At 67.0% G+C, this 54420-nt stretch carries 54 protein-coding genes and 1 pseudogene; 30 read left to right on the top strand and 25 right to left on the bottom strand.

Going from position 1 to position 54420, the window contains the following annotated elements:
• Positions 1 to 1198, top strand: a 1198-nt coding sequence (locus A5704_RS05470; protein WP_067887764.1) for an ABC transporter ATP-binding protein, incomplete at its 5' end; no start/stop codon positions are given.
• A gap of 87 nt (positions 1199 to 1285) precedes the next feature.
• Complete coding sequence (locus A5704_RS05475; RefSeq protein WP_067757821.1) at positions 1286 to 2362, top strand: phosphotransferase family protein; 1077 nt, start codon at positions 1286 to 1288, stop codon at positions 2360 to 2362.
• 5 nt (positions 2363 to 2367) lie between these two features.
• On the opposite strand, the gene A5704_RS05480 is transcribed toward A5704_RS05475, so the two are convergent.
• From A5704_RS05480 to A5704_RS05490, 3 genes are read right to left on the bottom strand one after another with little or no spacing between them, the layout of a single operon-like run.
• The gene (locus A5704_RS05480) at positions 2368 to 2796 is read right to left on the bottom strand and encodes a pyridoxamine 5'-phosphate oxidase family protein (RefSeq protein ID WP_067887767.1); all 429 of its coding nucleotides are present in this window, start codon (positions 2794 to 2796) and stop codon (positions 2368 to 2370) included.
• 48 nt (positions 2797 to 2844) lie between these two features.
• On the bottom strand, positions 2845 to 3666 hold the full coding sequence (locus A5704_RS05485; protein WP_067757815.1) for a mycofactocin-coupled SDR family oxidoreductase: 822 nt from the start codon (positions 3664 to 3666) through the stop codon (positions 2845 to 2847).
• On the bottom strand, positions 3666 to 4859 hold the full coding sequence (locus A5704_RS05490) for an acyl-CoA dehydrogenase family protein (RefSeq protein ID WP_067757812.1): 1194 nt from the start codon (positions 4857 to 4859) through the stop codon (positions 3666 to 3668). The genes A5704_RS05485 and A5704_RS05490 overlap by 1 nt, the downstream gene beginning before the upstream one ends.
• A 116-nt stretch (positions 4860 to 4975) precedes the next feature.
• Between A5704_RS05490 and fabG the strand changes: the two genes are divergently transcribed.
• From fabG to A5704_RS05520, 6 genes are all read left to right on the top strand, one after another.
• On the top strand, positions 4976 to 5773 hold the full coding sequence (fabG, locus tag A5704_RS05495) for a 3-oxoacyl-ACP reductase FabG (RefSeq protein ID WP_082950238.1): 798 nt from the start codon (positions 4976 to 4978) through the stop codon (positions 5771 to 5773).
• Positions 5770 to 6996 (top strand): acetyl-CoA C-acetyltransferase, encoded by a 1227-nt coding sequence (locus tag A5704_RS05500; protein WP_067757809.1) that lies wholly within the window; start codon positions 5770 to 5772, stop codon positions 6994 to 6996. Before fabG ends, A5704_RS05500 begins: the two co-directional genes overlap by 4 nt.
• 65 nt (positions 6997 to 7061) lie before the next feature.
• A complete protein-coding gene (locus A5704_RS05505) occupies positions 7062 to 8216 on the top strand; it encodes a CoA transferase (RefSeq protein ID WP_231968826.1) in 1155 nt (384 codons plus the stop codon).
• The gene (locus tag A5704_RS05510; protein WP_067757804.1) at positions 8213 to 9406 is read left to right on the top strand and encodes an acyl-CoA dehydrogenase family protein; all 1194 of its coding nucleotides are present in this window, start codon (positions 8213 to 8215) and stop codon (positions 9404 to 9406) included. The genes A5704_RS05505 and A5704_RS05510 overlap by 4 nt, the downstream gene beginning before the upstream one ends.
• A gap of 2 nt (positions 9407 to 9408) precedes the next feature.
• Positions 9409 to 10101, top strand: coding sequence for a GntR family transcriptional regulator (locus A5704_RS05515; RefSeq protein WP_067757802.1), 693 nt, complete (start codon positions 9409 to 9411; stop codon positions 10099 to 10101).
• 68 nt (positions 10102 to 10169) lie between these two features.
• Positions 10170 to 10532 (top strand): hypothetical protein, encoded by a 363-nt coding sequence (locus A5704_RS05520; RefSeq protein WP_067757799.1) that lies wholly within the window; start codon positions 10170 to 10172, stop codon positions 10530 to 10532.
• Here A5704_RS05520 and A5704_RS05525 read toward each other — a convergent pair.
• Complete coding sequence (locus tag A5704_RS05525) at positions 10529 to 11503, bottom strand: GlxA family transcriptional regulator (protein WP_067757796.1); 975 nt, start codon at positions 11501 to 11503, stop codon at positions 10529 to 10531. The genes A5704_RS05520 and A5704_RS05525 overlap by 4 nt on opposite strands.
• A gap of 75 nt (positions 11504 to 11578) precedes the next feature.
• Between A5704_RS05525 and A5704_RS05530 the strand changes: the two genes are divergently transcribed.
• Together A5704_RS05530 and A5704_RS05535 are read left to right on the top strand one after the other, a co-directional pair.
• Positions 11579 to 12235 (top strand): DJ-1/PfpI family protein, encoded by a 657-nt coding sequence (locus A5704_RS05530; RefSeq protein ID WP_067757879.1) that lies wholly within the window; start codon positions 11579 to 11581, stop codon positions 12233 to 12235.
• Positions 12236 to 12544 (top strand): hypothetical protein, encoded by a 309-nt coding sequence (locus tag A5704_RS05535; RefSeq protein ID WP_067757792.1) that lies wholly within the window; start codon positions 12236 to 12238, stop codon positions 12542 to 12544.
• Here A5704_RS05535 and A5704_RS05540 read toward each other — a convergent pair.
• The 6 genes from A5704_RS05540 to A5704_RS05565 are packed head-to-tail and all read right to left on the bottom strand — an operon-like array spanning position 12509 to position 19567.
• Positions 12509 to 14068, bottom strand: coding sequence for a class I adenylate-forming enzyme family protein (locus tag A5704_RS05540; protein ID WP_067887771.1), 1560 nt, complete (start codon positions 14066 to 14068; stop codon positions 12509 to 12511). The two genes, A5704_RS05535 and A5704_RS05540, sit on opposite strands and share 36 nt — an antisense overlap.
• A complete protein-coding gene (locus tag A5704_RS05545; RefSeq protein WP_067757875.1) occupies positions 14061 to 15665 on the bottom strand; it encodes a class I adenylate-forming enzyme family protein in 1605 nt (534 codons plus the stop codon). The genes A5704_RS05540 and A5704_RS05545 overlap by 8 nt, the downstream gene beginning before the upstream one ends.
• On the bottom strand, positions 15655 to 17145 hold the full coding sequence (locus A5704_RS05550) for a class I adenylate-forming enzyme family protein (protein WP_067757787.1): 1491 nt from the start codon (positions 17143 to 17145) through the stop codon (positions 15655 to 15657). Before A5704_RS05550 ends, A5704_RS05545 begins: the two co-directional genes overlap by 11 nt.
• The gene (locus A5704_RS05555) at positions 17145 to 17936 is read right to left on the bottom strand and encodes an enoyl-CoA hydratase/isomerase family protein (RefSeq protein WP_067757872.1); all 792 of its coding nucleotides are present in this window, start codon (positions 17934 to 17936) and stop codon (positions 17145 to 17147) included. The genes A5704_RS05550 and A5704_RS05555 overlap by 1 nt, the downstream gene beginning before the upstream one ends.
• A complete protein-coding gene (locus A5704_RS05560; protein WP_067757784.1) occupies positions 17933 to 18745 on the bottom strand; it encodes an enoyl-CoA hydratase/isomerase family protein in 813 nt (270 codons plus the stop codon). The genes A5704_RS05555 and A5704_RS05560 overlap by 4 nt, the downstream gene beginning before the upstream one ends.
• Before the next feature lie 9 nt (positions 18746 to 18754).
• Positions 18755 to 19567, bottom strand: a complete 813-nt coding sequence (locus A5704_RS05565) for an enoyl-CoA hydratase/isomerase family protein (RefSeq protein ID WP_067757781.1) — start codon at positions 19565 to 19567, stop codon at positions 18755 to 18757.
• A 133-nt stretch (positions 19568 to 19700) separates the two neighbouring features.
• On the opposite strand from A5704_RS05565, the gene A5704_RS05570 reads away from it, so the two are divergent.
• Positions 19701 to 20408, top strand: coding sequence for a hypothetical protein (locus tag A5704_RS05570; RefSeq protein WP_067757778.1), 708 nt, complete (start codon positions 19701 to 19703; stop codon positions 20406 to 20408).
• Positions 20405 to 21304, top strand: coding sequence for an enoyl-CoA hydratase/isomerase family protein (locus A5704_RS05575; RefSeq protein WP_067757775.1), 900 nt, complete (start codon positions 20405 to 20407; stop codon positions 21302 to 21304). The genes A5704_RS05570 and A5704_RS05575 overlap by 4 nt, the downstream gene beginning before the upstream one ends.
• Positions 21305 to 21324: 20 nt before the next feature.
• Here the strand turns inward: A5704_RS05575 and A5704_RS05580 are convergent, their stop codons facing one another.
• The gene (locus tag A5704_RS05580) at positions 21325 to 22134 is read right to left on the bottom strand and encodes a TetR/AcrR family transcriptional regulator (RefSeq protein WP_067757772.1); all 810 of its coding nucleotides are present in this window, start codon (positions 22132 to 22134) and stop codon (positions 21325 to 21327) included.
• Between the two features lie 254 nt (positions 22135 to 22388).
• Here A5704_RS05580 and A5704_RS27430 point away from each other — a divergent pair.
• Positions 22389 to 22532: pseudogene (locus A5704_RS27430) on the top strand (short-chain dehydrogenase); the annotation flags it as partial.
• A 29-nt stretch (positions 22533 to 22561) separates the two neighbouring features.
• The gene (locus A5704_RS05585; RefSeq protein ID WP_067757769.1) at positions 22562 to 23569 is read left to right on the top strand and encodes a dihydrodipicolinate synthase family protein; all 1008 of its coding nucleotides are present in this window, start codon (positions 22562 to 22564) and stop codon (positions 23567 to 23569) included.
• A gap of 89 nt (positions 23570 to 23658) precedes the next feature.
• Here the strand turns inward: A5704_RS05585 and A5704_RS05590 are convergent, their stop codons facing one another.
• Positions 23659 to 23898, bottom strand: coding sequence for a CsbD family protein (locus A5704_RS05590; RefSeq protein WP_067281020.1), 240 nt, complete (start codon positions 23896 to 23898; stop codon positions 23659 to 23661).
• A gap of 284 nt (positions 23899 to 24182) precedes the next feature.
• Between A5704_RS05590 and A5704_RS05595 the strand changes: the two genes are divergently transcribed.
• Genes A5704_RS05595 through A5704_RS05620 form a run of 6 tightly spaced genes read left to right on the top strand, consistent with a single transcriptional unit; the run spans position 24183 to position 31018 of the window.
• Positions 24183 to 25025: an enoyl-CoA hydratase gene (locus A5704_RS05595; RefSeq protein WP_067757760.1), complete on the top strand. Its 843-nt coding sequence runs from the start codon at positions 24183 to 24185 to the stop codon at positions 25023 to 25025.
• A gap of 30 nt (positions 25026 to 25055) precedes the next feature.
• Positions 25056 to 26258 carry an amidohydrolase family protein gene (locus A5704_RS05600; protein WP_067757869.1) on the top strand — a complete coding sequence of 401 codons (1203 nt, stop codon included), beginning with the start codon at positions 25056 to 25058 and terminating at the stop codon, positions 26256 to 26258.
• Positions 26259 to 26270: 12 nt separating this feature from the next.
• The gene (locus A5704_RS05605; RefSeq protein ID WP_067757757.1) at positions 26271 to 27938 is read left to right on the top strand and encodes an acyl-CoA synthetase; all 1668 of its coding nucleotides are present in this window, start codon (positions 26271 to 26273) and stop codon (positions 27936 to 27938) included.
• Complete coding sequence (locus A5704_RS05610; RefSeq protein ID WP_067757754.1) at positions 27919 to 28749, top strand: amidohydrolase family protein; 831 nt, start codon at positions 27919 to 27921, stop codon at positions 28747 to 28749. The genes A5704_RS05605 and A5704_RS05610 overlap by 20 nt, the downstream gene beginning before the upstream one ends.
• Before the next feature lie 2 nt (positions 28750 to 28751).
• Positions 28752 to 29810, top strand: coding sequence for an acyl-CoA dehydrogenase family protein (locus A5704_RS05615; protein WP_067757751.1), 1059 nt, complete (start codon positions 28752 to 28754; stop codon positions 29808 to 29810).
• Positions 29811 to 29824: 14 nt separating this feature from the next.
• Positions 29825 to 31018: an acyl-CoA dehydrogenase family protein gene (locus tag A5704_RS05620; RefSeq protein ID WP_067779851.1), complete on the top strand. Its 1194-nt coding sequence runs from the start codon at positions 29825 to 29827 to the stop codon at positions 31016 to 31018.
• Positions 31019 to 31123: 105 nt separating this feature from the next.
• Here A5704_RS05620 and A5704_RS05625 read toward each other — a convergent pair whose 3' ends face one another.
• From A5704_RS05625 to A5704_RS05655, 7 genes are all read right to left on the bottom strand, one after another.
• Positions 31124 to 32341, bottom strand: coding sequence for a CaiB/BaiF CoA-transferase family protein (locus A5704_RS05625; protein ID WP_067887774.1), 1218 nt, complete (start codon positions 32339 to 32341; stop codon positions 31124 to 31126).
• A 23-nt stretch (positions 32342 to 32364) separates the two neighbouring features.
• Entirely contained in the window at positions 32365 to 33561 is a 1197-nt protein-coding gene (locus A5704_RS05630) for a cytochrome P450 (protein ID WP_231968815.1), read from the bottom strand.
• Between the two features lie 141 nt (positions 33562 to 33702).
• A complete protein-coding gene (locus A5704_RS05635; protein ID WP_067779857.1) occupies positions 33703 to 34596 on the bottom strand; it encodes a 2-hydroxy-3-oxopropionate reductase in 894 nt (297 codons plus the stop codon).
• Between the two features lie 51 nt (positions 34597 to 34647).
• Entirely contained in the window at positions 34648 to 35607 is a 960-nt protein-coding gene (locus tag A5704_RS05640) for an alpha/beta fold hydrolase (protein ID WP_082950240.1), read from the bottom strand.
• A 2-nt stretch (positions 35608 to 35609) separates the two neighbouring features.
• Complete coding sequence (locus tag A5704_RS05645) at positions 35610 to 36569, bottom strand: alpha/beta hydrolase (RefSeq protein WP_197508452.1); 960 nt, start codon at positions 36567 to 36569, stop codon at positions 35610 to 35612.
• Between the two features lie 242 nt (positions 36570 to 36811).
• Complete coding sequence (locus tag A5704_RS05650; protein WP_197498942.1) at positions 36812 to 37780, bottom strand: GlxA family transcriptional regulator; 969 nt, start codon at positions 37778 to 37780, stop codon at positions 36812 to 36814.
• 709 nt (positions 37781 to 38489) lie between these two features.
• Positions 38490 to 39482, bottom strand: coding sequence for a helix-turn-helix domain-containing protein (locus tag A5704_RS05655; protein ID WP_082954784.1), 993 nt, complete (start codon positions 39480 to 39482; stop codon positions 38490 to 38492).
• Positions 39483 to 39826: 344 nt separating this feature from the next.
• Between A5704_RS05655 and A5704_RS05660 the strand changes: the two genes are divergently transcribed.
• A complete protein-coding gene (locus A5704_RS05660) occupies positions 39827 to 40723 on the top strand; it encodes an alpha/beta fold hydrolase (protein ID WP_197508453.1) in 897 nt (298 codons plus the stop codon).
• Positions 40720 to 41010 (top strand): putative quinol monooxygenase, encoded by a 291-nt coding sequence (locus tag A5704_RS05665; RefSeq protein WP_067760444.1) that lies wholly within the window; start codon positions 40720 to 40722, stop codon positions 41008 to 41010. Before A5704_RS05660 ends, A5704_RS05665 begins: the two co-directional genes overlap by 4 nt.
• A 30-nt stretch (positions 41011 to 41040) precedes the next feature.
• Here A5704_RS05665 and A5704_RS05670 read toward each other — a convergent pair whose 3' ends face one another.
• The 5 genes from A5704_RS05670 to A5704_RS05690 all read right to left on the bottom strand — a co-directional run bounded on the left by A5704_RS05670 (position 41041) and on the right by A5704_RS05690 (position 45534).
• Complete coding sequence (locus tag A5704_RS05670; protein ID WP_067760446.1) at positions 41041 to 41499, bottom strand: cupin domain-containing protein; 459 nt, start codon at positions 41497 to 41499, stop codon at positions 41041 to 41043.
• Positions 41500 to 41646: 147 nt separating this feature from the next.
• Complete coding sequence (locus tag A5704_RS05675; RefSeq protein WP_067760448.1) at positions 41647 to 43299, bottom strand: acyl-CoA synthetase; 1653 nt, start codon at positions 43297 to 43299, stop codon at positions 41647 to 41649.
• Positions 43300 to 43307: 8 nt separating this feature from the next.
• Positions 43308 to 43928 carry a PaaI family thioesterase gene (locus A5704_RS05680; RefSeq protein WP_067760586.1) on the bottom strand — a complete coding sequence of 207 codons (621 nt, stop codon included), beginning with the start codon at positions 43926 to 43928 and terminating at the stop codon, positions 43308 to 43310.
• Positions 43925 to 44545 (bottom strand): cysteine hydrolase, encoded by a 621-nt coding sequence (locus A5704_RS05685; protein ID WP_067760450.1) that lies wholly within the window; start codon positions 44543 to 44545, stop codon positions 43925 to 43927. The genes A5704_RS05680 and A5704_RS05685 overlap by 4 nt, the downstream gene beginning before the upstream one ends.
• Positions 44542 to 45534 (bottom strand): Rieske 2Fe-2S domain-containing protein, encoded by a 993-nt coding sequence (locus tag A5704_RS05690; RefSeq protein ID WP_067760452.1) that lies wholly within the window; start codon positions 45532 to 45534, stop codon positions 44542 to 44544. Before A5704_RS05690 ends, A5704_RS05685 begins: the two co-directional genes overlap by 4 nt.
• A gap of 149 nt (positions 45535 to 45683) precedes the next feature.
• Here A5704_RS05690 and A5704_RS05695 point away from each other — a divergent pair, with 149 nt between their 5' ends.
• The 3 genes from A5704_RS05695 to A5704_RS05705 are packed head-to-tail and all read left to right on the top strand — an operon-like array spanning position 45684 to position 48222.
• On the top strand, positions 45684 to 46802 hold the full coding sequence (locus tag A5704_RS05695; RefSeq protein ID WP_067760454.1) for a PHB depolymerase family esterase: 1119 nt from the start codon (positions 45684 to 45686) through the stop codon (positions 46800 to 46802).
• Positions 46802 to 47182 carry a nuclear transport factor 2 family protein gene (locus A5704_RS05700; RefSeq protein ID WP_067760456.1) on the top strand — a complete coding sequence of 127 codons (381 nt, stop codon included), beginning with the start codon at positions 46802 to 46804 and terminating at the stop codon, positions 47180 to 47182. The genes A5704_RS05695 and A5704_RS05700 overlap by 1 nt, the downstream gene beginning before the upstream one ends.
• Positions 47179 to 48222, top strand: a complete 1044-nt coding sequence (locus tag A5704_RS05705) for a TIGR03857 family LLM class F420-dependent oxidoreductase (protein ID WP_067760458.1) — start codon at positions 47179 to 47181, stop codon at positions 48220 to 48222. The genes A5704_RS05700 and A5704_RS05705 overlap by 4 nt, the downstream gene beginning before the upstream one ends.
• Positions 48223 to 48295: 73 nt before the next feature.
• Here the strand turns inward: A5704_RS05705 and A5704_RS05710 are convergent, their stop codons facing one another.
• On the bottom strand, positions 48296 to 49792 hold the full coding sequence (locus A5704_RS05710) for an acyl-CoA carboxylase subunit beta (protein WP_067760459.1): 1497 nt from the start codon (positions 49790 to 49792) through the stop codon (positions 48296 to 48298).
• Positions 49793 to 49877: 85 nt separating this feature from the next.
• Here A5704_RS05710 and A5704_RS05715 point away from each other — a divergent pair, with 85 nt between their 5' ends.
• From A5704_RS05715 to A5704_RS05735, 5 genes are all read left to right on the top strand, one after another.
• The gene (locus A5704_RS05715) at positions 49878 to 50900 is read left to right on the top strand and encodes an LLM class F420-dependent oxidoreductase (RefSeq protein WP_067887775.1); all 1023 of its coding nucleotides are present in this window, start codon (positions 49878 to 49880) and stop codon (positions 50898 to 50900) included.
• An 11-nt stretch (positions 50901 to 50911) separates the two neighbouring features.
• Entirely contained in the window at positions 50912 to 52132 is a 1221-nt protein-coding gene (locus A5704_RS05720; RefSeq protein WP_067887783.1) for a cytochrome P450, read from the top strand.
• A 109-nt stretch (positions 52133 to 52241) separates the two neighbouring features.
• Positions 52242 to 53066 (top strand): SDR family NAD(P)-dependent oxidoreductase, encoded by an 825-nt coding sequence (locus A5704_RS05725; protein WP_067887777.1) that lies wholly within the window; start codon positions 52242 to 52244, stop codon positions 53064 to 53066.
• Positions 53067 to 53124: 58 nt separating this feature from the next.
• Complete coding sequence (locus A5704_RS05730) at positions 53125 to 53742, top strand: TetR/AcrR family transcriptional regulator (RefSeq protein ID WP_067760466.1); 618 nt, start codon at positions 53125 to 53127, stop codon at positions 53740 to 53742.
• 23 nt (positions 53743 to 53765) lie between these two features.
• Positions 53766 to 54420, top strand: a 655-nt coding sequence (locus tag A5704_RS05735) for a hypothetical protein (RefSeq protein ID WP_067783808.1), incomplete at its 3' end; no start/stop codon positions are given.

Here is a 54420-nt window from a genome sequence, read left to right on the forward strand (position 1 = left end):
CGACGCCGCAGCCGACGAAGCCAACGGCGGGCTCACCGAGCGGATCATCGAATTCGCCCGCACCCAGCAGGCGCTGCGGGCCGCACGGCGGGTCGAACCGGCGCGCAGCCTGGTCGGCGACGCGCTCGCCGCGCAACACGGGGCGACCATGCGCTTGCTGTCCATGCAGGTCCCGGGTCAGCTGCTGTTCAGCCTGGCCAGCCAGCTGTCGCTCATCCTGCTGGCGGGGGCGACCGCGGCGCTGACGGTCGACAGGGCCCTCTCAGTGCCCGAGGCCATCGCCTTGATCGTCGTCATCGTGCGCTACCTCGAACCGTTCACCACGATCAGCGAATTGGCCCCGGCCCTGGAGAGCACCCGCGCGACGCTCGACCGCATCCGTTCGGTGCTCACGGCGCCACTGATGAGCTCCGGGCCCGCCACGCTGCCCGTCACCGCGGCGGCGCCCCGCATCGAGTTCGACGACGTCGAGTTCCGGTATGGCGATGCGACCGCGCCGGTGCTCGACGGGGTGAGCTTCACCCTGGCGCCGGGCAGCACGACGGCGATCGTCGGCCCGTCCGGATCGGGGAAGAGCACCATCCTGGCGCTGATCGCCGGACTGCACGAACCGACCCGCGGCCGGGTCCTGATCGACGGCGTCGACGCGGCGACGCTGGACGCCGAGACCCGCCGGGCGGCGAGCAGCGTCGTGTTCCAGCATCCCTACCTGTTCCACGGGTCGATCCGGGACAACGTGTCCGCCGGCGACCCCGGCGCCGGCGATGACCGCTTCAAGCGGGCCGTGACCCTCGCCCGCGTCGACGAACTCATCGGCCGGTTGCCCGAGGGCGCCGACACGATCGTCGGCGAAGCCGGCTCGGCGCTGTCCGGGGGCGAACGCCAGCGGGTCAGCATCGCGCGGGCGCTGCTCAAGCCGGCCCCGATATTGCTGGTCGACGAGGCGACCAGCGCTTTGGACACCGAGAACGAGGCCGCGGTGGTCGACGCACTGACACTCGATCCGCGGGCGCGCACCCAGGTGATCGTCGCGCACCGGCTGGCCAGCATCAGTCACGCCGACCGCGTCCTGTTCCTGGACGACGGTCGAGTGGTCGAGGACGGAACTGTCGGCGAATTGCTCGCGGCGGGTGGACGTTTCGACGAGTTCTGGCGCCAGCAGCACGAGGCCGCCGAATGGCGCATTCTCGCCGACTAATGTGAAGCAGTTGACCGCAACTCTTGCGGTATGCCTTACAGTTTGTCAGTCGGACGGGGCCGTCCGGGTACAGGAGGCGCGCTGTTCATGAGTGCTGTGGTGTCGATTCCGCGGTATCCCGCCGACGTAACCCCGCAATGGTTATCGGCCGCGCTGAGCGGACGCGGCACCCCCGTCGAGGTCACCGACGTGGACGTGACCCCGATCGGCACGGGGCAGACCGGCGCGACCTATCGGGTGACCGCCCGCTACGCGACCGAGGCTGTCGACCTTCCGCAAACGTTCGTGATCAAGCTGCCGTCGCAGGACGACACCGTGCGTGACCGGGTCGTCCTCGGATATCGCAGCGAGTGCGCGTTCTATTCGTCCGTGGCGGAGCGGGTGCAGGTGCCGACGCCGCAGTGCTTCTATTCCGAGATCACCGACGACGCAATGGACTTCGCGTTGCTGCTCGCCGATCAGGCGCCGGCCGTGCAGGGCGATCAGCTCGCCGGCTGCGGTGAAGCCGAAGCGCGACTCGCGGTCACCGCCCTGGCCGGCCTGCACGCGCCCAGCTGGTGCGATCCATTCTGGCTCGATTTCCCGGGCATCGCCTTCGGCAGGCCGGACGAGGCCGGCGCCGGCGGCATGGGCGAGGTGGCGAAGATGAGCGCCGACATCACGCTCGACAAGCTCGGCGACCGGATGAGCGCCGACGACCGCGAGACCTTCAGCGCGGCAATGGGTCTGGTGACGCCGTGGTTACTGTCCGAGTACGACCGGTTCGCCCTGCTGCACGGCGACTACCGCCTGGACAACCTGCTGTTCGACCCGGACCGGACCCGGGTCAGCGTGGTCGATTGGCAGACGCTCGGCGTCGGGCTGCCGGCCCGGGATCTGGCCTACTTCACCGCGACCAGCCTCAATCCGCAGCTGCGCGCGACCATCGAAGAACAGCTCGTGGGTGACTATCATCGCGCGCTGGCGGCCGGCGGCGTCACCGGCTACGACCGCGAAACATGTTGGCGCGACTACCGGCTCGGGGTCCTGCAGGCGCCGCTGATCTCGGCGCTGGGTTTTGCCTTCGCCGCCGCCACCGAGCGGGGCGACGACATGGTGCTGGCCATGCTCGCCCGAGGGTGTCAAGCGATCCGCGAGCTGGGAACGCTGGACCTGATCGGCTGAGACCTCTACAGGTCGCCGGTGAAGTCCGCGCTGAGCCAGCGGTCGGGGCGAATGGTGAACATCACCTCTTCCACGCCCTCCATGCTTCGGACGAAGGCGCGGCCGCCCTCCTCGCCGAGGTAGCGGATGGCGACTGACTCCTGCACGTCGGTGGGTGCGGGCTTGGCGGTGTCGACAATGGAGCCCTCGACCACCACGTACTGATACGGCGGTTCCTCGCGCTGGACCACCAGCGTCACCTTGCCCGCCCGCTCGATGAGCCCCGCCTTGCGGCTGGACGCCCCGGTCATGATGCGGATGTTCCCGCCCGGGGTGTAGTCGTACCAGATGGGAACGCTGGCCGGCGGCCGGCCGTCGGCGGCGGCGACGGACAGGACCGCGACATGCAAGCCCGCCAAAAAATCCTGACGTTCGCTCTCGGTGAAGTGCCTCATGTCGCCTCCAAGCCAAAAAGCCCGGTCATCTATTCCCCCCGGAACCGCTCAGTATTGCGTCGAGCCCTGATCGACCGGAATCCGGGCGGCGGTGATCTTGCGCGACTCGTCGCTGGCGAGCCAGCACACGGTGTCGGCGATCTCCTCGGGCTCGGCCATCCAGTCGGGCAGGAACGGCGTGAGCACGTTGGACAACTGCGGGTTGGTCTCCATGGCTTTGCCCACCGCGACGGCCATGTCGACCGAGCCCATCGGCGTGTTCACCGGCCCGGGATGCACGCTGTTGACCCGGATCGAATGCTTGCCCAGTTCGGCGGCGAAGGCCCGGGCCATCCCGGTGACGGCGTGCTTGCTGGCGGTGTAGTGCACCATGAACGGCTGCATCTTCATGCCGGCCGCGGAACTGATCAGGATGATCGAGCCGCCGCGACCGCCTTCGATGATCTTGTCCGCGCCGGCCATCACGGTGTTCCAGGTGCCGGTCACGTTGATGTCCATGACGGCGCGGAAGTCCTCGGGTGTGATCTCGTTCCAGGCCTGCGGCGCCGCGACGCCGGCGTTGGCGACGATGATGTCCAACCGCCCGAGCGCGGCGACGCCGTCGTCGACCGCCTTGCGGAGCGCCTCGAAGTCGCGGATGTCCACGATCGACGCGATGATCCGCCGGTTGGTCTCTTCGACCAGGCGAACGGTCTCGTCAAGGTCGTCGGGAGTCGCGGGGTCGTAGGGCACGCAGGACGGCAGCTTGCCGGCGATGTCGACGCCGATGATGTCGGCGCCCTCCCGCGCCAGCCGGACGGCGTGCGCCCGCCCCTGGCCGCGGGCGGCCCCGGTGATGAACGCGACCCTGCCTTCGAGCTTGCCTGCCATTAACGCTCCTTCGTTGTGGTCGTGCGCTGCGCCGCTTTGACGAGATTGGATCCGATGATCAGCCGCTGAATCTCGCTGGTGCCCTCGTAGAGCCGCAGCAACCGCACATCACGGTAGATGCGCTCGACCGGGACGCCATGCATGTAACCGCTGCCGCCGTGCACCTGCACCGCGAGATCGGCCACGTTACCCGCCATTTCGGTGCAGAACAGCTTGGCCGCCGACGGCGCGACCCTGCGGTCTTCCCCGGAGACCCAGAGTCGCGCGGCCTCGCGCACCAGCGCGCGGCCGGCGAGCACCCCGGTCTGTTGGTCGGCGATCATCGCCTGGACCAACTGGAACTGTCCGATCGGCGTGCCGCCCTGTGTCGCGGTGGCGGCGTAGGAGACGGATTCGTCGAGCGCGCGTTGCGCGGCGCCCACCGCGAGGGCGGCGATGTGGACCCGGCCCCGCGCCAGCGAGGTCATCGCGGCCCGATAGCCGATGTCTTCGCTGCCGCCGATCAGTGCGCCGCCCTCGACCCGGACGTCGTTGAAGCCGACGTCCGCGGTCCACGCGCCTTCCTGACCCATCTTGGCGTCCTTGCTGCCGACTTCGACGCCCGGCGCGTCCGCGGGGACCAGGAATACGGCGATCCCGGGACCCTGGTCGTCGGCCGGCCGGGTGCGCGCGAACACCACGAACAGGTCGGCCACGGGCGCATTGGTGATGAAGCGCTTCTGCCCGGAGATAATCCAATCACCTTGCTCGCGAACGGCTTTGGTTCGCAGTCCGGCCGGGTTCGATCCGGCCCCCGGCTCGGTCAACGCAAAGGATGCGACGACGTCGCCCGACGCCATCGATTCCAGCCAGCGGGATTTCTGCTCGTCCGTGCCGAAGCCGACCAGGACCTGGCCGGCGATGCCGTTGTTGGTGCCGAACATCGAGCGCAGTGCCAGCGAGGTGTAACCCAATTCCATCGCCAACTCGACGTCTTGCATCAGGTTCAGGCCGAGGCCGCCCCACCGCTGCGGGATCGCGTACCCGAATAGCCCCATCTTCTTGGCCTGGTCACGTAGGTCGTCGGGCACCCGATCCTCGGTGAGGATCTCCTGTTCGCGTGGGACCACGGCCGTGCAGACGAAGTGACGGGTCTGGGCGAGGATCTCCCGAAAATCGTCGTCGGAGACCTCGGGTTGTTCGGCGGTGGTCATGGTCGGATGCTCCTACTTTGGCACCTCGTTGGTGGCGGACAACTCAGCCGCGAGCGGCCGGCGAGTGTGACGGCCCGGATAGGGAACCCGGCACCGGAGCAGATCCTATATGAAATATGATATTCGACTGCCGGGGCGTCCCGGGGACCAAAGCAGAGGGAGGCGGGAATCAGGTGTCGATGCTGACAGGTCAGACCGCGGTAATCACCGGCGGCGCGCAGGGCCTGGGTCTGGCCATCGCGGAACGCTTTGTCGCCGAGGGGGCACGAGTTGTGCTGGGCGACGTGAATCTCGAAGAAACCCAGGTCGTGGCGAAGCAGTTGGGCGGCGACGACGTCGCGGTGGCGGTCCGATGCGATGTGACGCAGGCGTCCGACGTCGAGACCCTGATCCAGACCGCCGTCGAGCGTTTCGGCGGCCTGGACATCATGGTGAACAACGCCGGGATCACCCGGGACGCGACGATGCGCAAGATGACCGAGGAGCAGTTCGATCAGGTCATCGCCGTGCATCTGAAGGGAACCTGGAACGGTACCCGGTTGGCCGCCGCCGTCATGCGGGAGAACAAGCGGGGCGTCATCATCAACATGTCCTCGGTGTCGGGGAAGGTCGGCATGGTCGGCCAGACCAACTACTCGGCCGCCAAGGCGGGCATCGTCGGAATGACCAAGGCGGCCGCCAAAGAGTTGGCCTACCTGGGCGTCCGGGTGAACGCGATCGCCCCCGGTTTGATCCGCTCCGCGATGACCGAGGCTATGCCGCAGCGCATTTGGGATTCCAAGGTCGCCGAGGTGCCGATGGGTCGGGCCGGCGAACCGAGTGAAGTCGCCAGCGTGGCGCTGTTCCTGGCTTCCGACCTGTCCTCGTACATGACCGGGACCGTCATGGAGATCACCGGCGGCCGGCATCTATGAGCGCGATGCGCGAGACGGTCATCTGTGAACCCGTCCGGACCCCGATCGGCCGCTACGGCGGGGTGTTCAAGTCGCTGACCGCCGTGGACCTGGGGGTCGCCGCGCTGAAGGGCCTCCTCGAACGAACCGGGATCTCGCCCGACGCGGTGCAGGACGTCATCCTCGGCCACTGCTATCCGAGCAGTGAGGCGCCGGCGATCGGACGGGTGGTGGCGCTGGATGCCGGGCTGCCGGTCACGGTGCCCGGCATGCAAGTCGACCGCCGCTGCGGGTCGGGCCTGCAGGCGGTGATCCAGGCGTGCCTGCAAGTGGGCAATGGCGACCACGATCTCGTCGTCGCCGGCGGCTGCGAAAGCATGAGCAACGTCGCGTTCTATTCCACCGACATGCGCTGGGGCGGAGCGCGTACCGGTGTCCGGGTGCACGACGGGCTGGCGCGTGGCCGCACCACCGCCGGCGGTCGGCATCACCCGGTGCCGGGCGGCATGCTGGAGACGGCCGAGAATCTGCGCCGCCAGTACGGCATCGCCCGGCTGGAGCAAGACGAGCTGGCGGTGCGGTCGCACCAGCGCGCGGTTGCCGCGCAGAAGGACGGCGTGCTGGCAGAGGAGATCATTCCCGTTGCGGTGCCTACCCGCCATGGCGAGGAGCTGATCGATACCGACGAACATCCGCGCGCCGACACCTCGGTCGAGTCGTTGGGCAAGCTCAAACCCGTGCTGGCGAGCGAGGATTCGGAGGCGACGGTCACCGCCGGCAACGCCAGCGGGCAGAACGACGCGGCGTCGATGTGCGTGGTGACCACGCCCGAAAAGGCGCGCGAATGCGGTCTGACGCCGCTGGTCCGCCTGGTGTCGTGGGGGCTGGCCGGCGTCGCTCCCCACATCATGGGCATCGGTCCGGTGCCGGCCACCGAGGCGGCGCTCGGCAAGGCCGGCCTGCGGCTGTCCGACATCGACGTCATCGAACTCAACGAAGCCTTTGCCGCGCAAGCGCTCGCGGTGATGCGCGAATGGAATTTCGGTGCCGCCGACCACGAGCGGACCAACGTGCACGGATCGGGCATCTCGCTGGGCCATCCGGTCGGTGCGACGGGTGGCCGGATGCTGGCCACGCTGGCGCGCGAGCTCAACCGCCGCGAGGCGCGCTACGGGTTGGAGACCATGTGCATCGGCGGCGGCCAGGGCCTCGCCGCGGTGTTCGAGCGGGTCGCCCCGACGTGACCGGCCCGCTGAGCGGTCTCACGGTCGTGGAGGTGTCCAGCTTCGTCGCCGCCCCGCTGTGCGGCATGACGCTGAGTCAGCTTGGCGCCGAGGTGATTCGGGTCGATCCCATCGGCGGTGCCTCCGACGTCCAGCGCTGGCCCTTGGCGGCCGACGGTACATCGATCTACTGGACCGGCCTGAACAAGGGAAAGCGCTCTGCCGCCATCGATCTGCGTTCCCCGGATGGGCAGGACCTGGTTCAGCGGCTCATCGTCGAGGGAGACGGCGTGGTGGTGACCAACGCCGCCGGGCTGTCCTGGCTCGGTCACGACGCGTTGGCCGCCAAGCGTTCCGACGTCATCCACGTCCAGCTGCTCGGACGCGGTGACGGTTCTACCGGCGTGGATTACACGGTCAACGCCGGCATCGGATTCCCGCTCGTCACCGGTCCGGCCGAGCACGCCGGGCCGATCAACCACGTGTTGCCGGCCTGGGACGTGTGCTGCGGCCTGTACGCCGCGCTCGCCGTGGTCACCGCCGTCCGCCGGCGGGACGAATCCGGGCTGGGCGCGCGGATCACCCTGGCGCTGGAGGACGTCGCGCTATCCATTGCCGGAACCCTCGGACTCCTGACCGAGCCGCAGGTCACCGGGACCCAACGGCAACGGCTGGGCAACGCCATCTACGGCCAGTACGGGCAGGACTTCGCCAGTGGTGACGGCGCAAGGTTCATGGTGGTCACCTTGACCCGCAGGCATTTTCGCGATCTGGTCGACGTCACGGGCACCGGCGCCGCGGTGTCGGCGCTCGCCGATGCGCTGGGCGTCGACTTCGACTCCGAGGGCGACCGCTACCGGTACCGTGCCGTCCTGTCCGGTCTGTTCGCCACCTGGTTCAGCAGTCATGCGGCCGACGAGATCACGGCCACGCTGTCAAAGACCACGGTGCTCTTCGAGCGCTACCGAACCTTCGCGGAGGTCGCCGCGGGCCCCAAGGTGACCGCCAACCCCATGTTTTCCCGGTTGCACCAACCCGGTCTGGGCGACTATTTCGCCGCCGGGCTGCCGCTCGCATTCGACGGCGAGCACCCCGCCGGCGCGGCCGCGCCCGCCCTGGGGCAAGACACCGCCGAGGTTCTCCAGCGGCGCCTGGGATTGACATCGGCCGACATCGAACGGCTGACGGACGCGAACACGATCGACCGGCGCAGAAGCCCGAAACGGAAAGACGACGCATGACCAGACTCGCCCAGACCCTCGGACTGACGGAATTCCAGACCGAAATCGTCGCCGCCGTGCGGCAATTCGTCGAAAAGGAAGTCATCCCCAACGCCGCGGAGCTCGAACGCGGCGACACCTACCCGCAGCACATCGTCGACCAGATGCGCGACATGGGTTTGTTCGGCTTGATGATTCCCCAGGAGTACGGCGGCCTGGGAGAGTCACTGCTGACCTACGCGCTGTGCGTCGAAGAGCTGGCCCGCGGGTGGATGAGCGTGTCCGGCGTCCTCAACACCCACTTCATCGTGGCCTACATGCTGCGCCAGCACGGAACCGACGCGCAGCAACAGCGGTTCCTGCCACGCATGGCGACCGGTGAGACGCGTGGCGCCTTCTCGATGTCGGAGCCGGAGCTGGGTTCCGACGTGGCCGCGATCCGGACTCGGGCCCAGCGCAATCCGGATGGCAACTACACGATCAACGGGCAGAAGATGTGGCTGACCAACGGCGCCACGGCCACGCTGGTGGCCGTCCTGGTGCGCACGGACGAAGGCTCGGACAAGCCGCACCGCAATCTGACCGCGTTCCTCGTCGAGAAGCCGGTCGGCTTCGGTGAAGTCGTTCCCGGGCTGCAGATTCCGGGCAAGATCGACAAGCTGGGCTACAAGGGCATCGAAACGACGGAGATGATCTTCGACGGCTACCAGGCCGGTGCCGATGACATCCTCGGCGGCATCACCGGGCAGGGTTTCTTCCAGATGATGGACGGCATCGAGGTCGGCCGGGTCAACGTGTCGGCGCGCGCCTGTGGCGTCGGCATCCGCGCCTTCGAGCTCGCGGTCCGCTACGCCCAACAGCGCCACACCTTCGGCAAGCCCATCGCCGAGCATCAGGCCATCGCGTTCCAGCTGGCCGAGATGGCCACCAAAGTCGAAGCGGCGCACCTGATGATGGTCAACGCGGCGCGGCTGAAGGATTCGGGGGAGCGCAACGACGTCGCCGCCGGGATGGCCAAATACCTGTGCAGCGAGTATTGCACCGAGGTCACCCAGCAGAGCTTCCGGATCCACGGCGGCTACGGCTATTCCAAGGAGTACGAGATCGAGCGGCTGATGCGGGATGCGCCCTTCCTGCTGATCGGGGAGGGCACCAGCGAGATTCAGAAGAACATCATCAGCAAACGGCTGCTGGCCGAGTACCAGGTGTAGTGATGACGGTTCCGGATTTCGCCGCGCGGCCGCAGCTTTCGGACGATGTCGCGCGCTTGATCCGCCAGCGGATCTTCGATGGCACCTACGTCGCCGGGTCCTACGTCCGCCTGGATCAACTTGCCGCCGAGTTGGGCATCAGTGTCACTCCGGTGCGGGAAGCGCTGTTCGCTCTGCGCGCGGAAGGTTTGATCGACCAGCGGCCCCGGCGCGGCTTCATGGTGCTGCCGGTGACCGGTCGCGACGTCACCGACGTCGCGAACGTGCAGGCCCACGTCGGTGGCGAACTGGCTGCCCGTGCCGCGATCAACATCACCGACGACCAACTGCGCGAACTCAAACAGATCCAAGCGGAGCTCGAAGACGCCTACGCCGGTGACGATGACGAACGGACGGTGCGGCTGAATCATCAGTTCCACCGGGCCATCAACGTCGCCGCCGATTCGCCGAAACTTGCCCAGCTGATGTCCCAAATCACCCGCTATGCGCCCGAATCGGTGTTCCCCGCCATCGAGGGCTGGCCGGAACAGTCGATGAGGGACCATCGCCGGATCCTGTCCGCGCTGAAGAAACGCGACGAAGAACTCGCCCGCGCGGCGATGTCACAGCATCTCGCCGCGGGCGCGGTCCCGCTGATCGACCACCTGACCGCGCGTGGCGTGGTCGTCGACGGGAGCCCTCCGGCCTCGGGATAAGTGTTGTTTCCCGCGCCCGCCTCGGCATATTCTCCCTGAGAGGGGGCGACAACATAAAGCGAGGAAAAGTGCCCCGAACGATCCGTACGTCGGCTCTCTTCGGTGTAGCCGTGGTCGTGATAGCTCTCGCGCCGCCGGCCGTCGCCGACCCACTGGACCCGATACCCGGCAACGGTGTCTTTGTCGTGGGCCCCGACATCGCGCCGGGCCTCTATCACACGGGCGGCTCGGGGTCGGCCTTCGGCGTCTGGATCAACAACGTGCCGACCCAGGACTCGATGTGCTCGTGGTTCACCTACAGCACGCCGGACGCGAACAAAGAGCATGTACTCCAGACGAACACCTCGATCGGCCCGATGTACGCGAACATCAACACGGCGGTCAAGGCTTTCGAGTCGCAGAACTGTCAGCCCTGGACGCGGGTCTCCTAGGGCGTCTCGCCGGAGCACGCACGGGTGCCGTGGTTCTTGGCGCGAAAGGCGTTGCGATAGCTCTGCGGCGCCACCCCCACCAGCCGGCGGAATTGTTCGCGGAAATTGGTCACTGATGCGAAACCGACTCGGTGCGAGATGGATTCGACGCTGTCGGAGCTGCGCTCTAGCAGCTCCCCGGCGTGCTTGATCCGGACGCTGTTCACCCACTGCATCGGCGTTTGTCCCGTTTCCGTCTTGAACCGCCGGTTGAGGGTTCGCTCGCTGGTGGCGGCCTGCCGGGCGATGTCGCGCAGCGTCAGTGGCAGGTGCGCGTTGCCCTCCAGCCAGACCAGCAGGCCATCGAGTTCGGTGTCGGACCTTGCCCGGTGGCGGATGACAAACTGAGCCTGGTCGCCGGTGCGGTGAAGGGGCGTGACCGCCAACCGGGCGGCGTCGGCGGCCGCCGCCGAGCCGTAGTCGCGCGCAACCATGTGCAGACACAAGTCGAGTCCCGCGGACGCCCCGGCAGAGGTGAGAACCTGGCCTTCGTCGACGTAGAGCGCGGCGGCATCGAGTCTGACGGCGGGATGCACGGCGGAAAACAGGTCGGCGGCCGACCAATGCGTGGTGGCGCGTTTTCCATCCAAAATCCCGGCGGCCGCGACGGTGAAGGTGCCGCTGCAGATGGAGGCGATGCGAATCCCCTTGCCGTACGCCGACTTCAGTGCCGCGATGACGTCCTCCCTCGTCGGCACTGTGACGTCGTTGCGCCCGGGCACCACGATGGTATCGGCGTTCGCGAGTTCCCCCAGACCGCAATCGGTGGCGATCCGCACCGGTCCGGCCGGAACGACGGGGTCCGCGCCGCAAACCCGAACGCGGTACCCCGGCGCGCCGGTCGGGAGGCAGACACGACCGAATACCTCGATCGCGATCGCCAGATCGAACGCGATGACGTCCGGCTCGGCCAGGATCGCGACGGAGTGCATGGGTTGGCAATATACCGGTCGATAGTGTCAATCCAGCCACTGGTTTTGCCGGGTGCGGCCGATGACCATGACGGGATGCACGCACAGATCGTCTTGTACGACGGGTTCGACCCGCTTGACGTCATCGGGCCCTTCGAAGTCCTGTCGGCGGGCAGCGACCGTGTGGGAGGTGACTTGACGGTGACGCTGGTGTCGGCGGAGGGGCCGCGCAGCGTCATCGGCGGCACTCGCGGTTTGGCGCTGGCGGCCACCGCCGCGCTCGATCCGTCGGAAAGCGGCTGCGTGATCGTGCCCGGCGCCAGCGGCCCCATCGCCGGTGATCCGGACGACGGGGTCGAGACCATCCCGGTGCTGCTGGCCCGAGCCGCGCAGACCGAGCTGACACCGTTGTTGCGGAAGGCGTTTGACAACCCGCAGGTGACGGTGGCCGGTGTCTGTGGCGGATCCGTCGTGATGGCGATGTCCGGCCTGATCGAGGGGCGCCATGCGGTGACTCATCAGCTGGGCCTGGGGCTGCTCGAAGCCGCGGGTGTGCATGCGGTGGCTGCTCGCGTGGTCGACGACGGCGACCTGATCACCGCGGGCGGTGTCACCTCGGGGCTGGATCTGGCCTTACACCTGCTGGACCGGTGGTACGGCCCGCGGGTCGCGCACGCCGTCGAGGAGCTTTTCGAGTACGAGCGTCGGGGCACGGTGTGGCGCCCGACGGGACGAGAACCGGCGGAGGCATAGATGGGCATGGACGGCGACTGGGACGTAACGATCAAGACCCCGATCGGGACTCTCGCGGTGCGGTATGCATTCGCCGAGTCGCCGGGCGGACTGACGGGTACGGCGACGTACAAGGGCGAGACGGTTCCCTTGCAGGACTTGACGAGTGGCGCGGCCGCCGAGGGCACGCGATTGACCTGGCGGCAATCGGTCACCAAACCGATGCGGCTCAACCTGGCCTTCGAGGTCGTGGTCGACGGGGATCGGATGGCCGGGCATTCCCGCGCGGGCCGGTTACCGCGGTCGGCGGTCTCCGGTATCCGCCGCTGATCCGGACGCCTCGATCAGCATCGCTCGCAGCCGACCGGTGTCGACCTTGCCGGTGCCCCCGCGCGGGACGTCGCCGTCAGATTCCAACAACAGCCACGCCGTCGGGACCTTGAACGCGCTCAGCAGCTTTCGCGCACAGCGACTCAGGTGATCGGCGGACACGGCCCCGTCGCACACCACGGCCGCGCCCACCCGCTGGCCCGCCGTTCCGGGCACGCTGGTGACAAAGGCGCTGTGGACACCCTCGATGCTGCGCAGCGCCCGTTCCACCTCGCTCGGGTAGACGGTGGCGCCGCTGACCTTGAACATGTCGTCGGAGCGCCCGTGGTAGAACAGAAATCCCTCGTCGTCCAGGCGGCCCAGGTCGCCGGTGGGATAGAAGCCGTCGACGGTGAACACGTCCTCTCGGCTGCGACCGCAGATGCCCCGCAGTGTGTGCGGTCCCCGAATCTGGATCACGCCCACCGTGCCCGCGGGTACGGGCTCTCCGCTGTCGGCGCCGACGATGCGAACCTCCATGCCCGCGAACGGCTTTCCGCAACTGCCCCAGGCCGGCGTGGGCATGTCGGTGTCGGCGGCATAGCCGCAGTACGGGCCGAACGCCTCGGTCATGCCGAACAAGACGGCCCGTGCGCCGGGCTGCGCCCGCTGTTCGGGCGGGAGCAGCGCCTGCAGGCTGCCCGGCCGCAGGGCCGACAGGTCGGCGTCGAGGTTGGCCGCGTGCCGCGCGAGCGTCTCGGCCTGGTCGGGCCAGCCGCGGAACAGCGTCACGCGCTCGGCCTCCAGCAGCCGCAATGTGGTCTCCGGCCGCGGTATCTCCTCGGTGACCAGGGTGGCGCCGGACAGCAGCGTCGACAGGATTCCGCTGCCGAAGCCGCCTACCCAGAAGAACGGCATCGGTAGATACAGCCGGGTGTCTGCGGTGATGCGCCGCGCGGCCAGACCCGCCCGTACGGCGCCCAGCGCGCTGCCGTGAGAATGCATGACGCCCTTGGGCGCCCCGCTGCTGCCGGAGGTGAACATAATGGCCAAAAGGTCGGCCGCCGTGACCGTCAGCGTCATGGCGTCGACGAGTCGGCGGGCCCGGTCGCCGGCGGTGACCTCGGCGAGCCCGTCGGCCGTCCAGACGTGGCGCAGAGCGGGAAGCTCGGTCCGCCGGGGCAGGTCGTCGAGGTAGCGGCGCCCACGGAACTGCTCGACGCCGATCAGGAATTGCACCGCGGCGGCCCGCAGTTGGGTGGCTAGTTCGCCCGCGGCCAGCAGGGTACTCAGCGGAACCAGCACGGCGCCGATACGGGTCAGTGCGAGGGCAACCTCCACCCAGCGGGCGCCGTTGGGCATGAGCAGCCCGACCCGGGTGCCCTTGGTAACGCCGGCATCGACGAACACCGCGGCGAGATCCCTTGTCGCCGAGTCAAGTTGACGGTAGCTAGTTCGCGACGTCGGATCGATCACCATGGGCTTGTCGCCGTAAAGCGCGGCGCGCGAACGCACCAACTCGTCGATGGTTGCCTCGTCAGGCATCGAGCAGCTTTTTCAGGTGCCGCCGGTCGACTTTGCCACTGGAGAGCAGCGGCACCTGGTCGCGTGACACGGCCAGGAACCGGCGGGGGATCTTGTATGCCGACAACTCCGCCTTCAGCCGGTCGCGCAGCGCCGCCGCGTCGAAGGCGACGCCGTCGGGCACGACCACGACCGCCCCCACCAGTTGTCCGCGCTGCGCATCCGGGACGCCCACGACATGGGCGGTCAGCCCGCCGGTGACCTTGGCGATTGCCCTTTCCACCTCGTCGGCCGAGACATTGGCGCCCGCCGTCTTGATCATCGTGCTGAGCCGGCCGACGTAGTAGAAGAAGCCATCGGCGTCGGTTCGGACCAAATCCCCGGTGCGGAACCAACCGTCGGCGTCGAAGCAGTCCTCTCGGCTTCGCCGGTAGTAGTGCTGCATCACGTACGGTCCTCGGATGCAGAGTTCCCCGACCTCGCCGGCACCGACCGCTGATCCGGTTTCGGTGTCGACGATCTTGGTGTCGAAGCCGGGCGCCGGCTTGCCGAACGATCCGCGCCTGGTCTCGGGTTGATCGGTCTCGTCGTCACTGATCAGCACGACGCTGCCGGCTTCGGTCATGCCCAGCATATTGTGCCGCAGCTCCGGGTCGGCCGGTCGAACCTCGGGCGCCATGATGGGGTACAGGTTGCCTCGCCGCATCGATGACAGATCCCGGCGCGGGAAGCTCGGATGGTTCGCCAGGTGCGCGATCCCAGCGATGAAACCGTTTGTCAAGGTGGGTTTTTCGGCTTCCAGTAGGTCCAGCGTCTTACCGGGATCCTCCGCGTTGGAGCACACCAGCGTCGAGCCGGCGACCAGGGTGGCAAGCAGTCCGAAGGCGAGACCGCCGATCCAGAAGAACGGCGAATTGCAGAACAGCCTGTCGTCGGCCGTCAGACCGCGAATGTCGTTGAGGTTGCGCTGGTGTGCCAGCAGCGCGCCGTGCGTGTGCACGACACCCTTGGGGGCGCTGCTGGAGCCCGACGTGTACACGATGGCCAGGGGATCGCAGCCCCGCACATCGGCTTGCGTCGCCGCCAGCAGCTCGGGGGCCACGGTATCGGCCAGCCGGTAGAACCGGTCGATGTCGCGGACTCGCCGCCCCGCACCGCGGTGGTGGCTGATGCCGACCTGCCGCAGTTGCGGGGCGGCCGGGACCATGAGCCGGCAGTCGGATTCGAGATCGGGGTCCGCCAGCACCTGCCCGAGCCGTTGCACGTAGTCGTGGCCGCGGAAAGTTGCGGCGCTCAGGAGTATTTCGACGTCGCTGTCGAGCAGTTGTTGGTGCATCTCACGGGCGGTGACGAAGGTGGAGAAGGGAATCACCACGGCGCCGATGCGCGCCGCCGCCAGCATCGCGATGACGAACTCCACGCCGTTGGGGTAGAGCAGGCCGACATGGGTGCCCTTGCCCGCGCCGGCCGCGATCAGCCCGCGAGCGAGGTTCGCCGAACGCGCCTCGGCTTGGCCATAGCTGATGCGGTCGCCGTCGCAGATCAGTAGGGGATGTTCTGCGCGCGCACGGGCCCGTTGTGTCAGGACCTCGGCGACCGTCGGGCCGTCACCGGGCATGGTCACCGTGTGCGGCGGCGGCACCGAAGAAACGCCGGACCGCACCCAGGTCAGCTTTGCCCGACGGCGTCCGCGGGATGGTGTCGACGATCGCTATCTCGGTGGGAATCTCGTAGCGCGCCAGCCGTGTTCCGAGGTACTCCACGAGCGCGTCGGCGTCGACGGAGGCGGGCCTGCGCAGCTCCACCACCGCGACCGGCGTCGCCCCGAGGCGTTCGTCGGACCGGCCGACCACCGCCGCACCCGCCACTGCGGGGTGGCTCTCCAGGGCGGTGCGGACGTCGTCGGGCATCACCTTGAATCCCCCGCGGATGATCGCCTGGTCGGCACGCCCGACAATCCAGACGAACCCGTCCGCGTCGATGCGCGCCATGTCCGTGGTCCGCATCCACTGGGCCGACGGCCCCAGCTGGCCTGGCTTGACCTCGAGCAGACCGACCTGGTCGGCCCCCAGCGGCCTGCCATCGTCCGCGACCACCCGCAGCTGCGCACCCGGGTTGGCGCGGCCGACGCTGCCCCGTTTGGCGGCCCAATACCGTTGGTAATCCGGCAACGTCCAGCCCGCGACACCGCCACCGAATTCCGTTGCCGCGTAAGAGGTGAGCACGGGAATGCCGTATTTGGCGGTGAAGGCGTCGGCATCCTCGGCCGTCAGGGGGGCCGTGCCGCAGGTGACGGCGCGGATGCTCTCCAGATCGGCGCGCGGCACATCCGAGTGCAACACCGTGCGCAGCGCCGCGGGAACCAGCGATACCGTGCGCGGTCGGTGTCTTCGCACCGCGTCGGCCCACGCGTTCAGCTCGAAACGTTCGAGGAGCGCGAATGGTCGTGCGTCGGCGATGCATTGCAGCACCCGGAACACCCCGCCGATGTGCACCAGCGGCGAGTTGACGATCGCGACCCCGCGGCGGAGCCCGGTGGGCGCCGGGGCGCGCTCGGGTTCGGCGCCCATCACGCTGCGCGCCAGCACGTCGTAGCCGAGGTCGATCCTCTTGGGCGGGCCCGTCGTACCGCTGGTCAACATCCGTACCGCCACCCCGGTCCGCGGGTGGGCCTCGGGCGCCGGATGAATCGTCGGGCGGCCGGTCGGGGGGTCGTCCAATAGGCCCGCAATCGCCACCGTCGTGGCGTCGGTCGCCGGGGGCAGCAGTGTCGTCAGGTCGTCGTCTTCCCCGATGATCAGCGGCAGTCGCAGCCCGGCGAGGTCGGCCTTGGTGCGCTCGTCGCCGCGAGCCGGGTTGACGACGACGACCGTCCCGCCGCCCAGCAGCGCCCCGAGAAAGGCCGCCACGTGACCGGGCCGGTTGCGCAGCAGCATCCCGACGCCGGGTCCGCGATCGGCGACCAGGCAGGCGATGCGCTGTGCCCTGGCGCCGACGGCGGCCCAGGAGATCCATTGGGCGTCATACTCGATGGCGTGCGCGTCGGGCCGCAGGCCGAGGACATCCGCGATGCGTTGACTGAGTGCGTGCGCGGGCATCAGCGGGTCTTCGGTGTGCGCGTGGCAGCTTCGCCGCCGGCCTTCTGGGCGGCGAGTTCGGCGGTGCCGAGCGGATTGCCCAGCCGGGTGTAGATCAGCCCCTGCTCCAGGGCCGCCCGATACGGCTTGTCGAGCGATTCCCAAATCGCCTTCACCGTGCCCTGAGTCGCGGTCGGAGGGTTCGCGGCGATGGTCGCGGCGATCTCGTGGGCGCGGTCCCAGAGCCGGTCGGCGGGGACCACTTCCGAGACCAATCCGATCCGCAGCGCGGTGTCGGCGCCGACCCGCTCGTCGTTGCCCATCAGCGCGATGCGCAGCGTCTCGCCCAAGCCGATGCGCCTCATCAAGCCGATTGGCTCCAGGGCGCAGACCAGGCCGGCCGATACATGCGAGTCGAAGAACGTGGCATCCTCCGCGCAGATGACCACGTCCGATTCGTTGATGAAGTAGAACGCGCCCGCGGTGCACATGCCCTGAACCGCGCACACGACGGGCTTCCACATCTTCTGCCACTTCGGGCTGAGCGATTCGCCGGGATCCTCGTGATTCCATATGTTTTCGGGCTGGCCGTAGGGAGTCTTGATATCCAGCCCGGCGCTGAACGCACGGTCACCGGCTGCCCTGAGGACCACGGCGTTCACCGAGTCGTCGAGTTTGACCGTGCGCCAGGCGTGGGCCATCTCCGCACACATGGTGCGGTTGAACGCGTTCAGCTGCCCCGGCCGGTTCAGCGTGATCGTCGCTACCCGGTCGATCTCGTCGACCTCGAGGAGGATGGTCTCGAACGTCATCGGCACTGCCAATCCGGCTTGCGCTTCTCCACGAAGGCTCTGGGCCCTTCGGCCGCGTCCTCGGTGCGCAACACGCGCTCGCGGAACGTTTCGGCCATGATCTCCGCCTCGTGCAGCGGAACATTGAGGCCCTTGACGATGGCCAGCCGGGTACCCCGAACCGCCAGCGGCGCATTGGAGTTGACGACGTCGGCGATCTCTCGGGCCCGCTCGAGAAGCCGGTCGTGCCCGACGATCTCGCTGATCAACCCGAGCTCGTAGGCGCGTTGTGCGCTCATCCGCTCGTGCTTGCCCATCAGCGCCATGCGCAGGGCGATCGAGCGGGGCAGCACGCGCGCCACCCGCACCATCTCGCGTCCGGCGACCAGCCCGATGCTGACGTGCGGATCGAAGAATGTGGCCTGTTCCGACGCGATCACGATGTCCGACGTGGTGACCCAGTCCATGCCGGCGCCGCAGCACAACCCGTTGACCGCGGTGATCACCGGCTTGGCCGCCGTGCGAAACGGTGGGGTGCCTTCCTGCGGCGCCTCCCATTGGTCGTAGGTGGACAGGTACGGGCGCTCGTAGATCACCTTGCCGTCTTCGGGAATGGCCGTGACGTCAGCGCCCGTGCAGAACGCGCGGCCCGTGCCGGTCACGATGGTCAGCCATACCTTGTCGTCGTTCTCGGCCTCGTCGTAGGCGGCTCGCAGTTCGGTGATCATGTGCGGGCTCAGGGCGTTGAGGGCATCCGGACGGTTCAGCGTGATGGTGGCGGTGTGCCCGTCGACGTCGTATGTGATGGTGTCGAACGAGTCAGTAGGCATCCTGCTCCCTCATCTGCCCTGGAATCTCGGTGCGCGCCGCTGCCGAAAGGCTTCCAGGCCTTCCCTGAAATCGACTGTCCGGCAAGATAGTTCGAGGTTGAACAATTCCTGGGTCATCGATTGGCTGAGCGTCGCATGCTGGCCGAAGCTCAGCGCCTGCTTGGCCAGTCCCATTGCCACCGTCGGCCCGGAGGCCAGCCGCTCGAGCAGCTCGCCGGCGGCGTCGTCCAGCCCGCCGGGGCTCACCGCCTGGTGAATCAGTCCCCAGTCGGCCGCGTCGACGGCGCCGACCTGCTCGCCCAGCAACAGCATTCGCTTCGCCCGCGTGAGGCCGACCAGGCGGGGCAGCAGCCAGGTGGCACCCGAATCCGGGCTGAAGCCACGGTCGGCGAAGGGCTGCCAGAACACCGCGTCGGTGGCGGCAACGGCGAAGTCGGCGGCCAGCGCGAGGTTGCAGCCGAATCCCGCGGCCCAGCCTCGCACGCTGCACAGCACCGGCAGCTGGATGCTCGCGACGAGCTCGATCACGCGGTGGGCGCCCTGGGGTATCCGCCGCACCAGATCGCCCGTGCGGGGCCGCGGCCGGTCGTTGGTGGCGACCCAGTCGACGCCGGCGCAGAAGTCGTCACCGCCACGGATGTGGATCGCCCTGAGCGAATCGTCGGTGGCGGCAGCCGTCAGCGCCTCCACCAAAGAGCCAATCATGGCTTCATTCAACGAGTTACGTCGGGACGGACGATCAAGCGTTAGCCGCAGCACGGCGCCGTCTCGGTGCACTGTCACCGAACCGTCGGCGCCGGCCGCGTCGGCCCCATGACTCACCGTCGAATCCGGCCTTTCTGCCGATACGGTTACCCATACAGTAGGCAATACGATTGATACGCTGTATAAGTTAGCAGGGTACGCTGCCGCCGGAAATAGCCGGGCCGGAAACCCGACCGAAAAGAGATGAAGCATGGCCTTGCAGGAGGGCGGAGCCCAGCGGCGGGTCGCACCCGAGTCGGCGCGGACCGGCGATGCCAGGTTCGGCGAAGCGCCGCTGCCGCAGACCGTGGCCGCCGCCGGCGCCATGCGGCGCCTGAGCTCACTGCTGGTCTCACTCGAGCATCCCCATCCCGCGGTCGACACCATGCTGGCGAAGTTCGCGGAGTGGGAGCGCGAGCTGTCCGCGGTGGCGCCGCGGGACAACGCGCCAAGGATGGGGGACGTCGCCGACGATCCCCGGCGCGTCTATCTCAACCACGCCACCGACATCGGCGCCTACAACCCGTGCTTTCCGGAGTACCGGTTCGACGACCTCGATGCCGACAAGGCGACCGGGCGGGTCAACTTTCCCCTGGTGTACGAGGGCCCGCCGGGATTGGTGCACGGAGGCTTTCTCGGCGTTTTCTTCGACTGCGTCATTCAGCACCACAATTGCGTCACGGGTCTGTCCGGTAAGACGCGGTCGCTGACGGTGACGTTTCGCCGGCCGACCCCCATATCGACCGAGCTACGGTTCGACATCGCTCGCTCGCAGATCGAACGCGGGATCGCGTCGACGGCGCGGTTGCTGCTCGACGGCGAAGTGCTCTGCAGCGGCGAGGTGAACACGTTGGCCTCACCGCCGGAAAAGCTCGCCGGGTTTCAATTCGGCAGGCGGCGAAAGGAGTCCGATAGATGACCGCCCCCAGCGCCCCGGACGATCGCGTACTGTTCGAGGTCGACCGCGACCGCCGCATCGCGACGATCACGCTGAACAATCCGGCCCAACGCAATTCCTATGACGCCGCGATGCGCGAGGCGGTCGCCCGATGCCTGGACCGGGTGGCCGAAGACGACGACCTGACGGTGGTGCTACTGCGCGGGGCCGGGGGCGTCTTCTCCGCCGGGGCCGACATGAACAACGCGTACGGCTGGTACGGCAAGCCGAGCCAACCGGACGGCGATGACGCGTCAGCCAAGCGCCGCCCCAGCCAGCGTCGGCGACTCACCGTGGACCGCAAGTCTTTTGGCTTCTACCACAACTTCATGGGTTTCCCGAAGGTCACGGTGGGCGAGATCGCCGGGTATGCGCTGGGCGGCGGTTTCGAGATGGCGCTGATGACCGACATCTCCGTGATAGCGCGCGACACGAAGATCGGCATGCCGGCGACCCGCTTCCTCGGCCCCGCGCTCGGGAGCCTGCACATGTTCTTCCACCGGCTCGGACCGGTGCTGGCCCGGCGCCTGCTGCTCACCGGCGACGTCATCGAGGCGAGTGAGCTCGAGCATCTCGGAATCTTCACCGACACATGCGATCCCGCCGCGGTGCCCGCCCGGGCGCGGTACTGGGCCGAGAAGGCGGCGAAGATGCCCGCCGACGGGGTCGTCATCGCCAAGGAGGCGTTCCGTCTCGTCGAACAGAGTCAGGCATACCAGGGCGAGGAAGTGGCCAGCTATCTCTTTCACGCCTTCGGCACCAACCTGCAATTCGGGCCGGGCGAGTTCAACTTCGTCAAGACCCGCGCCCAGCACGGGACCAAGGAAGCGTTCCGGCTCCGTGACGAATACTTCGACGTGCCGGAACCCGAGGTGTGATAAGCCGATTCGGTGTCGGGCTAGCGCGCCGGGGCCTTGGGGCGCGCCCGCGACCCGGGCGCCTTGGCCGCCTTGCGCGCCCGTGACGGCGCCGCCTTGCCGCCTTTCGCCCCCTTGCCCTCCTCGATCAACCGGCCGGCGTGATCGAGGATGCAGCCGAGGCCGTACTCGAAATTGGTCTCGTCGGGGGCGCCGATCCGGTGACCGATCCGGCTGACCTGAGCCAGCAGCGGGGTCTTCTCGGGGTCGATGGCGACGGCGTCCTCGATCGCGCGCGCGCCCTCGCCGGAGGATTGGTTCTTTTCGTACAGCCGCTGCAGCACCACCGATCCACGGACGTGCACCGAGACCGCCGAGTAGGTGTCGAAGGCATCCTCCGGCGACAGGCCGGCCTCGACCAGGTTGGCGATCGCCTTCTCCATCTCCTCGGCGCCCAATCGCGCCGCCTTCGGGCTGAGCGCGGCCCGAATCAGGATCAGGTCGCACAGAATTGGGTTGCCCATGAACGTTTTCCGCATCAGGCGCGCATGGTTGCGCAACGTCTCGCGCCAGTCGCTGGCCTCGACGTAGGGGGTGGCGAACACGTACTTGCTCAGCGCGCGATCGGTCATCGCGTTGAGCAGGTCGTCCTTCTTGCGGAAGTACCAGTAGATGCTCGTAACGCCGACGCCGAGGTGTTTGCCCAGCAGCGGCATGCTCAAGTTGTCGATGGACACTTGCTCCGCGAGTTCGAATGCGCCACTGATGATGTCATCGGGATTGATGGATCCGCGTTCGCGTCGTTGACGCTTGTCGGCGATAGCCTGCTTTGCCACTACGGGCACCTCCATCACGATGTATCCTGTGCATGCGGTCGGAGAGCCGTGCCAACTCACCTGCGCATACGTAGGCGTGTCGCCGCTCGACGATGGCCGTCAACCGGGCTTCCGTGCGCTTTTCCATCTGCTACTGTAATACCTATCGTAGGCTTTTTGGTAACGAAGGCTGGACGGGCGAAGGTGACCGGGCACAAGCCATTGAACGAGTCACCAGATGAGCCACGGGAGCCATTGAACGAGTCACCAGATGAGCCACGGGAATTGCCATGGATCTAGGCCTGGCGAATGCCGCCACGGTGGTCGTCGGTGATAGCCGCGGGATGGGTTTGGCGGCGGCGCGCTGTCTCGCCGACGAGGGCGGCCGGGTGGCGTTGGTGGGCCGCAGCCGGGAGGCGTTCGACGCGGCGGTCGCGATCGGCTGAGGAGATAGGGGTCGACTGTGGCGACGGCACGTGAGGCGCGCGCCTGGGCGCGCGGGGCATTGCGGGGAATCGGCGACTCCCTCTACACCCCGTTCTGCGGCCCGGACGGCGACGACATCGACTGGGAGGCGTACCGGACGCTGGTCCGCTACTGCGTCGGCGACCTCGGACACCCGATGTTGTGGTGCACCAGCGGGCTCTCCGAATTCTGGTCGTTGACCCTCGATGAGCGAAAGCGCTTGCTGGAGGTCGCAATCGAGGAGGGACGCGCCGCCAACCCCGACGTCGTCGTGCAGGCGTGCACGGCGGCCCTCTCGGCGAAGGACTGTCTGAACCTGACGCTGCACGCCCAGGAGGTCGGCGCCGACATCGTCTACATCCAAACGCCGATGATGGAGGTGCATGGCGGCGAGGGCGTGTTGCGATTCTTCGAATACATCGCCTCGCGCACCGACATCGCACTGGGCATGTTCAACTCGCCGTCGTCCGGCTACGTCCTGACCGCGGCCGAAAGCGCGCGGATCTACGACGAGGTGCCTGCGGTGTGCGCCACCAAGGAGGGTGCCTTCAGGCCGGCGAACAGCCGCCTACTGCACGAGTTGGCGCCCGGCCTGGTGCTGTGGGAGTGCGACAAGACGGTGTATCGCGCGGGATGGCTGCGTGACGGGACCGTCTGCCCCGCGCAACTGGGCACCACCGGCTATCTGTTCGACACGCCGCAGCGGCGATTGTTCTCTCAGTACTGGGATTTGGTGCAAAGCGACAAGCTGCTGGAGGCGATGGACTTCGGCCGCGAGTCGGGCCTGGACCAGTTCGACCTCGACGTCGGATCCTGGTGGACCTGTTACCCCGGACGGCCCGACTACTTCACCCACTGGGGCGGCGCATTCAAATACGCCGCTTCGCTACTGGGCCTGCCGATCGGCGCCTACCCGCATTCGCGCCCGCCGCAAGCGGAGTTGCCGCCCGAGGCCAAGTCGCAGATCGAGGAGGCTTATCGCCGCCTCGGGCTCATCGGAACGTAGTGACTCGGCAAAAGGGTTGCGCCACAAGTCGACTGACGAGCAAGGGCCCGGTCACCACCGGTGACCGGACCCTTGTCAACCCCTTGTTCTTACTGCTGTTCGGCCTTCTCGCGTGCCTCCGCGGCCTTGGCCTTACCGCGCGCCTTCTCGGCCGCGGCTTCCTTCTTCGCCGCACTGCGCTGCGCGTCGGCCTTGTCCTGCTGAGCCTGACCCTCGTTGACCAGGTCGTTGCGGCCGATGATCGTGCCGACGATCTCCTTGGCCTTTCCGAAGACAGCCTCGACGATGCCCTGGATGGCCTCGATCGGACCGCTCTTGATGTCCACCATGGCGTTTCCCCTCCCTGCTAGTGGGTGTCCTTAGTCGCTTTCCCACATCGGCGGTCGAAGAAAACGTGGTGGGGACGTGGTGCTCGCCACAATGGGCGGATACAGGCACCGGTCCGCCGGTCCGTATACCGCGGTCGACCGCTCGGCTCAGCAAGCCGAAACGCGCTGTTCGGCCGGGGTTCGGGGGGCTGGGCGGCGGTTGTGGAAAACAGTACCGATAGGTATACAGTATGCGTACAAATGCCGCGGAATTCGTGGGCGACCGTGAGGAGGTACGGGGGTAGATGTCCGGCAGCGACGACGCTTCCGAGGACGCGGTGCTCTACGAGGCGACCGCAAGCGGCGTCGCGATTTTGACGTTCAACCGCCCGGACCGCCTCAACGCATGGGGCCCGGACATCGCCGCTGGGTTCTACGCCGCGATCGACCGGGCCGAACAGGACCCGGCCGTCCGGGTGATCGTGCTGACCGGGCGGGGCAAGGGTTTCTGCGCCGGCGCATATCTGGGCACGCCGAGTTCCGCACCGAGCTACGGCGACACGATGGAGAAGGCGAGCCAGACCAACCTCGCCGACCTCGTGGGCGAACGGCCACCGCATTTTGTGACCACGCTGCGCAAGCCCGTGATCGCGGCCATCAACGGCGCCTGCGTCGGCATCGGCCTGACCCAGGCGCTCATGTGCGACGTCCGGTTCGCATCCGCCGGCGCCAAGTTCGCCGCGGTCTTCGCCCGCCGCGGACTGATCGCCGAGTTCGGCATTTCCTGGATCCTCCCGCGTCTCACCACGTGGGGCGCCGCGCTGGATCTGCTGCTGAGTGGCCGCACCTTCCTCGCCGAAGAGGCGGCCGAGCTCGGCCTGGTCAAGGAAGTCGTCGCGCCCGAAGATCTGATGAAGCGTGCGCTGGACTATGCGGAGGACATCGCCCGCAACTGCTCGCCCGCTTCCATGGAAGTGATCAAGCGACAGGTGTACGGCGACGCCACTCGCGACGTGGTCGATGCCACCTCGCGCGCCGAGGTGTTGCTGCACGAGGCGATGCCGCGGCCGGACGTCATCGAAGGCATCACCAGCTTCCTCGAGAAGCGGCCCCCGCAGTTTCCCTCGCTCAACTCGACCGACGCCTAGCGTTCGCCGGGGATGCCGGAAAGGAAGATCATGGCCAGTTTGGGTTACCAGGCGATCGACGTCGACAACCACTACTACGAGCCTCTGGACGCTTTCACCCGCCACCTCGACAGGGCGTTCAAGAGCCGCGGCGTCCAGATGGTCACTCAGGGCAAGCGCACTCTGGCCGTTATCGGCGGTCGAGTCAACCACTTCGTGCCGAACCCCACGTTCGACCCGATCATCGTGCCGGGTTGTCTGGATCTGTTGTTCCGCGGGGAGATTCCCGAAGGCGTGGACCCGGCATCCCTGATGAAGGTCGAGCGGCTCGCCGACCACCCGGAGTACCAGAATCGTGACGCCCGGGTCGCGGTGATGGACACTCAGGACATCGAAACCGTGTTCATGCTGCCGACTTTCGCGTGCGGGGTCGAGGAGGCGCTCAAGGGCGACATCGAGGCGACGATGGCGTCGGTGCACGCGTTCAACCTGTGGCTCGACGAGGACTGGGGCTTCGACCGACCCGATCATCGCATCATCGCCGCGCCGATCATCTCGCTGGCCGATCCGGCGAAGGCGCTGGAAGAGGTGGAATTCGTGTTGGGGCGCGGCGCCAAGCTGGTGCTGGTGCGGCCGGCGCCGGTGCCCGGCTTGGTCAAGCCGCGGTCGTTGGGGCATCCCAGCCATGACCCGGTGTGGGCCCGGCTGGCCGAGGCGGGAGTCCCGGTCGGATTCCATCTCAGCGACAGCGGCTATCTGCACATCGCGGCGGCGTGGGGCGGCAAAGCGACGTTCGAGGGTTTCGGCGCGAAGGATCCACTGGACAACGTGCTCCTCGACGACCGCGCCATCCACGACACGATGGCCTCGATGATCGTGCACGGCGTGTTCACCCGCCATCCGAAACTCAAGGCGGTCAGCATCGAGAACGGATCCTACTTCGTCCACCGGCTGATCAAGCGGTTGAAGAAGGCGGCCAACACTCAGCCCCGTGACTTTCCCGAGGACCCGGTCGAGCAGTTGCGCAACAACGTATGGATCGCCCCCTACTACGAGGACGACCTGCGCGAACTGGCCAAGGTGATCGGCATCGACAAGATCTTGTTCGGTTCCGACTGGCCGCACGGCGAGGGCCTCGAGACGCCGGTTTCGTTCACCGAGGAGCTCACCGACTTCAGCCCTGCCGAAATCCGTAAAGTGATGCGCGACAACGCCCTTGACCTGCTCGGCGTCCCGGTCGCCTCGGCCGTCTAGCCGCTTCCCGCTATGAGCGAATGGACCGTGGGCGCCGTTCTGGACGCCATCGCCGACGTCGTGCCCGACCGCCTGATGACCGTATGCGGAGAACGCAAGAGCACGTTCGCCGAATCGGCGCGCCGCACCAATCGATTGGCGAACTACCTCGAGGACAAAGGGTTCGGTGTATACGCCCCGCGTGATGAGCTGCAGCGCTGGGAATGCGGTCAGGACCGGATCGCGCTCATCATGTACAACGACCTTTACCCCGACATGGTGATCGGATGCCTCAAGGCGCGCACCGTCCCGGTCAACGTGAATCACCACTACTCGCCCCGGGAGATTCGCGAGCTGCTCGACTACGTGCGCCCACGGGGCATCATCTACCATCGCTCGCTCGGCGCGCGGTTCGCCGACGTGCTGCCCCCGATCGGCACGGAGTTGCTGATATCCATCGACGATGGCAGCGCCGTTCCCCAACTGCCGAAGGCGATCTCACTCGACGACGTCCTGGCCGCCGCCAGTCCCGACCGCGAAGATGCGGGATCCCCGGATGACCTCATCATGATGTGCACCGGCGGAACGACCGGACGCCCGAAGGGTGTGCTGTGGCGCCAGAGCGACATGTACGTGTCGTCGATGGTGGGCGCCGACCATGCCAGCGTCACCGAGATTTACGACAAGGTCGCCGGGGGCGGGCAGCCGTGGTTCGCCGTTTCTCCGCTGATGCACGCGGCCGGCATGTGGACCGCCTTCGCCGCGCTCTGTGCGGGCTTGCCGGTGGTGCTCTACGACGACCGCAACAAGCTCGACGTGCGGTCGGTGTGGGAAACCGCCGAGCGGGAGAAGGTGGGCATGATGACCATGGTGGGCGATGCGTACGCCGGGCCGCTGATCGAGGAGCTGCGCACGCGTGCCTACGACCTGTCCTCGTTGCAGGCGATCGGCACCGGAGGGGCCGCCACCAACGCGAAACACAAACGCGCGCTGATGGAATGCCTGCCACACATCACGATCATCGAGGGCTACGGGTCTTCGGAGAGCGGGAACATGGCGTTCGGTCACAGCCGCGAAGGGAACGCCAGCGAGACGTTCCAGCCCAGGGAGGGCGCTACCGTCGTGTCGGCCGACCGCAGCCGGTTCCTGCGGCCGGGTGAGCAGGAGGTCGGCTGGGCCGCCAGGACCGGCCGCATCCCGCTCGGTTACTTCGGCGACCCCGAAGCCACGCAGCGGACCTTCCCGGAGATCGATGGCCGGCGGGTGGTGGTACCGGGCGACCGCGCATCTTTGGAAGCCGACGGCACCATCCGCCTGTTCGGTCGCGATTCGCTGGTCGTGAACACCGGGGGTGAAAAGGTTTTCGTCGAAGAGGTCGAGGAGGTGCTGCGCGCGCTTCCCGGCATCCTCGACGCCCTGGTGGTGGGCCGGCCAAGCGAGCGGTGGGGGGAGGAGGTCGTCGCGCTCGTCGCGACCCACCCCGATGCCCACCTGAGCCGGGACGCCCTGCACGGCGCGTGCACGACGCAGCTGGCGCACTTCAAGGCGCCCAAGGCCTTCATCTTCGTCGAACGGATCGAACGCCTCGGCAACGGCAAGCCCAACTATCGATGGGCCAAAGAGCGAGCCAGTCAACGAGATCCGGTGATCGCGCTCGTCCCATCCGATCCCGAAGGAAGTCATGAACACCAAAGCGATTGATTGCCTGGTGAACGTCCACTTCGGGGAAGCCGAATCTCAGCCGACTTGGATGCTCAAGGTCAGGGACGACTACTTCAAGGGTCCCGAGTCGATGTTCGCCCCGGTCGACCTCTCCGAGCTGCTCGCCGAGATGGACGAACAGGGCGTACAGCAGGCGATCCTGATGGACTCGCTCGCCAACCCGTCCACGACCGCGCGCAAGTTCGTCGAGGCCAGGCCCGAGCGCTTCGCGCTGGCCATGGGCGGTGTCAACCTGCTGCGCCCCGTGCGGTCGCTGCGCGAGCTGACCGCGGTCGCGGCGGACCTCCCCGTCGCGTATGCCGTAGTGGGGCCAAGCTTTTGGGGTGACGGCCAGTACCCGCCCAGCGACGCCGTGTACTACCCGCTCTACGCAAAGTGCGCGGAACTGGACCTTCCGCTGTGTGTGAACACCGGAATTCCGGGACCGCCCATACCCGGCGAGGTCCAGCACCCGATGCACCTGGACCGGGTGTGCGTGCGCTTTCCCGAGCTGCGGCTGTGCATGATTCACGGTGCCGACCCGTGGTGGGACGTCGCCATCCGATTGCTGCTCAAGTACGCCAACCTGCGCCTGATGACGTCGGCGTGGTCGCCCAAACGGCTGCCGGAGAGCCTGCTGCACTACATGCGCACTCGTGGCCCCAACAAGGTGATCTACGCGTCCGACTGGCCGGTGTTGCCCATGCGCCGGGTTATCCCCGAAGCCCGCGCGCTGGATCTTCCCGCCGAGGTACTGGACAACTACCTTTACAACAACGCGCGAGACTTCTTCTTCGGGAAGGACGAGTAACGATGGACCGCTTCGAACTACGCAGGCTGGATTACAGCTTGTCCGACGATCACGTCGCCCTGCAGGCGGCCTACAAGCAGTTCTTCAAGACCCACTGTCCGATCGAAACGGTGCGTGCCGCAGAGCAATCCGGTTTCGACAAGAGTCTCTGGGAGAGGTTGTGCGGGATGGGCGCCACCACGATGGCGCTGTCGGAGTCGTGTGGCGGTGACGGCGCCACCCTGGTCGATCTCACCCTGGTGGCCGAGGAGATCGGCCGGTCCCTCGCGCCGGTTCCGTGGATCGACCACGTCTGCACCGCGCGGCTGCTGGGGCGCCTCGGCGCGCTGGGGGAGGGCGCCGCCGGGATAGCCGAGGGCGAACAGCTGGCCGCCCTGGACCCGCGGATCGACGATGGGCGCGGTCCGCGGTTGATCCCCTCGGGGTCGATCGCCGATCACATCGTCGTCCGCGACGGCGACCAAGTCGTGCGCCTGACCTTTGGCACCCGTCCGGCGAAGGTAGACAACATCGGCCGGCTGCCGATGGCCTGGGTGGACCCAGCTGCGGCGGACGCCCGTGAGGTCGTCGCCGAGGGGCCCGAGGCACTAGCCGCTTACCGGCTGGCCCTGGACGAGTGGCGGCTGCTGACCGCGGCGGCGCTCGTCGGGCTGGTGGAGGAGACCATGACCATCGCGGCCGAATTCGCCAAGACCCGGTACACGTTGGGGGTGCCCATCTCCACGCTGCAGGGGATTTCGCACCCGCTCGCGAACATGGCCATCACCGTGCAGGGCGGCCGGAATCTGGCCCGACGCGCCGCCTGGTTCCTGGACAACGAACCCGACGAACGGCCCGAATTGGCGCCTTCCGCATTCGTATTCATGGCAGAGGAGGCCGCCAGGGCGGCGACGATGGCGGTCCACATTCAAGGCGGGCTGGGCGTTTCCGCCGAAGCCGCGGCGACGGCGTATCTGGTGCGGGCCCGGGGCTGGCCGCTGGCCGGCGGCGATCCGGGCGCGACGGCACAACGGGTGGCGCAGATCGTGGCCGCCCGCGAGGGCGCGGCGCAGCCGGCATAGGAAGGAGCGACACTGTGGATTTCTCGCGCGTCGAACTGTCCGACGAGGACGAGGCGTTCCGCGACGAAGCGCGGAACTTTCTGGCCACGCACATGACCGAAGAGATCAGGCGCCGGGACCGGGAAACGGGCGACAATTTCGACGAGGGCCTGCACCTGAAGTTCGGCGCCGCAGGCTATTTGGCGGCGGAGTGGAAACCGGAATCCGACGGCGGTTTCAGCCGGGTGCGGCGCCGTATCTGGGAGTTGGAGAAGCGGCGCGCACACGTTCCCTGGGTGACCTGGGGGACCACCGCGATGGTGGCTCGTTCGGTGGACAAGTTCGGGTCGGCGCAGCTGCGCGACGAGGTGTTACCGAAGGTCTTCAGCGGCGAGGTGAGGCTGTGCCTCGGCTACACCGAGCCCGAGGGCGGCTCCGACATCGCGACCTGCAAGACCCGCGCGGTCCGCGACGGCGACGGGTGGATCATCAACGGCTCCAAGATGTTCACGACCGGGGCCCATAACTGCCAGTACGTCTTCCTGATCACCAACACCGCCCCGGAGGCGCCGAAGCACAAGAGCCTGACCATGTTCCTGGTGCCGCTGGAATCGCCGGGCATCGACATCCAGGGCATCCGCACCGTGGACGGCGACCGGACCAACATCGTTTACTACAGCGATGTCCGCGTGGACGACAAGTACCGGCTGGGTGAGGTGAACGGCGGCTGGACGGTGCTGCGAGAACCGCTCAACGTCGAGCACGGCGCAGTCGCCGCCGCCCCCGACGGGCTGCAGGACACGTCAATCATGATGCACCAGGCCGGATTTCTGTCTCAGGCGGTGGACAAGGCGGCGGCGAGCGTCACGCGGCCCGACGACGACGGGCGCCGGCTCGTCGACGACAAGTCGGTCGCGTACCGCCTGGGCCGGTGCGTCGCCCGACTGGAGACGGCGCTGGCCACCCCGAGCATCTTCGGCCGGGTCGCCATCGCGCAAACCATGCGCGACATCTCCCCGGAACTCATGGACCTCCTCGGCGCGTCCTCGGCGCTGCCCTTCGGGACGGAAGGGGCCGCCGACGACGGCAGCGCCGAATACGCCTACCGATTCGCCCCGCTGGTCGGCATCTACGGCGGCACGCTGGAGGTGTTCCGCAACATGATCGCGCAGTACATGTTGGGTCTGGGTAAGCCGGCGTACGGGCCGCCGGCCAAGAAGGTCGGTTGATAGCGCGCCGAACGTGCACTCAGGGCGAGAAATCGGCCAATTCTTCGCCCTGAGTGCACGTTCGGCGAAGTTTCAGGTCGTCACCGCGGCCGTCGCCGGCGTTCTTCATGCGATAGCACCCGAGTCCTTCAGTTCCTCGATGCGGTCCCAATCCATGCCGAGCTCCATCAACACCAGCTCGGTGTGCTCGGACGCCTGTGGCGCGCGCGTGGTCACCAGCGGCTCGTGGTTGAACTGCACCGGACCGCGCACGACGCGGAAAGGCTTTCCGCCGCTGGCGAGCTCGACCTCGCTGACCATGTCGTTGGCCAGGGCCTGCTCGTCTTCGACCAGGTCGAGCAGGCTCTGGAACGGCGCCCACTGGCCCTTCATCGTCTTCAGGTGTTGCCGCCAATAGTCGAAGGGCTTGCCGGCGAAGGCCTTTGCGATCAGCTCGGCGGCCGCGCTGGCGTTCTGGATCAGGGGCAGCACGTCGGAGAAGCGGGGGTCGTCGGCCGCCTCGGGGATGCCGAGATGCTCGAACGTGTCGCGGATCAAGCCGGTCGGGCTGATGATGCACAGGTTGATAGTGCCGCCGTCGGAGGTTGCGTAGTTGCCCATGAAGGGGTTCACCGACATCGCGCCCGCGGCGCCCGGCATCGGGGTGCGCATCACCTGTCCGGTCTCCATGCCCTGCGTCACGCTCGCTCCCGCCGCCCACCAGGCGGTGCTCAGCAATGACACGTCGAGCTCGACGGCTTCGCCGGTGCGCTCGCGATGCAGCAGCGCCGCGGAGATGCCACCGGCGATGAACATGCCGCCGATGGAGTCACCGAACGCTGGAATACCCTGCCCCAGTGCGCCGCCCAGCTCCTCGGGGGTCAGCGCGTACCCGATGCCGCTGCGCGTCCAGAACGCCGTCCCGTCGTAGCCACCCACGTCACGCTCGGCGCCCTTGTCGCCGTACGCCGAACCTCGCGCGTATATGATGTTCGGGTTCACCGCGCGAATGTGCTCCACGTCGAACTTGTGCTTCTGCCGCTGCGCCGGCATGTAGTTGGTGAGGAACACGTCAGCGGTCTTGGCCAGCTCGTAGATCACCTCCTGGCCGCCCGGCGTCGAGACGTCGATCCCGACGCTGCGCTTGCCCCGGTTGGGGTGTTCCATCAGCGGATGCCGCTCCGGATCGAGTTGGATGCCGCCCATGTTGATGAAGCCGCGTTGGGTGTCGCCGCGCAGCGGGTGTTCGACCTTGATGACGTCCGCGCCCCAGTCCGCGAGGATCGCCCCCGCCGCCGGCACGAACGTGAATTGCGCGAGTTCCAGGACCCGGAAGCCCGACATAACTTTGACCATTTTCTCAGACCCTACTTTGCGTCGAATGTCACGGGAAGCGAAGTCGGCGAACGGAACGGCTGGCCGTGGATGTGGGGGTCGTCCTCGGTCAGCAGGCTGACGTTGGTCACTCGATCCAGCAGGCACTCGATCGCGACGCGGGTTTCCAACCGCGCGAGGTGCAGGCCCAGACAGGTGTGCTCACCTGCGGCGAACGAGATGTGCGGCACGTGCTTGCGGAAGATGTCGAATTCCTCCGCACGCTCCCAGCGCCGCTCGTCGCGGTTCGCGGACCCGATGCACACGCCGATCACAGACCGCGCCGGGATCTCGACCCCCTCCAGCTCGGTGTCTTCGGTGGTGAAGCGCTGCACGGTGGTAAGCGGTGTCTCGTAACGCAACCCCTCCTCGATCGCCTGCGGCAGCAGCCCGGGGTGGTCCCGCACCTCGGCGAACTGGTCCGGATGGGTGAGCAGCAGGTAGAGCAGGTTGCCCGACGAGCGGTACGTGGTCTCCAACCCGGCCGGCAACAGCAGCCGCAGGAAGGAGTAAATGCTTTCGTCGCTTAGCCTTTCGCCGTCGATCTCCGCCGTCACCAGGTCGCCGATGATGTCCTCGGTGGGTTCGGACTTGCGCCGTTCGATCTGCTCGACGAAGTAGTCCTTGAGCGCCGCCGACGCCTCGAAGGCGCGTTCGTAGTCGACGTGGTAGCTGATCAATTGCACGGCGCGCTTGCGGAAGGTCGGCAGATCGTCGGCGGGCAACCCGAGCAATCGGGCGATGACGCGAGTGGGAAATTCGAAGGTGAAGTTCCGGACCAAGTCGGCTTCGCCGGTGTGGATGAACTCGTCGATCAGCGCGTTGCAGATGGGCCGGACGATGGTGTTCTCCCAGCGGGCCAGCGCCTTGGATTTGAAAGCGGCGGAGACGAGGTTGCGATGGTCGCGATGCTTCTTGCCTTCCATCGCCAGGATGGTCGGCCCCATGAAGAGCCCGATCGTCTTGTCGTATGGCGCGGAGCTGAAAGTCCGGCCGTCGCGGAACACCGTGTTCACCGCATCGAAGGACACCGCGGAGTACTCCCGCTTGGGCATCAGCGACTCGGGCGTCTTGGAATAGTCCATCACCGTCCCGCGGAACACCCCGGACTCGAGACGCTTGCGGGCGAAGAACGGGTAGGGATCGCGCAGGCTGACGGTCTCGTCACTGCTGCGAACGTCGGTCGTCACGTAGCACTCCAGCATCTCCAGCAGAAACGGGGCAGGCCTCGCGTAAGATCGTACTGTAATTCTTACAGTAGACAATATGGGCGGGGCTGCCCGGGTCGGGCGAGTCAGCGGCGACTGCCGAGATGCCCGTGGATTGCGAACTCAGGCGCTATCCCTTACTTCGCGACCGCAGAGCCGTTCAACTCCCCGCAGGAGTGCGGAGTGGTCGAGGCTTCCGTCGCCGTTGGCCCGGGCGGCGGCCATGAGTTGCGCGACGAGGGAACCGACAGGGCTGATGGCGCCGACCTTGCGGGCTGCTTCGGCGAAGATGCCGAGGTCTTTGTGGTGCAGGTCGATGCGGAAGCCGGGCGTGAAAGACCTGCTCAGCATGTTGTGGGCTTTCTGATCAAGTACCGCTGATCCGGCGAGGCCCGCGCTGAGGACACTGATCGCCGCGTGAGTGTCCACACCATGCGCTTCGAGGAAGACGAGCGCCTCGGCAAGGAGTTGTATGTTGCCCGCGACGATGAGCTGGTTGGCGGCCTTCAACGTCTGCCCTGAGCCGCAGGGTCCGACGAGTGCGGCGTGGGCGCTGACCGCTTGCAGCACTGGTTGCGCCGCCGCGAAGTCCTCAGGGCTGCCGCCCACCATGACCGAGAGTTCGGCGTTGATGGCGCCAACCTGGCCGCCCGAAACGGGGGCGTCGATCATCCGGAGACCGCGCTGGCGCGCCCGGCTGGACAGCGTGCGTGTGACCTCGGGCCGGATGCTGGAGAAGTCGATGATCAGCGCACCCGGTTGGGCCGTCTCGAAAACTCCACCGTCGGCGGTTAGCACGGCTTCGACGTCGGGGGAGTCGGGCAGCATGAGGGCGACGATGTCGGCGTGCTGGACCGCGTCGGCGATGGAGTCGGCGGCAACACCGCCGGCGGCGACGAGGTCGGAAACTCGGTGACGCGATCGGTTGTATCCGGTCACCTGATGACCCGCGCGGACGAGGTTGACCGCCATGGGACTGCCCATGATTCCGAGACCGATGAAGGCGACCGCACTCACTACGACCCTCGCTTTTCTTTGATTCAACCGATTCGGAGCGGCAGAACCGCGTCAGGTGGGAAAGAAGCTCGATAGCGCGGCGGCGGTCTCGTCGGGCAGCGTTTCGGGGATGAAGTGCCCCGATGGCAGCGTCGTCGCGGTGACAGTTGCAGCACATTGGGCTTGCCAGAGGGCGTGAGCGTCGAACAGGCGATGCACTGCTCCGTTCTCGGCGGTCAGAACCTGTGTGTCGCAGGCGATCCGATGTCCGCGATCGCGACTGTGTTGATCGTGTTCGAGGTCGATGCCGGCGCTGGCCCGGTAGTCCTCGGCGGTGCTGTGCAGCGTCTCGGGAGTGCAGAAAGCGCGTTCGTACTCGGCAATCACCTCGCGTTCAAGGTAGTCGTCGTTCCCGCCTGATAGTTGTCGTAGCACGATGGCCAGGTAAGCGGCCGGGTTGCCTCCGATGAGAAGTTCGGGCAGTGGGGCGGCCTGAATGAGCAGGAACCAGTGAAAGTAGGCGGTCGCGAACTCTTGGTTGGTGGCCCTGTACATGTCGAGGGTGGGGGCTATGTCGATCAGAGACAGCTTCCTGACTCGGTGTGGGTGATCCAGCGCCAGGCGGGCCGCAACGCGCGCCCCGCGGTCGTGCCCACAGAGGTAGAACGAGTCTCGTCCGAGCTGATCCACGACCGCGACGAGGTCGTTGGCCATGGTCCGCTTGCTGTAATTGCTGTGATCGGGTAACCCGACCGGTTTGGCGGAGGCCCCGTAGCCGCGGAGGTCGGGTATGACCAGGAAGTAGCGGTCCCGCAGCCGGCCGGCGATGTGGCGCCACATCAAGTGGGTCTCGGGGTAGCCGTGCACGAGCAGTAGTGCGGGTCCGCCAGGGTTGCCGCCCCACCGGGCGTAGATAGCCGTTCCGTCGATATCGAAGGTACCGGCGTCGAATCCGGGGAACCAGCGCGAGTCCGCTTGTGCGACAGTCTGTTTTGGGTTTGGGCGGTCGCCGGGTTGGGCGTTGTCGATCATGTTCAGTGCGGCTCGGCGGGTGCACCCGACGATCTCATGACAATGGCCCTTTCGTGAGTGATGCGAGGTGCGAAACCGGAACTCCGGTGTGGCCGATGGTCACCGGCTGATGTGTTCCAGGAGGTGCTTGGACCACATGTCAGGTGACTCCAGTGGGCTGAAATGGCCGCAGTTGTCAAGGTACTCGAGGGTGAAGTCTTCGTAGAAGTCATCCAGGGTGTCGCTCCATGCCTGTGGGAACAGGGGTCCTGGTCCGGCCACAAGATGGTGATGGGCTTGGCGAACCTGTCTTCCCGTGCCGGCGTCGTCTCGTTTGCGTAGAAGGTGATCGGATTGCCCTCAGGGTTGCGGAACCACAGGACGCCGGCCAGGAATGCCCCTGGTGCGCAGTGGTTCTCGGTTAGGTGGTCAAGGAGGTCGTCGACAACGGTCGATCCGGGCGCCGACCAGTTCACCAGGTTTTCCTTGAGTGCAGCGCGGACGGCGCCGGGCTTGCCGTCGATGATTTCTTCGACGAGTTCCGACTTGTAGAAGATGGCGTGCACGAACGCGTTCACCGCGTCCTCTTCGAGAATCCGCCGCCCGACGCCCAGGGTGGGCGGTGCGACTACCAGCGATCGCACCAGATCGGGCCGGGTCGATGCGACCGTCTGGGCGGTGAAGCTGCCGATGTCGTATCCGCCCAGCACGGCATTGCTGATACCCAATTCTTCGAGCAGGGCAATGACGCTGCCCACCTGGCGACTGAGTGCGTAGGCCGTTGGATCGCTCAGGTGTTTGTCCGACTTGCCGTAACCGCGCAAGTCGATCACGGTGACATCGGCGTGCTCCACCAGTTGCGGCATGACCCTGGAGTACTCCCGGTGGTCGCCGGGGTTGCCGTGAATCAGGACGACCGGGACACCTTGCCCGGAGCGCTCGTAGTAGAGCTTGAAACCGTCGTGTTCGCTCGAGTAGGGCACGGAACCAATCCTTCCTGTCGGCGCACCAGCGCCTCGCGATCCGCGACGGTGCTGCTCCGAAAAGGGTTTACCCGGAGCCGGTTCGGGGCTCTCCGTAGTGATCGTAAAAGCTGGCCCGAGGTCAGATCGCCAGCTGGCTGGAATCGATCGCCTTCTGACTCATTTTGCCCGCCGGGACGCTCGTCAGCCGCCGGAAGGGACGCGGTCCGCGGTGCCTGCTCGCAGTCGCAGCGAGACGCCACCTAGTTGGTCAGCCCGCATTGTCGGTCAGTACCGGCATGTGTGTCGACGGTCCGGAAAGCTTGCCGGTACGCCTGGGGGCTGACGCCGACGATGCGCCGGAATGCGGGACGGAGCGACACCGCGGTGGCCAGACCTACCTGTCGCGCAATGGCGTCGACGGTCAGCTCGGTGCGCTCCAAAAGATTCTGGGCGCGCAGGATCCGTTGGTGCAGTAGCCATTGCAGCGGCGAGACCCCTGTTTGGACCCGGAAGCGGCGATCGAAGGTCCGCCGACTCAGGCCGGCTCGTGCGGCGAGCGCGTCAATGTCCACATGCTGCAGATGAGCGATGGCGTATTCCATCACCCTTCCCAATTCGACGTCTTCGGACCGGAGGGGGACCGGGCGATCGACAAACTGTGCTTGGCTGCCGCATCGTGCGGGCGACAGGACGAGATGACGGGCTATCGCCGTGGCCGCGGCGGCGCCCCAGTGGCGTCGCACGACATGAAGGCAGGCATCCAGACCAGCTGCCGTCCCGGCGCTGGTGACAATGTCGCCGTCGTCGATGAAGAGGACCGAGGGGTCAACGCGCACCGATGGATACCGCGCTGCCAGCGTGGGTGCATGGAACCAGTGTGCGGCGGCCCGCCGGCCGTCGAGCAGACCGGTGGCTGCGAGGACGAACGCGCCCATACACAGGCTCACGATCAAGGCGCCGTCGGCGTGTGCTGTGCGGACTGCTTCCAGTGACCCTGGGGGTGGGGCGTCATGAGGACTGCGCCAGCCGGGTAAGACCACAATCCCGGCGCGGTCCAGGGCCTCTAGCCCATGCGGTGGATCGAATCCAACACCGTCGCTGGTGCGCATCCGACCGGTTTCGCCGGCAACCGGTAGCACGGTGAATGCGGGAGCCCCGGCAGGATTCATGCCGAACACGCTCATCGGCACCGATGTCTCGAACATCGACGCCCCGTTGAACATCAGCACGGCGATGGTGCGCAGGCTTCGGCCTCCGCCCACGCGGCGAGCACCGGTCGAATTAATGCCGCCCGCATCGCGCGCGATCCCAACGCTGTCCTCACGCCGCGTCGGGAGTTGATGCGTTACCGGTGTGGTGAATAGTGGCCGTGACGTCGGATGCGCGGAGGTCAGCGCAGCCGGATGTCGACTGCGATTGCCCGGCCGCGGCGGGGCGGTGGGCGGGGAACTCCGCTCGATTCGGTCTAGAGTGAATTCCATAGCATGTGTCCGGTCACTTTGGTTGCGCTGCAACGTGTTTGAGTGCGGCCGGTTTGTTGGTCTCGCCGGCAAGTCGTGGGTGGTGATGTATCCCGCGTTCGAGTTGCGTCTCACCGTGGTCCCCGTGGTTCCTCCCCAGGCCCAGCTGTGTCCCTCGTACCTTCACCGATCGCGCTCCCCGCCCACCCGGTCACGTCGTCGCGGCCCTGCAACGCGGAGGCTCTGATGGCTTATGTTTGCGCGCGAAACCGTCTCAGTGTGTGCCGGGGCTGCACGACGTTGTGCCTCCGCTGCAGACGGCCGGGGCGGACCTTGCCGAAGGGTGATGGCGCCGAACCCGGGGCAGCAGTGGTGCGCCGCGCAGAGCGCTCCAACTCACGCCGCCCGGAGGGGCGAGGCGGTTGCCGCGCAGACCGACGTCGCAGCTGGCGTGGTGCAGCTGTGCCCCGCGGGACCCTTACTGCGGTGTGGCAGAAGAAAACTCCGTCTCAGCGCCGGCACGCAGGCGGTGACCGCGCCAGTCCCGCGGGGACAGTCCGTATGCGGCGCGGAAGGCGCGGCTGAAACTCGACATGTCGGAGAATCCGTGCCGGCGCGCGACACTGGCGATGGTCACCGTCGCGTCGCTCCGGCCCAGCTCGTGGCGCGCGGCTTCCAACCGCCGGGTACGGATGTACTCGGCCAGGCTGATGTTGGCGTCGGCGCACGTTTTGTACAGATGCCGCACCGAGACGAAGTGTGCCGCGGCGATGCGTTCGGCGTTGAGCTCCGGATCACGCAGATGTCGAGACACGTAGTCCAGAATCCGGACGACCAGCGTGTTGGCGAGGGGTTCGGCCGCGCGCTCTGCATAGCCCAACTGGGTCGTGATCACCGCGCGAAGCAGTTCGATGCTCGGGTGCGCGACGAGATCGCCGTTGACCGCGGTGAACAGGCTCGGATCGGCGGCCACACGCCGGAGGTGATCGTAGGTCAACGTGGCCAGCGGATGCTCAGGGATAAGCGGCACGGCGCACGCTTTGCGGATCAGTTCAGTCGGCAAAGCGAGCGCGGAGTGGGGGATCTGGAAGAACTCCCCGCCCATGCCCTCGGCGTTGAGCAGTGTGTAGGGGGCGCTGGAGTCGTACAGCGCCATCGCACCGGGGTGCAGAACCGCCTCCCTGTCCTCCTGCACCACCATCGCGGTACCGGCGAGCTGCAGATTGACGAAGACCGTGGGCTCGGCGCCATCGCGCGCCAGCGCTGGTGTCCGGACCACCCTGTTGGCGGTCGTCTCTCCGACACAGACGGTCAGGTCACCGAGCGGAGTGACCAGCCCATGAGCGGTCGCGCCCGGGCCGTCTTCCACCCAATGCCACTCGACGGACACCATGGCCGCGCCCATGGCCCAATGCATGTAATCGGAGCGTTCCACCGGGTCGACGGCGTCGGTATCGAGGACGATGGCCATGGGGAAGACTTCCTTTCACCTGGCAGGTGAGCGCTCCCGTTGCGTGATCGCAATCCTAAAACCGGACCCGCGAGGCCGCCAAGCGTCGGGCCAGGCGCCGTCGCACGCGTCGCCCGCCGCGGTGTCCCCGGCATTCCGCTAACACGGAATGCCGCTCCTCGGAGCCCGTGGCCCGATGGTGTTCGGCGTGCCGTCGAGGAGAACTGGTCAATCACCGATCGATTCCAGCCAGGAGCGATTAACCAAACGCGAGCGCTTCTACCATCGCCTTCAAGAGTCCGGAAGGCCTCCGTAGCAGCCTTCTACCGTGGAGGGGGACAGCGATGCCCACGTTCAACCACAACATGTTCGACCACGCGGATGTCCGGATCCATTACGTGACCGTGGGCACCCCGCCGAGTCACGGTGGCGACGATCGGGCCTTGGTGCTGCTGCACGGCTGGCCCCAAACCTGGTGGGAATGGCGCCATGTCATGGGGCCCTTGCACGAGGACGGCTGGTTTGTCGTCGCTCCCGACTACCGAGGCGCCGGGGGGTCATCCAAGCCCGCCGGCGGTTACGACAAACAAACCATGGCAGGCGACATCAAGGCCCTGCTCGACCATCTCGGTGTGCAGCAGCCCATCACCTTGGTAGGCCACGACCTCGGGCTGATGGTCGCCTACGCCTACGCCTGCCTGTACTCGACCGGCGTCGAACGTCTTGTGCTCATGGAGGCGCCGATCCCGGGGACCAATGCGTATGAGAGCGTGGCCACCACCAACTACAGCTCAAATAGACTCTGGCACTTTCACCTACACGGCGCGGCCGACAACGTCGCCGAGACTCTGATCGCTGGCAGCGAATTCCCTTATCTACGTTCGTTCTACCAGCGCCTGAGCGCCAATCCCGACGCGATCTCGATATCGGACGCGCAGCGGTACGTGGCTGACTACACGGCCCCCGGAGCCATGCGTGCGGGCCTTGAACTGTTCCGCGCCTTCGAGCAGGACGCGTCCGACAACCGACGCATTCTGGCGGAGCAGGGCAAGCTCACGCTGCCAGTTCTCGGACTCGGCGGGACCGCGAGCTTCTTCGTACCGATCGCCGAGGCCATGCTCTCGGAGGTCGCCGACAACGTCACGGTCCGGCCAATCCAAGATTCGGGACACTGGATCGCCGAGGAACAACCCGAGACGCTCCTGTCGTGCCTGCGCGAATTCATCGAGACAACCGGCGGTACGAAGGGACGCGCGGCATGATCATCTTGAATGTCTTCTTCGACGTGGCGCAAGCGCACGAAGCCGAGTTTCTGAAGCTGTTGAACCACATGGTGGTCGAGTCCAACAAGGAAGACGGCTGCAGCCTGTATCAACTGTGGCGCAACGCCCATGATCCTTACAGCTACGTCCTCGTCGAACATTGGGCCTCGCAAGAGAGCCTTAACGCCCATGGCAAGACGTCACATTGGATCGACTTCAACGACACCGTCAACGGATACTTGAAGTCCGATTACGAGGAACACCACTACACCGAGATCCCGCGCTGAGCCCTGGGCCGCGAGCGCGGGTGGAGACCGCTACAGCGCATACAGCGCCGGCAGATTGACGACGATCGCCTCCTGGCTGCTGCGGGCAATGACCAACTCCGCCGGCGTGTTTGGATCGGGGTTCTCCTCACGGTGGGGCAGATGTGGGGGTACGAAGACGTAATCGCCGGGATCGGTCCGGACCCGAACCTCGCGCTCCCCGTCGAAGAACACAAACTCCGGATGGCCGCTGCGGACGTAGATCATCGTCTCGGAATCACCGTGGTGGTGGTTGGCCGAGGCGCTGCCCGGCGACGCCAAGGTTTCTCCCATCCACAGCTTCTCGCTACCCACCGTGGATCCACTCAACGCGGCGAAGCGCTGCATGCCGTCCGTCTGCGCTGTGGTGCCATCAAGTTCGGTTGACTTGACGTGGCGGACGCGATTGCGCGGTACATGCTGCTGGGCATTGGGGGTGAAGTCGGGATGAAAACCGTCGGGGCCGGTCATGCAGTCGAGCGTAGACCTCCGGAGCGGTTCAACAATCGCTCCGCCCGGGACGAATTCGAGACAATCAGCGATCAAATCAGGTCATTGTCAACGCATTTGCGGTGGAGACCGCGACGGACGGCGCCAAGCGGCGGTCGACCTTCGCTGTCAGCCGTTCACCGCCTGCTCGCGCGCCCACCGGTAATCCGCCTTGCCCGACGGGCTGCGCTCGATTGCCGCCCGGAACACGATCGCCTTGGGCAGCTTGTAGCGGGCCAGCGATTGCCCGGCGTGGGCGACCAACTCCTCGGCGTCCGCATGAGCGCCCTCGGCCAGCGCGACGACGGCGACGACCTCCTGCCCCCACCGCTCGCTGGGCCGTCCGGCGACGACCACGTCGGCCACCGCGGGGTGCGACGCGATCGCGGTCTCGACCTCCTCGACGAAGATCTTCTCACCGCCGGAGTTGATCGTCACCGAATCGCGGCCCAGCAGCTCGATCTTGCCATCGGCTTGGTGACGGGCCCGGTCGCCGGGAATCGCGTATCGCACTCCGTCGATGACCGGAAATGTCTTGGCGGTCTTGGCGGCATCGCCCTTGTAGCCCAGTGGGACGTAACCGCGTTGCGCCAGCCAGCCCATGCCGTCGTGGCCGGGCGCCAGGATGGTGGCCAAATCCTCGGCCGCCACGAACGTGTCCGGTCCGGCGTTGAAAGTGCCCGTAGACACCGCCCCGGAAGTGGACATGTGGTGCATCTGCGCGCCGGTTTCGGAGGACCCGACACCGTCGACCACGATGGCGTTCGGCAGGACTTCGATCAACCGTTGCTTGACGAACGGGGTGAGCAACGCGCCCCCATTGGCCACCACGGCCAGCGACGACACGTCGGCGATCCCCTTCTCGATGGCGGCGACCAACGGGCGGGCCATCGCGTCACCGACCACCGTCACCACGCTCACGCGCTCGCGCTCGATGGTGCGGACCACCTCGTCGGCGTCGAGACGATCGACGACCGAGGGGAAGACGACAGACTGCCCGGTGGTGATGGCCGTCATCACGCTCCACTGGGCCGCGCCGTGCATCAGCGGGGGCAGGATCATCAACTTGGTGCCGGGGCCCGCCAGCACGCCGGCCGCGATCTCCTCGACGGACCCGAACGGCTCGCCGGTCATCAGGTTGCGGCCGCCGAAAGAGGTCATGAAGATGTCGTGCTGGCGCCACAGCACGCCCTTGGGCATTCCCGTCGTCCCGCCGGTGTACAGGACGTAGAGGTCGTCCGGTGAATTCTGCACCGGTGGCGGTTCGGGTGCGCAGGACGCGAGGGCGCTCTCGTAATCCACTGCGCCGTAAATCAAGTCGTTGCCGGAGTCGTCGGCGATCTGAATCAGAACCCGCAGCTGCGGGAGGTCCGGCAGGATTTCGGCCACCCGTGGCGCGAACGCGGCATGGTAGATCAGCGCGGTCGCCCCCGAATCCGCCAACAGATACTGCAGCTCGCTCTTGACGTATCGGAAGTTGACGTTGAACGGGGCGACTCTGGCCTGGAAGGAGCCCAGCAACGCCTCGACGAATTCGTTTCCGTTGTAGGCGTAGATGCCGAGGAGGTCCTGGCCGGTCTCGTGGCCCGGCAGGCCGGCGCGTTCGGTGTGGCACCCGAGCCCGCGGGAATGCAGGTAAGCGGCGAGGCGGTGGGACCGCTCGATCACCTGTGAATAGCTGTACCGCCGTTCACCCTGAATCAGCAGCTCCCGGTCGGGAATCGCGGCCGCAACGGCCGCCGCGACGGCGGGGACGGTGAATTGTGTTGCTGTGTCGGACATCAGGCCTCTCATGGCTGGTGGGGGAGGAGGCGGACCATCAGGCCGTTGGCCTCGGTGAGCAGCGTGCCATCAGCGGCCGTCATCGTAGCGGAGATGAAGATCTTCCTGCCCTCGATGTCGGTGATGCTGCCGTGGGCGCTCAGCGGCTCGTCGATCGGCGTGATGTTTCGGTAGTCGACATGCAGGTACGCGGTCCGGGTGGGGGGAGTGCCGGCGGTGGAGACCACCATCCCGAACAGCCAGTCGTAGAACAGCGGGATCATGCCGCCGTGCACGGCGTTGTTTCCGCCGACATGCGCGCGGGTGAAGTGGCCCGCCATCGTGACGCCATCCGGACCGGATTCTGAGATCGTCCAGGGTGGCAAGAGCGGGTGGCCGAGGCCGGGGAGTTCGATGACGCGGCCCGCCGGCGCCATGCCTTCGGGCACCTGGTGGCCGTCCAGCAGGGCGCAGGCGTCTTCGACGAGCCGGGCCGCGGCGGTCCATGCCGCGGCGTCCGGGTTGCTGGCGAGGGTCAGATCCTGCAGGCGGCGCGTCGCGGCGACGAATCGGCCCAGCCCGGGGGGCGCGTGTTCGGCCGGCTTGATGTCGGGGAATCCGCCGCGAACCCCGGGTGCGGTGTCGGTCATCGCCGCGTCCACACGCTGAGCAACTCGTCGGTGGTGGTGATGGTCGCGAGCAGCGACAGTGTGTTGGCGATGATGGCCTCTCCGTATTCGGTGGGTATGCCGGCAACGGCGTCCCGGGGAACGATGACGCGATAGGCGGCATTGACCGCGTCCATCACGACGTTGGGGATGGCGATGTTCAGCGACACCCCGACGACGACGATGGTCGACACCCCGAGATTCCGCAGGATCGCGTCCAGGTCGGTGCCGCCCATCGGCCCGACGCCGTGCCAGCGGCTGAGCACCAGATCGCTTGGCTCCGGCCCTAATTCGGGTAACACGGCCGCCCCCGGGGTGCCCGGGGCGATGTCGACCTGGCCGTGCCCCATGGCGAAAATCTTGGCGTTGTGGTTGGAGCCCAGCCCGTCGGGGCGTCGTTGCACCAGGCAGTGCACGACGCGTACCCCGGCCGCCCGGGCCGCCGGCAGCAGCCGGACGATATTGGGCAGCGCGACCCGGCGTGCCTCCTGCGCCAGCATCGCCAAACCGGCGTCGGGGCCGATGACCGCCCCCTGGCACTCCTGCGTGACGATCGCGGTGCGCGCGGGCGCCGCGATGTCGGCGAGTTTCGGTGTCATGCCGGCACTTCGTAGAACTGTCTGGCCCATTTCCGCAGTGCCATATACCCTTTCGCGTCGGCCTTGGACAACGCCGGGTTCTCCACGTACTTCTGGTAGCGCCAGATCTGCAGATCGTCGAACACGGTGGACAGGAACTGCTTTTTGATGATGTCGCGCAGCTTGCCCTGCGGTACGTCGGCGGTGTCGCCGGGGACCCGTGGCCACCAGATCGAGTAGAACAGGTCCGAACACTCGTCGTCGACCGGCGTGCAGGTGAAGATCAGCCGATGGTTCTGCGCCCCCTCGAAGACGCTGATCGCCCCGCCCAGGCCGAACAGGTGGCTGTGGAACCGCAGCGCCAGGTCGTCGGGGTCGTCGCTGCGCGCGTCGGGCCACCCGGCCACGAACTGCCACTCGTGATCCACGATCTTCCAGTCCAGCACCCTCGGGGTCACCGTGGCGTGGTGCACGTATTCGAAATGGGCGCTGTCGGGGGCGTTCTCCGCGACGATCTGCGGATGCACCGGTTCGCGCTCGGTGCGCCGGGAGAACTCCGGATACGCGCGGTAGTAGGCCGCCGGGTCGGTCTCGAACTGCGGAAATTTTCCGAAGATGTCCGGCATCTCCCACTGCGGCTCCTTGCCGTCGGGCTGGTGCCAGATGAACACGCAGTCGTGTTGCTCGCACACCGGGTACACCCGCAGCCGCAGGGCGCGGTTTGGGCGGTCCGGTTGGTAGGGGATGTACCGGTTGGTGCCGTCCGGACCCCAGCGCCAGCCGTGGAAGGGACACTCGACGCAGTCGCCGAGCACCTTGCCGCCGTGGCCGATGTGGGCGCCGAGGTGTTTGCAGTGCCCTTCGAGGACATGCAGCTCGCCGGATTCGTCGCGGTAGGCGACCAGGTCCTCACCGAAGTACTTCAGCGGCCGCACCTCGCCGACGGGGAACTCGGGGGACCACCCGACCATGAACCACCCGGTGACCTTCCAGGTGAAGGGGACTTTCACGCTGCAGCCTCCGATTGCCTGATACTAAGTCCGTTACAGTATAGATTTCAGCAGTCCGGTCCGTGCACGGCAAGGAGTGAAGTGACTGAAGCGGCTGACATCCGGGTCGACGTCGTCGTCATCGGCGCCGGCGTCTCCGACCGCACGCCATGTCGAAGGTGACGCGCGGACTGGGGCTCGCCAAGGAGGCGACCCGCGAGCTCGGCATGCTGCTACCCCGGACGGTGGCCGGCCTGAACGAATCGACCGGCTGGGCTCCGGTGTCGCCGCGAGGCGTGCGGCAGTTCGGCGAGGTCATGTTGGACGAGCTTGTGCTGAGCGGCTTTTCACTACTCGGCGGCGGCCCGGCGGCGATGCGGCCGCTGTCCGGCTGCACGGCGGCGGCCGAGGAGTTGTCGGCCCTGGGCATCGACCGTGCGCACGGGGAACCGGTGCCGCTGCGCGCAACCTCCGTGCGGCGGCGACGCGTCGGTAATTTGGCCTACGAGCGGCTGGCGTTCGAGCACGATCCGGCGTTGCCGCCAACGTTGCAGGCCGAAGGCCTGGGCGGGCCGGCCAGGGCGGTGGTGCACCTGTGCCGGCACGCTGATGGCCCAAGACCGTGGCTCATCTGGGTGCACGGCGCCGGTCAGGGTGGCACGGAAGACCTGCTGTTGACCCGCATCGGCCGGATACATCGCCAATTGGGTTTCAACGTCGCATTGCCGGTGCAGCCCGGTCACGGCTGCCGGCGCCGGGAATGGCCCGCGTACCCCGACATGGACCCCCTGGGCAACGTCGCCGGCATGATGCGCTCGGTGTCGGAGATCCGAGCGCTGGTGCGCTGGGCACAACCGCAGGCGAGCGCCGTTGTGGTGGCCGGTGTTTCGATGGGCACTCCGGTCGCGGCGCTGGTGTCGCACCTGGAGAGGCAGGTCGACGCGGTGGCGCTGTATACGCCGATCCTGGGGCTGAACGCGATGATCGCGCGGCACTTGGGGCGCTGGGGGTCGTCGCGGGACGAATTCCGCGACCTGCTGGCCTCTCCGGAGGTGGCGAAGCTGACCTCGGTGATCGACCCGTTGCGGGTGGATCCGGCACCGCCGCCGCATCGCCGGCTCATCGTCGGCGCGTGGCACGACCGGATGGCGATGCGCGATCCCACGGTCGAATTGCAGGAGCGCTGGGGTGGCCGGCTGTACTGGTATGACGGCAGCCACGTCGGGCACATCTTCTCCCGGCGGGTGCAGAAGGTGACCGAGGGGTTCCTGCGCGAGGTGGCCGGCTGATGGGGGCTCCGCGCTCGGCACGTGAGGTGGTCGAGCTCTACAACCTGGTCGTCTGGAACGAGCAGAACCTGACCCTGGCCGAAGAACTGTTCGCCGACAAGGTGATTCGGCACGGGGTGGGTGAGGCGCACACACTCACCCGCGAACAGGCGGTCAGCCGGGTGAGGGACGTCTGGGCGATGTTCGACACGTTGCGCTTCGATCTGAACGTCGTCGCAGCCGGCGACGACGGCCAGCACGTGGCCATCGTCTACGACTCGTCGATGACTACCAAGGACGGCACCATAACCAACGTCGCCAGCATCGAGGTGTTCCGCGTCGTCGACGGAAAGATCACCGAGGTCTGGAATTGCGGCTACCAGCAAGGAGTTTGGAGTTGAATGAGCGCACTCTCGATGAGTTGGGCTACTACCTGCTGGCGGGTGCCGGCGGAGAGGGGCCGGCGACGCTGATCGACGAGGCCCGCCGCGGCGAGGAGCTCGGCTTCGGCACCGCGTTCATCTCCGAACGCTGGAACGTCAAAGAGGCGTCATCCCTGACGGGGGCCGCGTGCGCCGTGACGACCCGGATGCAGATCGCCACCGCGGCAACCAATCACAACACCCGCCACCCGCTGATCACCGGGTCGTGGGCCACCACCATGCACCGGCTCTCCGGCGGGCGCTTCACGCTGGGGATCGGCCGGGGCATCGCGGCGATCTATGGGGCCTTCGGCATACCGGCGGTCACGACCGCGCAGATGGAGGACTGGGCCCAGGTCATGCGCCGCCTGTGGCATGGCGAACTGATCTTCAACCACGACGGACCGATGGGCAAGTACCCGATCCTGTTCCTCGACCCTGACTTCAACGAGGACATCCGGTTGGCGCTGGTGGCTTTCGGGCCCAACACCCTCGACCTCGGGGGCCGGGTGTTCGACGACGTCATCCTGCACACCTACTTCACGCCCGAGACGCTGCAACGCTGCGTCAAGACCGTCAAGTCCGCGGCGGAGAAGGCCGGCCGCGATCCGGACAGCGTGCGGGTGTGGTCGTGCTTCGCCACGGTGGGTGATCACCTGCCCGAGGAGCTGCGGCTCAAGAAGACTGTCGCGCGTCTGGCCACCTATCTGCAGGGCTACGGCGACCTGATGGTGCGGACGAACGAGTGGGATCCGGCTGTGCTGCAACGCTTCCGGGAAGACCCCGTGGTGACGTCGATCGCGGGCGGGATCGACCACAAGGCCACGGCCGAGCAGATCGAGCACATCGCGACGCTGATCCCGGACGAATGGCTGGAGCCGTCGGCCACCGGTTCGGCCCGGCAATGCGCGGACCGTGTTCGCAAGGAATTCGACTACGGGGCCGACGCGGTGATCATGCACGGCGCCACGCCGGAGGAGCTCGAGCCTGTCGTCAGCGCGTACCGGGCGGTGGATTAGCTCCGCGAGGGTGCGCAGTTGTACGCCGATTGCGGCGTGTCGCCGTACCAACACGCACGCTCGCGACAGAACCTCAGGGCAGGATGACGGTCCGGCTGACCGGCTCCGCCGCGGCCTGTCGGCTGGACAGCCCGCGAAGCAGTGCACCGAGTAGGGCATCACGGGTCTCGCGGGGATCGATGAGTTCGTCGAATCCCAGATGTTCGGCCGAGCGATACGACGCCTGCAACTCGGCGTCACGCAGCTTCGCGGTGATGTCCTCGCCGGCATGGGTCGCCCGGCCCAGCGCGGCCGCGCTCATCGCGCCCATGGTCGCCCCGGGGTAGGCGAACGTCGCGCTCTGGTGGTCAAAACCGAGCAGCGACATGACCATCGAGCCGAATCCGTATGCCTTGCGCAGGGTGACGTGCAACTTGACCGTGGTTGCCGCCGTCTGCGCGGCGAACATCCGCGCACCGGCGCGCAGCACCCCGCTGCGTTCGGACCGACTGCCGGGCAGCATGCCGGGGTTGTCGGCAAGGAAGACGATGGGCAGGTGGAACGAGTCGGCCACCATGATGAAGTGCGCCGCCTTGTCCGCCGCGTCGGCGTCGATGGAGCCCGCGAGCACGTTGGGCTGATTGGCGACGACCGCGACCGGGTGGCCACCGAGATGGGCCAGCGCGCAGATGATCGCCTTGCCGTACCGCGGCTGCACCTCGAACCAGTCGGGCCGGTCGAAGACCACGTCGAGCACGGCGCGCATGTCGTAGACGCGGCGGTTGTCGCGCGAGACGATGTCGAGCAGTTCGGGCGTCGCGCGCTGCTCGCCGGCCTCGTCGGGCGGTAGCTGCGCCGGGTAGGACCACGCGCTCGGCGGGAAATACGACAGGTACCGCCGAATGTCGGCGATCACGGCCTCGTCGTCTTCGGCGACGTTGTGGATCACCCCGCTCGGCACGGCGGTGCCGGGCCCGCCGAGATCCTCCTTCGAGATCTCCTCTCCGGTGGACTCTTTGACGACCGGCGGGCCGGCGGTGAAGATCGCGCCCTGCGCGCTCATGATCCGGAAGTCGCAGACCGGGGCGACGAGCGCGCCGTGTCCGGCCGAGGGGCCGAGCACGGCGGCGACGGTCGGCACCCGGCCCGAGCACTGCGCCTGCGCGAGCAGGTCGGTGGGGGCGCGGCCGTAATGTCCACCGCCAGGTCGGAAGCCCGCGCCTTCCAGCAACATCACCAGGGGAACCTTGTCGCGCAGCGCGAGTTCGGCGATGCGGTAGCGCTTGGAGTTGCCGCCCGGTCCGATGCTGCCGGCCATGGTGGTGAAGTCCTCCGAGCCCAGCATCACCGGCGAACCGTTGATCAACCCGGAGCCGACGACCAGCCCGTCGGCCGCGATCTCGCCGCCGACCAGCGTCCCGATTTCTCGGAACGTCCCCGGGTCGAGGAGGCGCTCGATGCGCGCCCGGGCGTCGAGCTTGCCCTTGCCGCGGTGCTTGTCGAGCCGTTCGGTACCACCCATGCCCCACGCACGCTCACGGCGCCGCCCGAGATCGTCGAGCGTTTCTCCCCAGTCCTGGGCTTTCGACATGCCTCTGTCCTACCTCATGCAAGTTTCGTCTGGTGAGCGGATCTGCAGGGTCACATACTGGATTGCTTACTGTAAAGTTACCCGCATGGCCGACGCCGCCCGACTCAAGGTCGACGGGGGCATCCCCAATCAACTCGCTCGCGCGGCCGACGCGGCGGTCGCCCTGGAACGGCAGGGCTACGACGGCGGATGGACGCCCGAAACCAGCCACGACCCATTCCTGCCGCTGCTGCTGGCCGCCGAGCACACGAAGCGGCTGGAAATCGGGACCAACATCGCCGTGGCGTTCGCCCGCAACCCGATGATCGTCGCCAACATCGGTTGGGATCTGCAGGCGTATTCGAAAGGCCGGTTCATCCTCGGGCTGGGCACTCAAATTCAGCCCCACATCGAAAAGCGGTTCAGCATGCCGTGGAGCCACCCGGCCCGGCGCATGCGGGAGTTCGTCTCGGCGCTGCACGCGATCTGGGACGCCTGGCGCGACGGCGGCAAGCTGCGTTTCGAGGGTGAGTTCTACACCCACAAGATCATGACGCCGATGTTCACCCCCGAGCCGCAGCCCTACCCGATGCCGAAGGTGTTCGTCGCCGCGGTCGGTGAGGTGATGACCGAGATGTGCGGCGAGGTCGCCGACGGACACCTGGGCCACCCGATGGTGTCCAAGCGCTACATCACCGAGGTCACCGCGCCCGCGCTGTTACGCGGCCTGCAGCGGGCCGGCCGCCGGCGCGCCGACGTCGAGTTGTCGGCCGAGGTGCTGGTGGCCACCGGCGAGAGCGACGCCGAGCTGCAGACCGCGACGGCCGCGGTGCGCAAGCAGATCGCCTTCTACGGATCGACGCCGGCCTACCGCAAGGTTCTCGAGCTGCACGGCTGGGGCGACCTGCACGCCGAGTTGAACCGGCTGTCCAAGCAGGGGGAGTGGGACGCGATGGCCAAGCTGATCGACGACGAAATGCTGGCGACCTTCGCGGTCGTCGGGCCGGTCGACGAGGTCGGCGCCGCGCTGCGAGACCGCTGTGAGGGTGTCGTCGACCGCGTCCTGCCGATCTTCATGACCGCTTCGCAAACCTGTATCACCGCCGCGATGAAGGAGTTTCGCCAGTGAGCACCACGACGATGGACGACGCCGGGAAGTTGTTGGCCGATCCACTGGCGTACACCGACGAGGAGCGGCTGCACGCGGCGCTGGCTCACCTGCGCGCCAACGCGCCGGTGTCGTGGGTCGAGGTGCCGGACTATAAACCGTTCTGGGCGATCACCAAGCACGCCGACATCATGGACATCGAGCGCGAGAACATGTTGTTCACCAACTGGCCGCGCCCGGTGCTGACCACCGCCGAAGGCGACGAGATGCAGGCGGCCGCGGGCGTGCGCACGCTGATCCACCTCGACGATCCGCAGCACCGGGTGGTACGCGCGATCGGATCCGACTGGTTCCGGCCAAAGGCGATGCGGGCATTGAAGGTTCGGGTCGACGAGCTCGCCAAGATCTATGTCGACAAGATGATGGCCGCGGGTCCCGAGTGTGACTTCGTCCAGGAGGTGGCGGTCAATTACCCGCTGTTCGTGATCATGTCACTGCTGGGCCTGCCGGAGGCCGACTTCCCCCGGATGCTCAAGCTCACCCAGGAATTGTTCGGCAGCGACGACTCCGAATTCAAGCGCGGCAGCTCCAACGAGGACCAGCTGCCTGCGTTGTTCGACATGTTCCAGTACTTCAACGGGGTCACCGAGGCGCGCCGCGAACACCCGACCGACGATCTCGCCTCCGCGATCGCCAACGCCCGCGTCGACGGGGAACCGCTGTCGGACATCGACACGGTGTCCTATTACCTGATCGTGGCCACCGCCGGTCACGACACCACCAGCGCGACCATTTCCGGTGGGCTGCAAGCACTCATCGAGAACCCCGACCAGCTCGAGCGGCTGCAGGCGAATCTCGACCTGATGCCATTGGCCACCGAGGAGATGATCCGCTGGGTCACGCCCGTCAAGGAATTCATGCGCACCGCCAACGCGGACACCACCGTGCGCGGAGTGCCGATCGCCGCGGGCGATTCCGTGCTGCTGTCCTATGTGTCGGCCAATCGCGACGAGGACGTGTTCACCGACCCGTTCCGCTTCGATGTCGGGCGCGACCCCAACAAGCACCTGGCCTTCGGGTACGGCGTGCACTTCTGCATGGGCGCGGCCCTGGCCCGTATGGAGGTCAACAGCTTCTTCACCGAGCTACTGCCGAGGCTCAAATCCATTGAGCTGATCGGTGATCCGGAGTTGGTCGCCACCACCTTCGTGGGCGGCCTGAAGCACCTGCCGGTGCGGTACTCGCTGGCCTGACTTTCCCAGCTCTATTCGCGGCAGACAGCCATCAGCGCTGAATGGCCCTCGCGTCGATGAGCGCCCCGCTTATCGCGTGATCGCTACACTCCGGCGTGGAGGTCTCGCAATGACGCGCAGGACGATTGTCATCACGGGTGCCAGTGACGGCATAGGTGCCGCTGCGGCTCGTCGCCTCAGTCGCACCGGCGCCCAGATCGTCGTGGTGGGCCGCTCGGAAACCAAGACCGCCGCGGTGGCCACCGAATTGGGCGCGGACTACTTCGTCGTCGACTACGCCGACCTGTCCCAGGTGCGGGCGCTGGCGGACAAGTTGCGTTCGCAGTACCCGCGCATCGACGTTTTGCTCAACAATGCGGGCAGGATGGCCAGCAAGATCGAGCTGACGTCGGACGGCTACGAACGCACCTATCAGGTCAACTACCTGGCGCCGTTCCTGTTGACCACCCGATTGCTGGATGTGCTGCTGGAGTCCCGCGCCACGGTCGTCAACACGACCAGCTCGTCGCACAAGCTGGTCTTCCGTGCCACCGTCGACGACCTGGAGAACACCGCCAGCCGCCGCCCCGCCGCTGCCTACGCGTTCTCGAAGTTCGCAATCGTGTTGTTCACCAAGGAATTACATCGGCGCTACCATGACGCCGGTCTTTCCGTCGCGGCCGTGCATCCCGGCAACGTCAACTCCAACATCGGCATTGCCTCGGGTTCGCGATTTCTCGTGTTCATGCAGCGGTACACCCCGGCGGTGCTCTTCATCTCGAGCCCGGACCAGGGCGCCGACCAGTTGGTGCGGCTGGCGTCGAGCGCGCCCGTATCGGAGTGGACGCCCGGCGCCTACTACGCCAAGCGCAAGATCGCCAAGACCAGTCGCCTGGCAAACGACCCGCGATTGGCCGCCCAGCTGTGGGAGCGCACCGCGGCCAGGCTCGGCTGACGATTCCGCGCGCGGGTGATCTTCGATACTCATTAGTATCTAACCGATACTGACGGGTATGCTACTGCACATGTCGCCCGTCAAACCGCATCGCACCCGCCCCACCCGCGGCGAGGTTCGCGACCGGATCCTGGACGCGGCGTCGAAGGTGTTCGCCGCCGAGGGTTTCGCCGGTGCCACCATCGACGCGATCGGTCAGGCCGCGGGCTTCACCAAGGGCGCGGTCTACTCCAACTTCGAGTCGAAGGACGAGCTGTTCCTGAGCCTGCTCGACCGCGAGTTCGAGCTGCGCGGCGAGCAGATCGCGATAGCGCTCGACCGCAGCGACGGCGACACCGCCGCGGCCGCGCGTGAGGTGAGCCGGTCGGTGCTCGACTCGGTCCGCGACCATTCCGACTACTACGTGCTGCTCGTCGAGTACTGGCTGCGCGCCCAGCGCGATCCGCAGCTTCGGGGGCGCCTGATCGAGCGCCGTCGCGCCGCTGCCGACCAGGCGCTGCACATCGTCGAATCGACCGACACCGTGCCGGGCGACCGGCGGCTGACCGACATCGCCCAGCTCGTCGTCACCCTCAACCTGGGCGTCGCGATGGAAGAGGTGCTGCGTCCCGGAACCATCAACCCCGATCTGCTCGCGCAACTGATCACCGCACTGCTGAAATCGATTCCGGTTTGAAGGAGATCAGGGAAAGTCACACCATGGATGTCAAAGACGAACCGGACGACATCGCACCGGTGATCACCGCCGCCGGATTGGGGGTCGACGGTGAGCACGGACCGCTGTTCTCGGGGGTCGACCTGGCCCTGACGCCGGGGTTCCACGCCATTCAGATGCCCGGGGGCCCGGGTCAGACAACGCTGTTGTTGACGATCGCGGGACGCTTCAAGGCCAGTCACGGCTCGTTGAGCGTGCTCGGCGAAACGACGCCGCGCGCGATCCGCCGCCGGTGCGCGATAGCGGCCTTCGACGACATCGATGAACTCGAAGAGTCGGTGACCGTGGCGACCGTACTCGCCGAGCAACGCCGGTGGCTGGCGCCGTGGTATTCGCTGGTGCCGCCGCAAGCCGGTCAGGCCGGGCTGACGGAGGTCTTCGGCGACATGCCCCCGCCGTCTTCGGACACCTACATCGTCGAATTGTCCGACCTGGAACTGTTTTTGCTGCGGATCACGCTCGCGCTGCTGTCGAATCGTCCGATTCTGGTGGTCGGCGACCTCGAGCAAGTGCGCGACAACTCCCGGCGAGCGATCGCGGTGGAACGGCTCGGCGTGATCGCCCAGCAGCGCACGGTCGTCGTCGGAGTCACCAACCCGCTCGGCACCGACGCACCCGAGCACGAGCTTCACGATCGCC

The sequence above is a fragment of the Mycobacterium sp. E735 genome (assembly GCF_001666955.1).
In the GTDB taxonomy this organism is placed as follows: Bacteria; Actinomycetota; Actinomycetes; order Mycobacteriales; family Mycobacteriaceae; genus Mycobacterium.

Excerpts from the sequence above, each read along its gene's own strand:
- A5704_RS05475 (WP_067757821.1), top strand. The coding sequence starts at position 1,286 with ATGAGTGCTGTGGTGTCGATTCCGCGGTATCCCGCCGACGTAACCCCG.
- A5704_RS05480 (WP_067887767.1), bottom strand. The coding sequence starts at position 2,796 with ATGAGGCACTTCACCGAGAGCGAACGTCAGGATTTTTTGGCGGGCTTG.
- A5704_RS05485 (WP_067757815.1), bottom strand. The coding sequence starts at position 3,666 with ATGGCAGGCAAGCTCGAAGGCAGGGTCGCGTTCATCACCGGGGCCGCC.
- A5704_RS05490 (WP_067757812.1), bottom strand. The coding sequence starts at position 4,859 with ATGACCACCGCCGAACAACCCGAGGTCTCCGACGACGATTTTCGGGAG.
- fabG (WP_082950238.1), top strand. The coding sequence starts at position 4,976 with ATGATATTCGACTGCCGGGGCGTCCCGGGGACCAAAGCAGAGGGAGGC.
- A5704_RS05500 (WP_067757809.1), top strand. The coding sequence starts at position 5,770 with ATGAGCGCGATGCGCGAGACGGTCATCTGTGAACCCGTCCGGACCCCG.
- A5704_RS05505 (WP_231968826.1), top strand. The coding sequence starts at position 7,062 with ATGACGCTGAGTCAGCTTGGCGCCGAGGTGATTCGGGTCGATCCCATC.
- A5704_RS05510 (WP_067757804.1), top strand. The coding sequence starts at position 8,213 with ATGACCAGACTCGCCCAGACCCTCGGACTGACGGAATTCCAGACCGAA.
- A5704_RS05515 (WP_067757802.1), top strand. The coding sequence starts at position 9,409 with ATGACGGTTCCGGATTTCGCCGCGCGGCCGCAGCTTTCGGACGATGTC.
- A5704_RS05525 (WP_067757796.1), bottom strand. The coding sequence starts at position 11,503 with ATGCACTCCGTCGCGATCCTGGCCGAGCCGGACGTCATCGCGTTCGAT.
- A5704_RS05530 (WP_067757879.1), top strand. The coding sequence starts at position 11,579 with ATGCACGCACAGATCGTCTTGTACGACGGGTTCGACCCGCTTGACGTC.
- A5704_RS05535 (WP_067757792.1), top strand. The coding sequence starts at position 12,236 with ATGGGCATGGACGGCGACTGGGACGTAACGATCAAGACCCCGATCGGG.
- A5704_RS05540 (WP_067887771.1), bottom strand. The coding sequence starts at position 14,068 with ATGCCTGACGAGGCAACCATCGACGAGTTGGTGCGTTCGCGCGCCGCG.
- A5704_RS05545 (WP_067757875.1), bottom strand. The coding sequence starts at position 15,665 with ATGCCCGGTGACGGCCCGACGGTCGCCGAGGTCCTGACACAACGGGCC.
- A5704_RS05550 (WP_067757787.1), bottom strand. The coding sequence starts at position 17,145 with ATGCCCGCGCACGCACTCAGTCAACGCATCGCGGATGTCCTCGGCCTG.
- A5704_RS05555 (WP_067757872.1), bottom strand. The coding sequence starts at position 17,936 with ATGACGTTCGAGACCATCCTCCTCGAGGTCGACGAGATCGACCGGGTA.
- A5704_RS05560 (WP_067757784.1), bottom strand. The coding sequence starts at position 18,745 with ATGCCTACTGACTCGTTCGACACCATCACATACGACGTCGACGGGCAC.
- A5704_RS05570 (WP_067757778.1), top strand. The coding sequence starts at position 19,701 with ATGGCCTTGCAGGAGGGCGGAGCCCAGCGGCGGGTCGCACCCGAGTCG.
- A5704_RS05575 (WP_067757775.1), top strand. The coding sequence starts at position 20,405 with ATGACCGCCCCCAGCGCCCCGGACGATCGCGTACTGTTCGAGGTCGAC.
- A5704_RS05580 (WP_067757772.1), bottom strand. The coding sequence starts at position 22,134 with ATGGAGGTGCCCGTAGTGGCAAAGCAGGCTATCGCCGACAAGCGTCAA.
- A5704_RS05590 (WP_067281020.1), bottom strand. The coding sequence starts at position 23,898 with ATGGTGGACATCAAGAGCGGTCCGATCGAGGCCATCCAGGGCATCGTC.
- A5704_RS05595 (WP_067757760.1), top strand. The coding sequence starts at position 24,183 with ATGTCCGGCAGCGACGACGCTTCCGAGGACGCGGTGCTCTACGAGGCG.
- A5704_RS05600 (WP_067757869.1), top strand. The coding sequence starts at position 25,056 with ATGGCCAGTTTGGGTTACCAGGCGATCGACGTCGACAACCACTACTAC.
- A5704_RS05605 (WP_067757757.1), top strand. The coding sequence starts at position 26,271 with ATGAGCGAATGGACCGTGGGCGCCGTTCTGGACGCCATCGCCGACGTC.
- A5704_RS05610 (WP_067757754.1), top strand. The coding sequence starts at position 27,919 with ATGAACACCAAAGCGATTGATTGCCTGGTGAACGTCCACTTCGGGGAA.
- A5704_RS05615 (WP_067757751.1), top strand. The coding sequence starts at position 28,752 with ATGGACCGCTTCGAACTACGCAGGCTGGATTACAGCTTGTCCGACGAT.
- A5704_RS05625 (WP_067887774.1), bottom strand. The coding sequence starts at position 32,341 with ATGTCGGGCTTCCGGGTCCTGGAACTCGCGCAATTCACGTTCGTGCCG.
- A5704_RS05640 (WP_082950240.1), bottom strand. The coding sequence starts at position 35,607 with ATGATCGACAACGCCCAACCCGGCGACCGCCCAAACCCAAAACAGACT.
- A5704_RS05655 (WP_082954784.1), bottom strand. The coding sequence starts at position 39,482 with ATGGCCATCGTCCTCGATACCGACGCCGTCGACCCGGTGGAACGCTCC.
- A5704_RS05660 (WP_197508453.1), top strand. The coding sequence starts at position 39,827 with ATGTTCGACCACGCGGATGTCCGGATCCATTACGTGACCGTGGGCACC.
- A5704_RS05665 (WP_067760444.1), top strand. The coding sequence starts at position 40,720 with ATGATCATCTTGAATGTCTTCTTCGACGTGGCGCAAGCGCACGAAGCC.
- A5704_RS05670 (WP_067760446.1), bottom strand. The coding sequence starts at position 41,499 with ATGACCGGCCCCGACGGTTTTCATCCCGACTTCACCCCCAATGCCCAG.
- A5704_RS05675 (WP_067760448.1), bottom strand. The coding sequence starts at position 43,299 with ATGTCCGACACAGCAACACAATTCACCGTCCCCGCCGTCGCGGCGGCC.
- A5704_RS05680 (WP_067760586.1), bottom strand. The coding sequence starts at position 43,928 with ATGACCGACACCGCACCCGGGGTTCGCGGCGGATTCCCCGACATCAAG.
- A5704_RS05685 (WP_067760450.1), bottom strand. The coding sequence starts at position 44,545 with ATGACACCGAAACTCGCCGACATCGCGGCGCCCGCGCGCACCGCGATC.
- A5704_RS05695 (WP_067760454.1), top strand. The coding sequence starts at position 45,684 with ATGTCGAAGGTGACGCGCGGACTGGGGCTCGCCAAGGAGGCGACCCGC.
- A5704_RS05700 (WP_067760456.1), top strand. The coding sequence starts at position 46,802 with ATGGGGGCTCCGCGCTCGGCACGTGAGGTGGTCGAGCTCTACAACCTG.
- A5704_RS05710 (WP_067760459.1), bottom strand. The coding sequence starts at position 49,792 with ATGTCGAAAGCCCAGGACTGGGGAGAAACGCTCGACGATCTCGGGCGG.
- A5704_RS05715 (WP_067887775.1), top strand. The coding sequence starts at position 49,878 with ATGGCCGACGCCGCCCGACTCAAGGTCGACGGGGGCATCCCCAATCAA.
- A5704_RS05720 (WP_067887783.1), top strand. The coding sequence starts at position 50,912 with ATGGACGACGCCGGGAAGTTGTTGGCCGATCCACTGGCGTACACCGAC.
- A5704_RS05725 (WP_067887777.1), top strand. The coding sequence starts at position 52,242 with ATGACGCGCAGGACGATTGTCATCACGGGTGCCAGTGACGGCATAGGT.
- A5704_RS05730 (WP_067760466.1), top strand. The coding sequence starts at position 53,125 with ATGCTACTGCACATGTCGCCCGTCAAACCGCATCGCACCCGCCCCACC.